Consider the following 56,683-nt stretch of genomic DNA (forward strand, 5'->3'; position numbering starts at 1 on the left):
CCCGCTCGCCGCCGATGCCGAAGCCTATGCCCGCGCCGAGAGCCTCAACACCCAGGAGGGCATCGAGGGCCGGCTCGGCACCGGGCTCGACAATGTCTTCCAGAACGAGCAGCCCAAGGCGGCGCGGCTGGAGACACAAGGAGCCGACAGCCTGCCGATCATCGGCGGCACCTATGGCGGCTCCGGCGGCTCGTTCGATGAGGGGCCCGAGGGCTTCGAAAGCGGGCTGACAAGCGAGCTTTCGCTGCACGAGCATCTCAGCGCCCAGCTCGACCTGGCCTTGACCGCGCCGGCCGAACGCCTGATCGGCCGCCACATCATCGATGGCGTTGATGATGCCGGCTATCTGACCGAGCCGCTTGCCGACATCGCCGAACGCCTCGGCGTCGATCTTGCCAGGGTCGAGCGGGTACTCGCCATCGTCCAGGGCTTCGATCCCAGCGGTGTCGCCGCCCGCGATGTCGGCGAGTGCCTGGCGATCCAGCTGCGTGACCGCGACCGCTACGACCCGGCCATGCAGGCCCTCATCGCCAACCTGCCGCTCCTCGCCAAGCGCGACTTTGCCACCCTGAAGCGCATCTGCGGCGTCGATGACGAGGACATCGCCGACATGGTCGCCGAGATCCGGCGGCTCGACCCCAAGCCTGGGCGCGCCTTCGGCGGCTCGGCGGCGGAGACGGTGGTGCCGGATGTCTTCATCCGTGCTGCGCCGGACGGTTCCTGGCTTGTCGATCTCAACCCAGACACGTTGCCGCGCGTGCTGGTCAACCAGACCTATCATGCCCGCGTCACGAAGGCGGCCCGTAGCGATGTGGACAAGGCCTTCATCGCCGAATGCCTGCAGACGGCGAATTGGCTGACCCGCTCGCTCGAGCAGCGCGCCCGCACCATCCTGAAGGTCGCCAGCGAGATCGTGCGCCAGCAGGATGGCTTCTTCGCCCATGGCGTCGAGCATCTGCGCCCGCTCAACCTCAAGACCGTCGCCGACGCGATCGGCATGCACGAATCGACGGTCTCGCGCGTCACCTCGAACAAGTACCTCGCCTGCCCGCGCGGGGTCTTCGAGATGAAATACTTCTTTTCCGCCGCGATCGCGGCGACCGGTTATGGCGAGGCGCATTCGGCCGAGGCCGTACGGCACCGCATCAAGCAGATGATCGACGAGGAGCCGCCGCGGGACGTGCTTTCAGATGACGCCATCGTCTCCAGGCTGAAGGAGAGCGGCATCGATATCGCTCGCCGTACCGTGGCGAAGTATCGGGAATCGCTGCGCATTCCCTCCTCGATGGAGCGCCGCCGCGAGAAGGCGGCGATGGCGCTGGCCGGACGCTGAGGGGCGAACTCTTCCACGCCCGGCGTGCGGCGCAGCACAAATCGTCTTCTGTTCCATGAGATGCTCGCAGGCTTGCCCTGCCGCCAGAGCAACTGCGCGAGACCGCGCATTGACAACCCCATGAGGCCGTCCTTACCTCCTGAGGATGGTCGGCTACTGACCATGGCGACAAGAAGGGGAAGCACTCCATGAGCTTGCGAATCTCCGGCAAGAATCTCGATGTCGGCGAGGCCCTCCGTGGCCAGGCCGAGGCCAGGGTCGCCGCAGCGTTGGGCAAATACTATGAGGGCGGCTATCAGGGCCACGTCACCGTCGGCAAGGATGGCACCGCCTTCAAGACCGACGGTGTTCTGCATCTGTCTTCCGGCATCACCCTCGAAGCGTCGGCCACTGCGCATGATCCTTATGCCAGCCTCGACAAGATGGCCGAGCGCATCGAGAAGCGGCTGCGCCGCTACAAGCGACGGCTGAAGGATCGCGCCGCTGCCGCCAATGGGCGGGAGGCGGCCGTGGAAATCCCCAGCTATGTGATTGCCGCTCCCGACGAGGATATCGAGGAACACGAGGCCGATTACGCCGGTGAGAACCCGGTGATCGTGGCCGAATCGACCAAGTCCCTGCACCAGATGACGGTAAGCGACGCGGTCGCCGAGCTCGATCTGACCGGCGCGCCTGTGGTTATCTTCCGCCATGCTGGCAATGGCCGCATGAACGTCGTATACCGCCGCCGCGACGGCAATATCGGCTGGATCGATCCGCCGGCTTCTCTTTCTTGAAGTCCCGCCGCTGATGGAATTCGGGTGCCGGCCGGGATGCCGGTGGCGCCCGCGTTCCGGCACGGGACATGCATGGATTGGCCTATGACGCTGACCGATCTTCTTCGGCCCGATGCGGTGATCTCGCCGTTGCGCGCCAACAGCAAGAAGCAGGCCCTGCAGGAGCTGGCGCAGCACGCCGCCCTGCTCACCGGCCTGCCAGAGCGCGAGCTGTTCGAGGCCCTGCTCCAGCGCGAGCGTCTGGGTTCGACCGGCATCGGCGACGGCATCGCGATCCCGCATGGGCGCATGGCCGGCATCGATCGTCTTGTCGGTCTGTTCGCCCGCGCTGAGAAGGCGATCGATTTCGAGGCGCTGGACGGCCAGCCGGTCGACATCATCTTCGTGCTGATCGCGCCGGAAGGGGCGGGGGCCGATCATCTCAAGGCCCTGGCCCGCGTCGCCCGCGTGCTGCGCAACCAGGCGGTGCTGGAGCAGGTGCGCCACGCGCATGACCCGGCCGCCATTTACGCCATCCTTGCGGAGACCGCCGCCAAGGCGGCCTGACGGCAGGCCGCATGAGGCGGCTTCTTCCTTTGAATGATGACAGTCTGGGCTTGGAGGCCTTGCCCCGAGCGGCTATGACGCGGCCGAAGCTGTGAGGCGCCGTGCGCGGCGCCATTGAACCGCCGGAGTGCCGCGATGGCCTACACCCATGTCGATCTCTTCCCCCTCGGCGAGGACAAGACGCCCTATCGCTCGCTCGGCAGCGACGGCGTCACGGTCGAGACGGTCGCTGGCCGCGAGGTCCTGAGCGTCTCGCGCGAGGCGATCAAGCGGCTCTCCGAGCAGGCTTTCATCGACATCAACCACCTGCTGCGCCCGGGCCATCTCGCCCAGCTCGCCAAGATCCTCGACGATCCCGAGGCGACTGGAAACGACCGCTTCGTCGCCTATGACCTGCTCAAGAACGCGGGCATCGCTGCCGGCGGCGTGCTGCCGATGTGCCAGGACACCGGCACCGCAATCATCATGGGCAAGAAGGGCCGCAAGGTCTGGACCGACGGCGACGACGAGGCGGCGCTCGGCGAGGGCGTCTACGACGCCTATCTCAAGCGCAATCTACGCTATTCGCAGGTCGCTCCGCTCTCCATGTTCGAGGAGAAGAACACCGCGACCAACCTGCCGGCGCAGATCGACATTTATGCCGAGGGTGAGGATGCCTACAAATTCCTCTTCGTTGCCAAGGGCGGCGGCTCGGCCAACAAGACCTTCCTCTTCCAGGCGACGCCCTCGCTCCTGACCAGGGACCGGATGATGGCGTTCCTGAAGGAGAAGATCCTGACGCTCGGCACCGCCGCCTGCCCGCCCTATCACCTCGCCATCGTCATCGGCGGCACTTCGGCCGAGCAGAACCTGAAGACGGTCAAGCTGGCCTCGACCAAGTACCTCGACGCTCTGCCGATCAAGGGCTCTCCCTCCGGCCATGCCTTCCGCGACCTTGAGATGGAGGAGGAGGTCCACAAGCTGACGCAGGCGCTCGGCGTCGGCGCCCAGTTCGGCGGCAAGTATTTCTGCCATGACGTGCGCGTCATCCGCCTGCCGCGCCACGGCGCCTCGCTGCCGATCGGGCTCGGCGTCTCCTGCTCGGCCGACCGCCAGGCCAAGGGCAAGATCACCAGGGACGGCATCTTCCTGGAGGCGCTGGAGACCGATCCGTCGAAGTATCTGCCCGAAATCGACGAGGCCAAGCTCGGCGGCGACGTCGTCAAGGTCGATCTCAACCGGCCGATGGCTGAGATTCTCGCCACATTGACGCAATACCCGGTAAAGACCCGGCTCTCGCTGACCGGAACGATCATCGTCGCGCGCGACTCGGCTCATGCCAAGATCCGCGAGCGCCTGGAGAACGGCCAGGGCATGCCGGACTATCTGAAGAACCACCCGGTCTACTATGCCGGCCCGGCCAAGACGCCGGAGGGCTTCGCCTCCGGCTCCTTCGGCCCGACCACGGCCGGCCGGATGGACTCCTTCGTCGACCAGTTCCAGTCCTTCGGCGGCTCGATGGTGATGCTGGCCAAGGGCAACCGCTCGGCCCAGGTCCGCGAGGCCTGCAAGGCCCATGGCGGCTTCTATCTCGGCTCGATCGGCGGGCCGGCGGCGCGGCTCGCCCAGGACTGCATCCGCAAGGTCGAATTGCTCGAATACCCCGAGCTCGGCATGGAGGCGGTCTGGCGCATCGAGGTCGAGGATTTCCCCGCCTTCATCGTCATCGACGACAAGGGCAACGACTTCTTCAAGGAGCTGAACCTCGGATGATCGCCCGCGCTGCCGTCGCCGTCCTGCTGGCCCTGGCTCCCGCTGTCGCATCGGCGCAGCCGCGTCCCGTTCCGGCGACGTGCTCGCGTGACCTGTTCCAGAACGAGGCGGCGATGCGCCAGCGCCAGTACAAGATGCAGCAGGTCGCCACGGCCGACCAGGCGACGCAATGCGCCGCCTGGCGCGACCACGTGACCTTCATGCAGAAGGCGCGTTCGGTCTTCGCGACCTGCCAGACCGGCCGGCAGCGCGAGGAGAACGTCGCGCAGATGGACCAGTCGCTCGCCGACTATCGCGTGCTGCTCGCCAATCGCTGCGGGCGCCGATAGACAGTTCCGGCTCCCCTGACGAAAGGCCTGCGATGACCGACCAGACAGAAAGCCCGCTCGGCATCGCCGTCGTGCCGGTGACGCCGTTCCAGCAGAACTGCTCGATCGTCTGGTGCACACGCACCAAGGAGGCCGCGATCGTCGATCCCGGTGGCGATGTCGAGCGCGTCCGCGGCGCGCTGACGGAGCTCGGCGTCACGCCGGTCGCGATCTGGCTGACCCATGGCCATATCGATCATGCCGGCGGTGCGACCGAGCTCGCCGGCGTCTTGAACCTGCCGATCATCGGCCCGCACGAGGCCGACAAGTTCCTGCTCGACGCCCTGCCGCAGCAGGGGCTGATGTTCGAGATGCGCGGCGTACAGGCGGTGACGCCGACGCGCTGGCTCGCCGAAGGCGACACCGTCTCGATCGGCGATATCGAATTCTCCGTGCTGCATGTGCCGGGACACACGCCCGGCCATGTCACGCTGTTCCAGAAGGATCTGCGCTTCCTGCTCGCCGGCGACACGATCTTCGCAGGCTCGGTCGGCCGTACGGATTTCCCCTATGGCAACCACAAGGACCTGATCGGTGGCATCAAGGGCAAGCTGCTGCCGCTCGGCGACGATGTCCAGTTCCTGCCAGGCCATGGTCAGGCGAGCACGCTCGGCGAGGAGCGCAAGACCAATCCGTTCCTGCAGGGGAATTCGCAGTAGGCCACCGCTGTCATGCTCGCCCTTGTGGCGAGCATCCACGTCTCGAACACTGCGCGCGATCATTGATGCGAAGACGTGGATAGTCGGGACAAGCCCGACCATGATGGGAAAGGTGATGACCCAGAAACGCTAACGGCCATGTCCGGAAGAGCGCGCGTACATCCGGCGTCGCTGGCTTCGGGTTCATGGCCGTCTTCAACGGAACGGAGGGCGGTGGAACGCCCTCGACATTGCCGTGATCCCGATATGGGACTGTGATCCCATCATTGCAAGGGCAGGTCCATGACAGTGGGCCACGCGTTCAGGCGCTTGACCGCGTTGCCGGTTTCGCTGCCCATGCGATAGTCGGGCGATGTGGGATATTCTCTCCGCCTATTGGCCTCATATCCTTGGCTTCGTGTCGCTGGCGCTGACCGTGGTCGCCGCCAGCCATGCCGCGATGACCAAGGACGATGTCCGCGCCGCCATCGGCTGGGTCGGCGTCATCGTGCTCTCGCCGATCATCGGGTCGCTGGTCTATGCGGTCGGCGGCATCAACCGCATCCGCCGCGCCTCGATCGCCTCGCAGCGCCGGCAGACGCTCGCTTATCCACTGGCTCAGACATTCGAAGTCTCCGACGCGGAGGTCGCCGGCGATGTCGGGCGCCGCTTCGCCGCGCTGAAGACGCTCGGCGACAAGGCGACGCGCCGGCATCTCAAGACCGGCAACGCCATCGCGGTGCTCCGGACCGGTGATGAGGCCTATGCCGCGATGATCGCGGCGATTGCGGCGGCCGAGCGCTCGGTCATTCTCGAAACCTACATCTTCGACCGCGATCCGCTCGGCCTGCGCGTCGCCGACGCGCTGATCGCGGCCCATGAGCGCGGCGTCGCGGTGCGTGTGCTGATCGACGCCGTCGGCGCGCGCTATTCGGTGCCGAGCATCGTCGGCTACCTGCAGAAGGGCGGCGTGCCGGTCGACGTCTTCAACGGCAATATCATCATCGGCCTGAGATTGCCCTATGCGAACCTGCGCACGCACCGCAAGCTGCTGATCGCCGATGGGCGGATCGCCTTCGCCGGCGGCATGAACATCCGCCGGGGCTTCACGACCGAGTTTGCCGGCGAGGCGGCTGGGCACGATACGCATTTCCGGATCGAGGGACCGGTCGTCGAGGACCTGTTCGGCGTCGCTGCCGAGGATTGGCGCTTCGCTTCGGGCGAGGAGCTGACTGGCGATACCTGGACGGTCACGCCGGAGGCGGCTCGACAAGGTCCGACGGTGCTGATGCGCGCGGTGGCTTCCGGCCCCGACGCCAGCCTGGAGACCAATCACAAGCTGCTGATCGGGGCGTTCTCGGTGGCGCGCGAGTCGATCCGGATCATGTCGCCCTATTTCCTGCCGGACCGGGAATTGATCAGCGCGCTGGTCACCGCGGCGCGGCGCGGCGTCGCCATCGACATCGTCGTGCCTGACGTCAACAACCTCGTCCTGGTCGATCGCGCCATGCGGGCGCAGTTCGACCAGGTGCTGAAGGATGGTTGCCGGATCTGGCGCGCCACCGGCTCCTTCGACCATTCCAAGCTGCTCGCGATCGACGGCACCTGGGCCTATGTCGGCTCGTCCAACCTCGACGCGCGCTCGCTCAGGCTGAATTTCGAGATCGATCTCGAAGTGCTCGACCAAGGCTTCGCCCGCAGGATCGAACAGCGCATCGATGCCGCGATTTCAGGAGCTCATCCGGTCACGCTAAAGGAACTGCGCGCGCGGCCCTTCCCCTTGCGTCTGCTCGACCGGATGCTCTGGCTCTGCTCGCCCTATTTGTGAGGGCTGGTGTCGCCTTCGTCAGAAAGCGCGTGTCGTCCCGGGCGACCGAAGGGAGACCCGGGACCCATTCCGGAACCTTTCCGATAGAGGTTCAGGCATGGATCCCGGATCTCCGCTTCGCTCCGTCCGGGATGACCCGGATGTTGACGGCGCCAAGCCTCAGGCGTCGAACACGCCCTTCAGGAAGTCCTGCTTGCCGATCTGGAAGCCGTTCTCGCGCAGGATGTCGTAGGCCGTCGTGGCGTGGAAGTAGAAGTTCGGCAGGGCAAAGCGCGTGAGATAGTCGGCGCCCTTCATCGTCACGGTCGCCGAGGGGCCGCGCGGGAAGGTCACATCCTTGTCGAGCCCGGCATCGAGCGCCGCCTTGTCGACCGAGGCGATGAAGTCGAGCGTTTTCGCGATCCGCGCCTTCAGCTCCTCGAAGCTCTTCTCCTCGTCGGGAAAGCGCGGGTTCTCCGCCCCGCTGACCCGCGCCGCGGCGTTCTTGGCGAAATCCGACATGAGCTGGACCTGCCGGGTGAAGGACAGCATGTCCGGGGCGAGCCGGCTCGACAACAGCACCTCCGGCTGGATCTTGCGTTGTGAGGCCTCCGCCGTCGCCTTGTCGAGGATGGCGTCGAGCGCCTTCAGGGTCTGGATGAAACCGGGGAAGACGGCGTCATAGGCGGAAAGCGGCATTGGGGGACCTCACCAACGAAAACGGGCCCGGAGAAGGGCCCGCTGTCATCAGCGATATAGGGCTTCGCCGCCGCTGTCAGCGGCGCACGGCGTCAGTCCTTGGCGCGCTCGACATAGGAGCCGTCGGCGGTCATCACCACGATGCGGGTGCCCGCTCCGATATGCGGCGGCACGGCGGTGCGCACGCCATTGGTCAGGATCGCCGGCTTGTAGGAGGAGGAGGCCGTCTGGCCCTTGGTCACCGGCTCGGTCTCGGCGACCTCGACCGTGACGCGCTGCGGCAGCTCGATCGCCACCGCCCGGTCCTCGAACACCGAGAGCGAGACCTTCATGCCTTCCTGGAGATAGGGAGCCATGTCGCCCACGACATCGCCATCGACCGGGATCTGGTCGTAGGTCTCGGGGTTCATAAAAACGTACTGCTCGCCGTCCTGGTAGAGATAGGTGAAGTCGCGATCCTCGACATAGGCGCGCTCGACCTGCTCGGTCGTCTTGTAGCGCTGGGTCATCTTCACGCCATCGGAGATGCGGCGCATGTCGATCTGCGTCGTCGGCGTACCCTTGCCCGGGAAGAAGCTCTCGGCCGAGATGACCGTGCAGAGATGTCCGTCGAGCTCGAGGACGTTGCCCTTGCGGACGGAGGAGGCGATGACCTTGACCACGTGTGATTTCCTTGGCTGGCGCGGGCTTCATCCGCGCGCTATGCGAAGTCCTGTGCCGCGCCACTACCGCATTCGAGGCGCAAACGGAAGCGCGCAGGCCGGTTTGCGTGGCTTTCGCTATAGAGAGATGTGATGAGCCAGAGCTATCCGCCCTTATGGCGGCCGGACATCCATGCCGACCGGCGCCCCGCGCTGCTGGCGCGCGGGCGGATCAAGGCTGCGCTGCGGCGCTGGTTCGAGGCGCGCGACTTCATCGAGGTCGAGGCCGCGATCCTGCAGCTCTCGCCCGGCAACGAGACGCATCTGCACGGCTTTTCGACCTCGCTGATCGACGATGCCGGCGCCGGCCACCCCTACTACCTGCACACCTCGCCCGAATTCGCCGCCAAGAAGCTGCTGGCGGCCGGCGAGCCCCGCCTCTTCGATTTCGCGCGCGTCTTCCGCAATCGCGAGCGCACGGCGCTGCACCATCCGGAGTTCACCATGCTGGAGTGGTATCGCGCCGGGGAGAATTATGACGCGCTGATGGATGATTGCGCGGCGTTGCTCGCCGAGGCGGCCCGCGCGGCCGGGGCGAGCGTGCTGCGCTGGCGCGGCGCCGAGGTCGACCCGTTCGCGGCGCCGGAGCGGCTGACCGTGCAGGATGCCTTTCGCCGTCATGCCGGCATCGATCTCAAGCGCACGATCGCGGCCGACCTCTATCTCGACCGCCCGGCGCTGGCGGCCGATGCCGCTGAAGCCGGCATCCGGGTTGCCGAGGACGACAACTGGTCCGACATCTTCAGCCGCATCCTCTCCGAGAGGATCGAGCCCGAGCTCGGTCGCGGCCGCGCCACCATCCTGTGCGAATACCCGATCTCGGAAGCGGCGCTGGCCCGGCCGAAGCCCGGCGATCCGCGCGTCGCCGAGCGCTTCGAGCTTTATGCCTGCGGGGTCGAACTTGCCAATGCCTTCGGCGAGCTGACGGACCCGGCCGAGCAGCGCCGGCGCTTCGAGGCTGATATGGACGAGAAGCAGCGCATCTATGGCGAGCGCTATCCGGTCGACGAGGACTTCCTCGCCGCGCTTGCGGTGATGCCGCAGGCGTCGGGCATCGCGCTTGGGTTCGACCGGCTGGTCATGCTCGCCACCGGCGCACGCCGGATCGAGGATGTGCTCTGGACGCCGGTCGCGGAACCGGGCAGGGGAGGGCGATGACGATCCATCAGCCGCCCGGCCAGCCGCTGAAGACGCTCGACGCCCTCGTCGAGCGCGGCCTTGTCGCGCCTGAGCGGCGCGCGGCGCTGGCCGAGGTGGCCAAGCGCTACGCCGTCTCGGTGACGCCGGCGATCGCGGCGCTGATCGATCCGGCCGACGAAGCCGATCCGATCGCCCGCCAGTTCATCCCTGCTTCGGCCGAGCTGACGACCTTACCGGAAGAACGGGCCGACCCGATCGGCGACGAGGCGCATTCGCCGGTCGAGGGCGTGGTCCATCGTTATCCGGACCGGGCCTTGCTCAAGCTGGTCCATGCCTGCCCGGTCTATTGCCGCTTCTGCTTCCGCCGCGAGATGGTCGGCCCGGGCGGCGATGCCTTGACCGGCGACAAGCTCGATGCCGCGCTCGCCTATCTGACCTCCCGTCCGGAGATCTGGGAGGTGATCATGACCGGCGGCGACCCGTTGATCCTCTCCGCCCGCCGCGTGCGCGAGGTGGCCAGGCGTCTTGCCGCGATCCCGCATATCAAGGTGGCGCGCTGGCATACGCGCGTGCCGATGGTCCAGCCCGAGCGCATCACCGAGGATTATGCCCGCGCGCTGCGCATTCCCGGCAAGGCGAGCTACATCGCCGTCCACGCCAACCACCCGCGCGAGTTCACCGCGGACTCGAAGGCAGCGCTGGCGCGCCTCGCCGACGCCGGCCATGTCCTGATCAGCCAGAGCGTGCTGCTCAAGGGCGTCAACGCCGATATCGAGACGCTGTCGGCGCTGATGCGGGCCTTTGTCGAGAACCGGGTGAAGCCGTATTACCTGCACCATCCCGATCTCGCGCCGGGGACCTCGCATTTCCGGCTCTCGCTGGCGGAAGGGCAGGCGCTCGTCAAAAGCCTGCGCGGCAACCTTTCCGGCCTGTGCCAGCCGACCTATATCCTCGACATCCCAGGCGGGGCCGGCAAGATCCCGGTCGGGCCCGCCTTCCTTTCGGGCTGCGAGACGCCCGGCGCGCACGGCTTCGCGGAGGATCGCCATGGCGAGCTCCACGCCTATCCGCCGGTCTGACGCAAGCCCCGCCGCGGCGCTCCGCGAAGGATCGAAGACCATGCTGACCCCCTCCGCGCCCGACAAGCTGCCGCTCGCGATCGTTTCCGACATCGCCTGCCCCTGGTGCTTCATCGGCAAGGCCCGGCTCGAGACCGCGCTCGCCAACCATAATCTGACCGAGCGGGTTGCCATCACCTGGCTGCCCTATGAGCTCAATCCGGAGATGCCGGCCGACGGCATGGACCGCACCGCCTATCTCGACGGCAAGTTCGGCCCCGGCAAGCGCCGCGAGATCGAACTGCGCCTGTCCGAGGCGGCGCTGGAGAGCGGCGTCACCTTCAACTGGGCCAAGGTGACGAAGAGCGTCAACACCCGCATGGCGCATATGCTCGTCGCCGCCGCAGCGACCGTGCAGCGCGGCGGCGAGATGACCGCGGCGCTGTTCAAGGCCTATTGGCAGGATGGGCGCGATATCGGCGACCTCGAGACGCTGGTCGCGATCGCCGGCGAGCAGGGCTTCGACGAGCAGGCGGCGCGCGACGAGCTCGCCAATGACGAATTGCGCGAGACCATTATCGGGCTGGAAGCCCATGCCCAGAAGGTCGGCGTCACCGGCGTGCCCTTCTTCATTGTTGACGGCAAGCTCGCGGTGTCGGGCGCGCAGCCGCCGGAGGTCTGGACGCAGGTGTTTGCGCAGGTGCTGGCGGCGAAGCCTCATGACGAGGATGATTGACGCGTTCCGGAGTGCATCTTTGCTGCCGGGTCGAAAAAAAGATCCGTCTCAAAAATGAGAAATCCTTGCGCTAGCACTCGAATCGTGCCTTTCACCCGGTAACAGGCGGAGGGCAGAGCGATGACGCAGAAGATCAACGATCTCCGGGACCGCATGATCGTCGCGCTCGACGTGCCGACGGTCTGGGACGCCTATCGCATCGTCTCGACGCTCGGCGACGGCGCGAGCTTCTACAAGATCGGCTATCGGCTCGCCTTCGCCGGCGGGCTCGACCTTGCCCGCCAGCTCGTGACCGAAGGCAAGAAGGTCTTCCTCGATCTCAAGCTGCACGACATCGGCAACACGGTGACCGAGGGCGTGGAATCGCTGACCAAGCTCGGCGTCACCTTCCTGACCGTGCACGCCTATCCGCAGACAATGCGCGGCGCGGTCGAGGGCCGCGGCGAGGCGGCGCTGAAGCTGCTCGCCGTCACCGCTTTGACCTCCTATGACGATGGCGACCTCAGGGATGCCGGCTATGGGCTCGCGGTGCGCGATCTCGTGCGCCTGCGCGCCCAGCAGGCCCGCACCGCCGGCGTCGACGGTATCGTCTGCTCCGCCGCCGAGACCGAGATCGTCCGCGACGTCATCGGCCCCGACATGGCGATCGTCACCCCCGGCATCCGGCCGGCCGGCAGCGCCGTCGGCGACCAGAAGCGCACGCTCACCCCGGCCGAGGCGATCCGCGCCGGCGCCGACCACCTCGTTGTCGGGCGTCCCATCATCCGCGCGGCAGACCCGCGTGCAGCGGCGGCTGCGGTCATGGACGAGATCGCCGGCGCCGCATAATCTCCCGCCTCCTTTCCATCGGATACGGATACGGCAATGCCCAAGGGATATGTGATCGGTCGCGCCAAGGTGACCAATGCGACGCAATGGGCGGTCTATGCCGCGAAAGCCTCCGAGGTGATCAAGCAGTATGGCGGCACGCCTCTGGTCCGCGGCGGCCAGATGTCGGTCGGCGAGGGCGAGGGCCGGGCTCGCAACGTCGTCCTGGAATTCCCCGACTACGCGGCAGCCAAGGCCTATCTGTTTTCGGTCGAGTACGCCGAGGCACGCAAGCTGCGCGAGGGCGCCGGCGAGATCGACCTGATCGCGGTCGAGGGGGCGTGACCATGGCGAAAGGCTACTGGATCGCCCGCGTCGACGTGCAGAACGAGTCGGAATACGCCACCTACCGCTCGCTCAACGCCATCGCCTTCGCCAAATACGGCGGCAAGTTCGTCGTCCGCGGCGGCGAGTACAAGCTCGCCCGCGGCGAGGGCCGCAAGCACAACGTCGTCATCGAGTTCAAGGACATCGAAACGGCACGCGCCTGCTACGATTCGCCGGAATACCAGGCGGCGGTGCAGCATCTCGCCAAGGTCGGCCCGGTCGATCTCGTCATCATCGAGGGCTATGAGGGCGCGCAGCCGGGCGATTGAGTCCGGTCCGCGCATTCAAACCCTCTAGTCGTCCCGGGCGACCGGAGGGAGGCCCGGGACCCATTCCGGAGCCTTTCCGATAGAGGTTCCGGAATGGATCCCGGATCGGCGCGGCTTCGCCGCTTGTCCGGGATGACTGCCTTTGTGTTGGTAGGGCGACGTTTCAACTCTCGAACAGCGTCCGGAAGCGGCTCGGCTGCGAGCGCAGATACTGCTTCGGCGCCTTGACGCTGGCGCCGAGATGGGCGGCGGCATGCCAGGGCCAGCGCGGATCGTAGAGGATGCCGCGGGCGAGTGCGACCATGTCGGCATCGCCGCCGGCGACCACCGCCTCGGCATGCTCGTAATCGGTGATCAGGCCGACGGCGATGGTCGGCACGCCCGTCGCCGTCTTCACCGCCCGGGCCAGCGGCACCTGATAGCCCGGCGACAGCGCGATTGTCTGCGCGGCCGAGACGCCGCCGCTGGAGACATGGATGAAGCTGACGCCGCGCGCCTTCAGCGCCTCCGAGAAGGCGACGGTCTGGGCGATGTCCCAGCCGCCCTCGACCCAGTCGGTCCCGGAGACGCGCACGCCGACCGGGATCGCGGCCGGCACCGCCTCGCGCACCGCATCGAAGACCTCGAGCGGAAAACGCATGCGGTTCTCCAGCGAGCCGCCATAGGCATCGTCACGCTGGTTGGCGAGCGGCGACAGAAACTGGTGCAAGAGATAGCCATGGGCGCAATGCAGTTCGATCGCCTGCAGGCCGAGCCGCACGGCCCGGCGCGCCGTCGCGACGAAGGCTTCGCGGATCCGCTTCAGCCCGGCGGCGTCGAGCGGCAGCGGCGGCCGGTCCTTGGCCTGCATCGGCAAGGCCGAGGGTGCGAGCGTCTGCCAGCCGCGATCCTCGAGCGGGCGCTGCCCGCCACCCGTCCAGGGCGAATGGACCGAGGCCTTGCGGCCGGCATGGCCGAGCTGGATGCCGATCGGCATCTCGGAATGGCGCCGGATACCCTCAAGCACGCGCGCCAGCGCCGCCTCGTTCGCATCGCTCCATAGGCCGAGATCGTCCGGGCTGATCCGCCCCTCGGGCTCGACCGCGGTCGCCTCGATGATCAGCAGCCCGGCGCCCGACAGCGAGAGGTTGCCGAGATGGATCAGGTGCCAGTCGGTCGCCGAGCCCTCCTCGGCCGAATACTGGCACATCGGCGCGATCACGATCCGGTTCGACAGGTGCAGGCCGCCGAGGTCGAAGGGCTGGAAGAGCTGGCTTGGCATGGATGTCTCCGGGCTGGCGTTCAGGGCGAGATCAGCCAGATTGCGAGGGGGAAGGTGAGGGCGGCTGCGGCAGTCGAGATCACGATCGCAGCCGCGATCGGGCGGCTGCCGGTGTCGAAGCGTTCGGCAATGACGAAGACATTGGCCGCGATCGGCAGCGCCGCATAGAGCACGCCGGCCTGGACCCAGAACGGGTCGAGCTTCAGGACCAGCGCCAGCACGACCCAGGTCAGCAGAGGGTGCAGGATGAGCTTGCCGGCGACCAGCGGCAGCACGCCGCGCAAGGGCAGCCTGCCCTGCCGGCTCCACTGGAAAGCAGCGATCCCCAGCGCGAAGACGCCGACCGGCGCGGCCGAGGCGCCGAGGAAGAGGAGGAACCGGTCGACCGGCTCAGGCAGCGCGACCCCGCTCAGCGACAGTGCGATCCCGGCCATGATCGAGAGCATGAACGGGTTGACGATCGTACCGCGGACGAGCCTGGCCGCGATCGCAAGTGGCGAGCCCTGGCCGCGTCCGGCCTCGATCAGCCCGATCGAGAGCGGCACGATCAGGGCGGTGTCGCAGATCAGGCCGATCGCGATCGGCGCCGCGGCGCTGTCGCCGAGGAAGGCGAGCATCAGCGGGATGCCGAGGAAGGCGAAATTGCCGCCGACCAGTGCCTGGCCGCGTGACACCGCGTTGGGGAAAGGCAGGCCGAGCAGGCGCCGTTGCAGCAGGATCGCGAGCGCCAGCACCGCGACGCCGATCAGGGCGAGAGCGGCGAAGAAGACCCCGTTCCACAATTCCGCGATCGGCTGGCGCGACATCACCCGCAGGACCATCGCCGGCGTCGCCACCATGAAGGCGAAGGTGTTGAACACCCTGACTGTGTCGGCCGCGAACAGGCTGCGCCAGGCGGTGAAGGCGCCGAGCGCGATCACCGCGAAGAAGGGCGTACTGGTGGCGAGGAATTGCAGCATGAACGGACCGGTTGCCCGCGCGACGGGCTTGTCCAATCGCGCTAGCAGATTTCAGCAAGGCGCGCGGCTGCCGCAGACGCATGGGGCCTGCGCTTGGGCGGCGCTCAATGCCGCTTCGCCTCGGCGGCGGCAGTCTTCGTGCCGCTGCCACGCCGCGCCTTCAGCACCGGCTCGACGACGAAATGCATGCCGACGAGGCAGAGCCCGCCGATGACGAGTCCGAACACCGCGGAGGCGGCCGCCGTGGTCAGCCATTCGAGCGCACCCTTGAGCGCCGGCCAGGAGCCTCCGACCGCGACGGCGACGGCATGGATGGCATGCTCGATCCCGGCGAGCCCATAGCCGGCGAGGCCATGGATGATGATGCCGCCGCCGACCCAGAGCATCGCCGCCGTGCCGACCGCGCTCAGCACCTTGAGGAAGGGCGGCATGCCGGTGACGAGGCCGCGCCCGAGGAGCCGGATCGGGAGGATACTGCTGCGCGCCAGCGCGACGCCGGCATCGTCCGCCTTCACGATCAGGGCGACGACGCCATAGACCAGCACGGTCATGCCGAGGCCGACCACGGCCAGCACCAGCGCCTGCATCCAGAAGGACGAGTCGGTGACCCCGGCGAGCGTGATCGCCATGATCTCGGCCGAGAGGATGAAGTCGGTCTTGATCGCGCCGGCGATCTTCTGGTCTTCGAGCTGCTTTGCGTCGAGGATATCGGTGCCGCCCTCGCCGGCGGCCTCGTCGTGATGCGCGTGCGGTACGACGAGCTCGTAGACCTTCTCGAAGCCTTCGAAACAGAGATAGGCGCCGCCCGCCATCAAGAGCGGCGTTATCGCCCAGGGCGCGACCAGGCTGAGCACCAGCGCCGCCGGCAGCAGGAAGATGAGCTTGTTCTTCAGCGAGCCGAGCGCGATCTTGCCGATGATCGGCAATTCGCGCTCCGCCGCGAAGCCGACCGCGTAGCGCGGGGTCACCGCTGCGTCGTCGATGACGATACCGGCTGCCTTGGCGCCGGCCTTGGTCGCTTGCGCGGCGGCATCGTCGAGCGCGGCCGCGGCGACCTTGGCCAAGGCTGCGACGTCGTCGAGAAGGGCGAAGAGTCCCGAACTCATGGCGGTCTCCAGGCGAGGCCGCGGGCTTGCGGCGCACAGCGGATAGGTGATCCGATTTGCCCCGATATGACAGCAGCGAGCCGCTCGCAGGCAAGCGGAAGCGGATGCGGACTTGACTCCGGCGCGTTTTGGAGTCGCTTTATGACTGGAACAAAAAGTGAACATGTGACCCTATGGCAGACGCCTCCACCCGATCCCTGACAGCCTTACGGCAGAGCCTCGCTCTGGCGGGGCTGGCGCGCGAGCTTTCGCCGGTGGAGCGGGTCGCGTTCGGATCGCCCTCGCTGGATGAGCCGCTGGGGGGAGGGATCGCGCGCGCCGCCTTGCATGAGGTCTACGCCGCGGCCGGGGCCGACCTGCCCGCCGCCACGGGCTTCGCCGCGGCGCTGGCTTTGCGCGCTGCCGGCTCGCGGCCGGTGCTCTGGGTCCGGCAGGATTTCCTCGATGCCGAGGCCGGACAGCTGCATCCGCCGGGCCTGGCCGAGCTCGGGCTCGATCCCGCGCAGATCCTGCTGGTCCGGGTCCGGGATGGCGAGGGCGCGCTGCGGGCCGGCGCGGAAGCGGCACGTTGCGCCGCGCTCGGGGCGACCCTGATCGAGCCCTGGGGCGCGCCGCGCCAGTTCGACCTGACCGCCAGTCGGCGCCTCGCGCTGGCGGCGGAGGCGTCCGGCGTCCTGACCTTGCTGCTGCGGGTGGCGGCAGAGCCGCAGCCCAGCGCCGCCAGCACGCGCTGGCAGGTGCGCCCCTTGCCGTCGCGGGCGCGGGAGGCGGAGGCGCCGGGCGATCCCGCCTTCGGATTGCGGCTGCTGCGCCATCGCGGCGGCCTGGGTGAGCGTGAGTGGCGTGTGGAGTGGAACCGTGACGAGCGATGTTTCCGGGACAGGATCGGGAGCGAGGGAGGCAGCAAGAATGGAGCGGGATATGCAGCGCCGCTATCTCGCCCTCTGGTTTCCCTATCTGGCGAGCGAGCGCCTGCGCCGCCGGGGCTCCGCCGGGCCGGATGAGCGTCCGCTCGTCCTGGTCGAGAAGGATCGCGGTGCGCTGCGTCTCGCCGATTGCGACCAGCGCGCCTTCAAGCTCGGCCTGACCCGCGGCCTGACCCTGGCCGATGCCCGCGCCCGTATCCCCGAGTTGACAGTGGTCGAGGCTGATCCGGCTGCCGACCGGCGCCTGATCGAATGGCTCGCCGCGCTCTGCGATCGCTTCACCCCGCTCGTCGCGCTCGACCCGCCGCATGGGCTCGTGCTCGACATCACCGGCTGCGCCCATCTTTTCGGCGGCGAGGCGGCGCTGCGCCAGCGCGTCGGCCGCAGCATGGATTGGCTCGGTCTCACTGTCTTCGCCAGCATCGCCGGCACGCCGCAGGCGGCCCGCGCCCTCTCCCGCTTCGGTCGCTGCGCCATCTCGCTGCCGGGGGAGGATGAGCAGCGGGCACTGCTGCTGCCGGTCTCGGCATTGGAGGCTTCGTCCGAGACGGTGATCGCCTTGTCGCGTGCCGGGCTGAAGACATTGGGAGATCTCGCCGGCCGCCCCTCGCACACGCTCGCCGCTCGCTTCGGCGAGGCGCTCGTCACGAAGCTGCGTCGCGTTCTCGGCCATGAGGATGCCCGGATCACGCCCCTGCGTCCGCCGCCCGATTGCGTGGTCGAGCGGCATTTCCCCGATCCTTTGCAGGATACCGACGGGCTTGAGGAGATCGTCACCCACCTGCTCGGCGAGGCCAGTCGCCTGCTCGAGGCCCGCGGCGAGGGCGGGCGCGCCTTCGAGGTCAGCTTCTTCCGCAGCGACGGCGCCGTGCGCCGGCTTCAGCTGGAGACCGGCCGGCCCTCGCGCGACGTCGCCGCGATCCTGCGGCTCTATCGCGAGCGTATCGACAGCCTGGCCGATCCGCTCGACCCCGGCTTCGGCTATGACGCGATCAGGCTTTCCGTGCCCGTCTGCGAGCCGCTCGGCACGCCGCAGGCGAGCCTCGACGGGCGCGCCGTCGAGGAGGAGGCGGTCGCCGATCTCGTCGATCGTCTTGTTACTCGCTTCGGCCGCGAGCGCGTCTTGCGCTTCGTCGCGCGGGACAGCCATCAGCCCGAGCAGGAGGCTGCGCTTGTCCCAGCCGCAGCTAAGTCGAACGAGGCGCTGCCTTGGCCCGTTGCCCAGCCAGACGAGCCCCCGGCCCGCCCGCTCCAGCTCTTCGAGCCGCCCCAGCCGGTCGAGACCCTGGCCGAGGTGCCCGATGGCCCGCCTTTGCGTTTCCGCTGGCGGCGCGTGCTGCATGAGATCGCCCGGGCCGAGGGGCCGGAGCGGATCGCGCCGGACTGGTGGCGCGATGGGCCGGGTGAGCACACGCGCGACTATTATCGCGTCGAGGATGCGCAAGGGCGTCGCTTCTGGCTCTACCGCGCCGGCCTCTATGGTCGCGAGACGACCGCGCCGCGCTGGTATCTGCACGGGCTGTTCGCATGACCATCTATGCTGAGCCCGTCGCTGCGACGAACTTCTCCTTCCTGCGCGGCGCCTCGCCCGGGCCGAATCTGGTGATGACCGCGCTCTTGCTCGGACAGGCGGGCCTCGGCATCGCCGACCGCAATACGGTCGCCGGCGTGGTGAGGGCCTGGGCCGCGCTGCGCGACCTGCGCGAGGACGGCGTGCTGGCCCCCGAGAAGATCCGCGAGGGCGGCAGCCCGGGCGAATATATCTGGGTCGAGAACCCGGCCTTCGACGATCTGCCTTTCACCTTGCCGCAGCTACAGGCGATGGCGAAGGCCTTCAAGATCGCCACCGGCAGCCGCCTCGTCTTCGCCGACGGCACGCCGGACATCGTCGTCTATCCCGCCAACCGCGCCGGCTGGGGCAGGCTCTGCCGCCTGCTCACCACAGGCAATCTGCGCGGCGCCAAAGGCGAGTGCATCCTTTCCCTCGACGACCTGCTGCACGATGCCCGCGACCTCCTGCTGATCGTCATGCCGGAGCGCCGGCTGGACGGGCTCGCGGAGGTCCTCGCCCGGCTCGACGCAGCCGCCCCCGGGGCGGTCTGGCTTGCGGCGACCATGGCGCGCCGCGGCGACGACCGCCGCCGCCTCGCCCGTCTCCGCAGCATCGCGGCCCCGACCCGCACCCCGCTGATCGCCACCAATGACGTGCTCTACGACGCTCCCGAGCAGCGCGACCTGCAGGACCTCATGACCTGCATCCGCGAAGGCACGACGATCGACAAGGCCGGCCGCCTGCTCGAGGCCAATGCGGAGCGCCATCTCAAGCCGCCACAGGAGATGGCGAGGCTCTTCAAAGAGGCGCCGGAGGCGATCGAGGAGACGCAGCACCTCTTCGGCCGCATCGACTTCGATCTTGAGGAGCTGAAATACGAGTATCCGGACGAGCCGGTCCCGCCCGGCTGGACGCCGCAGGGTTGGCTGGAGGAACTGGTACGCCGGCGCCTGCCGATGCGCTATCCAGCCGGCATTCCGGAGAAGGTGCAAAGCCAGGTCGATGACGAGCTCGTCCTGATCGGCAAGCTCGACTACGCCCGCTACTTCCTGACCATCCGCCAGATCGTCGAATTCGCCGAAAGCGAAGGCATTCTCTGTCAGGGACGAGGCTCGGCTGCGAATTCCGCAGTCTGCTACGCGCTCGGCATCACCTCCGTTGATCCGAACGAATACCAGTTGCTCTTTGCCCGCTTCATCTCCGAGCAAAGAAGCGAGCCGCCCGATATCGACGTCGATTTCGAACATGAGCGCCGCGAGGAGGTGATCCAGTGGATCTACAAGACCTATGGCCGCGAGCGCGCCGGCATCGCCGCGACGGTGATCCATTATCGGCCCCGCAGCGCCATGCGCGAGGCCGGCAAGGCGCTGGGGCTGACCGAGGACGTCACCGCCCGCCTCGCCTCGACGCAATGGGGCAGCTGGGGCTCCGACATCACCCGCACCCAGATCCGCCAGGCCGGGCTCGACCCCGACAATCCGGTGATCGCGCGGGCGGTGCACTTCGCCGTGCGCCTGCTCGGCTTCCCGCGCCATCTCTCGCAGCATGTCGGCGGCTTCGTGCTGATGCGGGGGCGCCTCGACGAGACCGTGCCGATCGGCAAGGCCGCGATGGCGGACCGCACCTTCATCGAATGGGATCGCGACGACATCGACGCGTTGGGGCTGATGAAGGTCGACGTGCTCGCCTTGGGCATGCTGACCTGCATTCGAAAGGCCTTCGAACTGATCGCGCAGAAGGAGGGTAAAAGCTACGCCTTGGCCGATATCAAGGACGGTGATGAGGCCACATACGACATGCTTTGCGAAGGCAAGTCGCTCGGTGTCTTCCAGGTCGAGAGCCGGGCGCAGATGAACATGCTGCCGCGCCTGAAGCCGCGCGAGCTCTACGATCTCGTCATCCAGGTCGCGATCGTCCGCCCCGGCCCAATCCAGGGCAACATGGTCCATCCTTATTTGAAGCGGCGGGCGGGCATCGAGCAGGTCGACTACCCTTCGCCGGCGCCCCCCCATCATCCGGACGAACTCCGCCAGGTTCTCAAGCGCACCCTCGGCGTGCCGCTCTTTCAGGAGCAGGCGATGCAGCTCGCAATGACGGCGGCGAAGTTCACCGACCCCGAAGCCAACGGCTTGCGCAAGGCGATGGCGACCTTCCGCAATGTCGGCACCATCGGCCATTTTGAGGCGCTGATGGTCGAGCGCATGGTCGCTCGCGGCTATGAGCGCGATTTCGCCCAGCGCTGCTTCGAGCAGATCAAGGGCTTCGGCAGCTACGGCTTCCCCGAGAGCCACGCCGCCTCCTTCGCCAAGCTCGTCTATGTCTCGTCCTGGCTGAAACGCCATCATCCCGCGATCTTTGCCGCGGCGCTGTTGAATTCGCAGCCCATGGGCTTCTACGCCCCGGCGCAGATCGTCCGCGAGGCGCAGGAGAATGGCGGTGTCGAGCCGCGGCCGATCGACGTCAATTCCAGCGCCTGGGACAATCTGCTGGAGCCGGGAGGGCCGGGCTGGAAAAGCCCCTGGGCGCTGCGCCTCGGCCTGCGCCAGCTCGACGGCTTCAGGGAGGAATGGGCGGAGCGTCTCGTCGAAGCCCGGACCGAGCCCTATCGCGATGTCGAGGAACTCGCCCGCCGGGCGCACCTGCCGGCCCGTGCCATGCGCCTGCTCGCCGATGCCGACGCCTTCCGCTCGCTAGGGCTCGACCGGCGCGAGGCGCTCTGGGCGGTGCGCCGCCTGCCGGACGACGAGGCCCTGCCGCTGTTCGAGGCGGCGCAGGCGCGCGAGCTCGGGGCGGAACGCACCATGGCGCTGCCGCTGATGCCGCTCGCCGAGCACGTCGTCGCCGATTACCAGACGGCGCGGCTCTCGCTGAAGGGCCATCCGATGGGTCTGCTGCGCGCCCGCTTCGCCAGCGAGCGCATCGCGAGTTGCGGGCAGATGTCAGCGATGCGCGATGGTGCCTGGGCCAGCGTCGCCGGCGTCGTGCTGGTGCGCCAGCGACCCGGAAAGGGCAATGCCATCTTCATCACGCTGGAGGACGAGACCGGCATCGCCAATGTCGTGCTCTGGGCCCGCGATTTCGAGCGCTTCCGCCGCGAGGTCATGGCGGCGCGGCTGCTCCTGGTCGAGGGTCGGGTGCAGAAGAGCCCGGAGGGCGTGATCCATCTGATGGCCAAGCGCGTCTTCGACCGCTCGGCCGAGCTGCTCGGCCTCTCCGACACCCACCGCGCCGAGATCGTGCTGACCCGCGCCGACGAGTTCAAGCATCCGCAGATCCCGCGGGGGCGCCATCCCCGCAATGTCCGCATCCTGCCGAAATCCCGCGATTTCCATTGAAGGCGCCTGCCCATTCAATCCGGGCACGGACGTGACTAGATTACCGGTTCAGCTTTCAGGACGACCGCAGGCCCAAGGAGACAGCCCATGGACATCATCCGCGCCGGAACCCGGCCATCGGCGAAAGGGTCGGGCGACTGGTTCAGCGGCACCGTCCGCATCGATCCGTTGTTCAATCCGCATGCACCCGAGCGCGTGCAGGGCGCCAGCGTCACCTTCGAGCCCGGCGCGCGCACGGCCTGGCACACCCACCCGCTCGGCCAGACACTGGTCGTCACCGCCGGCTTCGGCCGCGTGCAGCGCTGGGGCGGGCCGGTCGAGGAGATCAGGCCGGGCGACGTCGTCTGGTTCCCGCCGGGCGAGAAGCACTGGCACGGCGCCGGGCCGGAGACGGCGATGACGCATATCGCCGTGCAGGAGGCCAAGGAGGGCAAGGTCGTCGACTGGCTGGAGAAGGTCACCGATGCTGAATATGACGGCCGTGGCCCGGCGGTGATGTGAGGCCGGCAAAGGCCTGCGATATCAAAGGAAAAGGCGGCCCTTAGGCCGCCTTCTTGCCCGCGTCGAACGGGATCTCGATGTCGACGGCCAGCGTCGAGACCTGGGCGCCGCGCTCCATGCGGACGCTGACCTTGTCGCTGTCGAGCTGCACATGCTTGGCGATCACCTGCAGGATCTCGTCGCGCAGCTTGGTCACGAGGTCGGCGCCATCTGCCGAGAGGCGCTCATGGGCCAGCAGGACCTGAAGGCGCTCGCGCGCGGCCGGGGCCGACTGGGTGCGGAAGAAGAGACGACGCAGGTTCATGCCGCTTTCCTTCCGAAGATCTTGCCGAAGAAGCCGCGCTTCTCGCCGGGGATGGTGACGGGGAGGCTCTCGCCCTTGAGCCGGCGCACTGCGTCGAAATAGGCCAGCGCCGGGGCGCTGCGCTCGTCCGCCAGGGTGACGGGCGAGCCGATATTGGAGGCGCGCAGCACGTCCATGCTCTCGGGGATGATGCCGAGCAGCGGGATCGACAGGATCTCGAGGACGTCGTCGACCTTCAGCATGTCGCCGCGCTCGGCCCGGGCGGGGTCGTAGCGGGTGAGCAGCAGGTGCTTCTCCATGCGCTCGCCATTCTCTGCCTTCACCGTCTTCGAATCGAGCAGGCCGATGATCCGGTCGGAATCGCGCACCGAAGAGACTTCCGGATTGGTCACCACGATCGCGATGTCGGCGTGGCGCATGGCGAGGGTGGCACCGCGTTCGATCCCGGCCGGGCTGTCGCAGATCACCCAGTCGAAATGCGTCCTGAGTGCGCCGATGACCTTTTCGACGCCTTCGGTGGTGAGATTGTCCTTGTCGCGCGTCTGCGAGGCCGGCAGCAGATAGAGCGTCTCGACCCGTTTGTCGCGGATCAGCGCCTGCGTCAGCTTGGCTTCGCCCTGGATCACGTTGACGAGGTCGTAGACCACCCGCCGTTCGGCACCCATGATCAGGTCGAGATTGCGCAGGCCGACATCGAAATCGACGACCACGACCTTGTCGCCGTTCTGCGCCAAGGCTGCGCCCAGGGCGGCGGAGGACGTCGTCTTGCCGACGCCGCCCTTGCCCGATGTGACCACGATGACCTTGCCCATTGACCTCTCCTAGTTCCGGTGGACGTGCTGTCGTTTCAGGTCAGTGACCCGGCCGTGAAGGTCTCGCCTTCGAGCCAGAACTGCACGGGCTTGCCGCGCAGAGTGGACTCGAGGTCCTCCGCCGTCTTGTAGAAGCCGTCGATGGCGACCATCTCGGCCTCCAGCTTGCGGCAGAAGATGCGCGCGGCGGCGTTGCCGAGCGTGCCGGCCATCGCCCGGCCGCGCAGCGTGCCGTAGATATGGATCGAGCCGCCGGCGATGACCTCGGCGCCGGAGGCGACCGAGCCGATGATGGTGATGTCGCCCTCGGAGAAGAGTGACTGTCCCGAGCGCACCGGCTGGGTCACGACGAGCGAGGCGGGCGCGCCCGTGGTCGGCAGCGGCGCGGCGGGCATCTCCGCCACGCTCTCGACCGCAGCGGGAGCAGGGGGTTCTTTGACCGGCGCGGCAATAGGCTCCTCGATGTCGCCGGTCGCCTTGCCGCCCGACATGGCCGGCGGCAGGTCGGACCCGAGCATCGAAGGACGCGCGCCCTCGATGCCCATGATCCGCACATTGCGGGTGCCGAGCTTGCCGACGAGGTCGCGCAGCTGGGCACGGTCGATCTCCAGCCCTTCGACGTCCAGCACGACCGGCCGCCGCAGGAAGAAGCCGGCGGAGCGGCCGGCGAGATCGTCGAGCCGCACCAGCCAGTCCTCGAAAGGCAGCTCGGGTGTCAGCGTCAACGCGAGATAGGAGCGCCCCTTGAGGCGGATCGGCCGGGGTTGGGTTAACACGGCGGTCATCTTGGTAAATTTTCGGTTCCCCAGATGTAGGAATCGAATGGTTAACGAGAGGTAAATCCTTGGGGCGCCTTCCTGAGGGACCGTCTCGCTAGATTCTGAGAGAAGCCGAAAAATTCATTTATTATCAATGCATTAACATAGTTGTTGCGCGGGAGCGCGAACCTGTTGGCAGCGGAGCGAGCGTTGTGGGGGCTCGTCCTGCCGCGTGAGCACCGGTGCGGCCCTCCACTGCCTGAAAAGGCCGATGGCTGCTGTGAATGCTGCGTTTTGTCATGTGTCTGCGCATCCGTGACGATGGGTAGCCGGCGAGGCTTGAGCTGACCCGAATCGTGCGACCAGGTCAGCTCAGAGGCTCGGGCGAGCGATCGGTCAGGCGCCGTGCTGTCCGTCACCGAACGGATTGACTCCCCTGAGAGTTCATTTCAAAATCATGCACGATCCAAGATGCAGGATGCAGAATTTTGAACGGCGCACGCAAGATCGAGCGGGTCGTGCTCGGCGACCAGGTCTACGAGGCGATCAAGGAGCGCATCCTCGACCAGGCCTATGCGCCGGGCGAAAAGCTCAATGTCGACGGGCTGGCACGCGAGCTTCAGGTCTCCTCGACACCGATCCGCGAGGCGCTGGCCCGGCTCGTGGCGGAGGGGCTGGTCAAGGCCGAGCCCTTCATCGGCTTTGCCACGGCCCCGCTGCCTGACCGCCGCTATTACGAGGACGTCTACAGCTTCCGCGGCGTGATCGAGCCTTGGGCCGCAGCGCAGGCGGCGCGGAGCAGGCCTGGGCCGGACGTCATCGCGGCGCTGCGCGATGAGGTCGCGGCCATGATGGCGGGCGAGCCGTCGCGCGAATATCGCAGCCATCGCGGCTTCACCGAGGCGGACGACCGCTTCCACCGCATCATCCTGCAGGCCGCCGGCAACCAGGTCGCGCTCAAGAGCTATGACGACCTGCGTTTCCACCTGCACATCTCGCGGCTCTACCTGACCCGCGAGCAGGATGTCGGCCTGACCCATCAGGAACACTTCCGCATCGTCGACGCTCTCGAAGCCGGCGATCCCGATGCGGCAGCGCAGGCCATGCGCCTGCATCTCGAAGGATCCTACGAGCGATTGATCAAATAGCCGCAACGCCCCGAGGCCGAAAACGGCCCGGTTCAACACCAGGGAGGACACGCATGATCCTGAGACGCATCGCCGCCGCGGCCTTGATCGCCGGCAGCTTGATCGCAGGCGCGGCGCAGGCGCAGACCCTGCGCTTCGGCCACGCCAACACCACCGCCGAGATCGCCGGCGAACTCTTCCAGGAGTTCGCCGAGCGGGTGAACAAGGGTACCGGCGGCGCCGTCTCCATCCGGGTCTTCCCGGCCGAACAGCTCGGCAAGGAGGTCGATCTCTTCAAGCAGGTCAAGGAGGGCGCGCTCGACCTGTCCGCGCCGTCGATGGCGGCAGCCTCCTCGCTGGTGCCGGCGCTGGAAATCCCCAGCGGGCCCTTCCTCTGGAAGGACTGGAGCGAGGCCGAAGCGATCATCCGCTCCGACGCCTTCGATCCCGTGTTCGACGAGTTGCGCGACAAGCACAACATCGTGCCGGTGACCCGCATCTGGTACTGGGGCTGGCGCAACATGACGACGCTCGACCGCGCCGTGAAGAAGCCTGAAGACCTGCAAGGGCTGAAGATCCGCGTGCCGGAGAGTCCGGTCTGGGTCGAGATGATCAAGGCCTATGGCGCGGCGCCGACGCCGGTGCCCTTCGGCGAGGTCTACACCGCGCTCCAGCAGAAGACCGTCGACGGCCAGGAGAACCCGATCCCGACGATCTTCTCGCGCAAGTTCTACGAAGTGCAGGGCTATGTCGCGATGACCAAGCACATGCTCCAGAACAACATGATCGTCATCAACAAGGACAGCCTCGCCAAGCTCAAGCCCGAGCATCGCGAGGTGCTGTTCGCGGAGGCCGCCCGCGCCTCGGCGATGAACACCTATCTCCAGCAGAAGCGCGAGGCCTCGATGCTGGAGGACATCCGCAAGTCCGGTCGCTCCAAGATCGTCGAGGATGTCGATCGCGATGCCTTCGCCGCCAAGTCCAAGGTCGTCGCCACCGCGATGGAAGGGCGCTGGGGCAAGGCGCATCTCGACCGCGTGCTCGCGGCGATCGAAACGCAGCGCAAGCGCTAATCCGGCCCGATGACCGGCCTCACTTTGATCCGGCGGCTCGACGACTGGTCGAGCCGCGTCGAGGACGCTGCCCTGGTGGTGCTCCACGCCTCCATCGCGACGCTGGTCTGCGCCGCCGTGGTCTTCCGCTATGTGCTGAGCGATCCGCTGACCTGGTCGGAGGAGCTCATCCTGCTGCTCTTCGCCTGGATGGTCTTCCTTGGCATCGCCAGCGCCTTCCATGCCCGCACGCACATCATCATCGACGTCATCGTGATGTTCGCGCCGCGTTGGCTCGCCCGCGCCTTCGGCCTCCTCGCCTTCCTGGCGACGGCGGCGGTGCTGGGCACGCTGACCTTGTTCTCCTGGCGCTATCTCCAGCGCGAGCTGCCGAATCTGACGCCGATGCTCGGCATCTCGGCCGGCTGGATGATCGCGCCGCTCTTCGTGGGCAGTGCGCTCTCGCTGCTGCATCTCTTGCGCAACCTGCTGGATGAGGGGCCCGCCGGGGCGCTCTGGTCCGACATCACGACGCGCGAGTAGCGGCCATGGTGACCTTGCTCTTGGGCGCCTTCGCGCTGCTCATCGTCGTCGGCACGCCGATCTGGATCGCCATGGCCGGCTCGGCCCTGCTGGTGATCTTCATGGAGGGTATCCCGCTCACGGTCGCCGCGCAGCGCATCGTCGCCGGCGTGCAGTCCTTCCCGCTGCTGGCGATTCCCCTGTTCACACTCGCCGGTTCGCTGATGAACGCATCGGGCATCTCCGAGCGCCTCTTCAGCTTCACCAAGGCGCTGGTCGGCCATATCCGCGGCGGCCCGGCGCATACGCTGGTCGTCGGCGAGGTCTTCCTCTCCGGCATCTCAGGTTCCTCGGTCGCCGATACCGCCGCGGCGGCGCGGGTCTTCGTGCCGCAACTGGAAAAGATGGGCTATCCGCGGGCCTTCGGCGCGGCGCTTTCGGCCGTAGCCGGCACGCTCGGGCCGATCATCCCGCCCTCGATCCTGATGGTGGTCTACGCCTGGCAGGCCAATATCTCGCTGGGCAGCCTGTTCGTCGCCGGCATCATCCCCGGCCTCGTCATGGCCGGCTGCATCATGGCGACCATCGCCATACTGGCCTTGAAGCGCGACTTCCGCGCGGCTGGCGCCTTCTCGCTCGGCAATCTCTGGACGGAGTTCAAATACGCTTCGCTGGCGCTGCTGATGCCGGTGCTGATCATCGTCGGCTTCCGCGCCGGGCTCTTCACCGCGACCGAGATCGCCGGCGTCGCCGCCGCCTATTCGCTGGTCGTCGGCATGCTGGTCTACCGCACGATCAAGCTCGCCGATCTGCCGGCGATCCTGGTCGGCACGGCGCGCGAGACGGCGGTCATCCTCGCCATCGTCGCGGCTGCCTCGCCCTTCAGCTGGATCCTCGCCGTCGACCAGGCGCCCCAGCTCGTCACCGACTTCATGAAGTCGATCTCGACCGACCCGCTGGTTGTGCTGCTGATCCTGAACATCGCCTTGCTGATCGCCGGCATGTTCATGGAGACGATCGCCATCATGATCATCCTGGTGCCGATCCTCTTGCCGCTGCTGACCTCGTTGCAGATCGACCTCGTGCATTTCGGCATCGTGCTCCTGGTCAACCTCGTCATCGGCCAGGTGACGCCGCCGGTCGGGGTGCTCTGCTTCGTCGCCATGGCGATCACGAAAGTCAGGCTAGGGCCGCTCTTCCGCGAGCTCTGGCCCTTCCTGATCGCGCTTGTCGCGGCGCTCGCCATCATCACCTACGTGCCCGCGCTCAGCCTCTGGTTGCCGCGTGTCGCCGGCTTCTAAGGGAATTCCGATGACCAGGATCAGCGAAGTCGAGATCGTCGAGTTCTCGTTCAAGAGCAGGAATCTCGGCCGCTCGGCCGAGAACGCGCGCGCCGTCTACAATATCGGCTACAAGCCTAATTCCGAGCTGGAGCTGACCAAGTTCGCCGTGGTCATCCGCAGCGAGGACGGAGCCGAGGGGCAATATGTCATGCATTGGGGCGGCACCCGCGCCACCATGGCGCAGACGCTCTCGCTGGCGCCCAACATCCTCGGCCGCGATCCCGATCACCGCGAGGAGATCTGGAACGACATGAAGCGGGAGCTGCGCCAGCATGACGGCATGGGCATCGGGCCGATCGACATCGCGCTCTGGGACCTCGCCGGCAAGCGCTTCGGTGCCTCGGTCTCGCAGCTCCTCGGCGGCTTCCGCAGCAAGCTCAAGACCTATGCCTCGACCTATCACGGCGACCGCAATGGTGGGCTCGACAGCAAGGAGGCCTTCGTCGACTTCGCCGAGGCCTGCTACGATCTCGGTTACCGCGCCTTCAAGGTCCATGGCTGGCATGATGGCGATGCGCGCGAGGAGGCCGCCAACGTCCTGCATGTCGCCAAGGCGGTCGGCGACCGCATGACCCTGATGCTCGACCCCGCCAACGAGCTCAGGACCTTCGCCGATGCGCTCTATGTCGGGCGCGCCTGCGACGAGGGCAACTACTTCTGGTACGAGGATCCGATGCGCGATTGCGGCGTCTCGGCCTTCGCTCACAAGAAGCTGCGCGAGATGCTGAAGACGCCGATCCTCCAGACCGAGTATCTGCGCGGCTTCGAGCCCAAGGCCGATTTCCTGATCAATGGCGGCACCGACGCGCTGCGCTCCGATCCGGAATACGATCTTGGCATCACCGGGGCGATGAAGATCGCCCATCTCGCCGAGGCCTTCGGCGTCGATGTCGAGATCCATGCCTGTGGCCCGGCCCACCGCCACTGCATGGCCGCGACCCGCAACACCAATTTCTACGAGCTCGCGCTGGTCGGGCCCGATTGCCCGAACGCGGTGCCGCCGGTCTATGCCTGCGGCTACAGCGACCAGCTTGATGGCGTCGACAAGGATGGCTGCTTCCCGGTCCCGACCGGCCCCGGGCTCGGCGTCACCTATGACTGGGACTATATCCGCACCCATCAAACGGCGCGGGAGGTGTTCAAGCTGTAGACCGCGCATCGGCGCGGTCTTTCGCACAAGGGATTCGATGATATCACTGCAGTGGAGCAGGGCTTCGCGCCCCGCTCGTTCCGCATCCAGCTTCGTCGACCCGCGCCATGAACGTCACCCCCGGACAGGACCATGGCACCATCGTCGCCTCGGGCGAGGCAGCCGGGCCGGTCGTCGTCCTCGCCGAGCCCTTGAGCTTCTGGGGCGGCGTCGATCCCGCCACGGGTACGGTGATCGACGTGCATCATCCCGCCCATGGCGTCTCGCTCGCCGGCGCGGTCGTGTTGATGCCGACCAGTCGGGGCTCCTGTTCGGGCTCCGGCGTGTTGCTGGAGCTGGCGCTCTCCGGCAAGAACCCCGCCGCGCTGATCTTCGCTGGCCCCGAGGACACGCTGACGCTCGGCGCGATCGTCGCCTCCGAGATGTTCGGGCGCCGCATCCCGGTCGCGCGCCTGTCCGCGGAGGCCTTCGCCACCCTTTCCTCCGCGCGGCACGCGACGATCACGCCGGATGGCGTATCGGCCGATGGCGGGCAGGTGCATATCCCTCTTGCCGCGGCGGCGGATGCAGGACTGCGGTTGTCCTCTTCCGATCGCAGCATGCTCGACGGCAAGGTAGGGATCGCTGCCCAGCAGGCCATGCGCATCCTCGTCGCCATGGCGAGCCAGCAAGGAGCGACCGAACTCCTCGATGTGACGCGGGCTCATGTCGATGGCTGCATCTATGCCGGCCCGGCCAATCTGGTCTTCGCCGAGAAGATGGAGGAGCTCGGCGCACGCGTCCGCATCCCGACGACGATGAACGCGATCTCCGTCGACCATGCGAACTGGCGCCGCCAGGGCGTTGCGCCCGAATTCGGCGAACCGGCGGCGCGCCTCGCCGAGATTTATGTCCGCATGGGCTGCCAGGCGAGCTTCACCTGCGCCCCCTATACGCTGCGGGAGCCGCCACGCTTCGGCGAGCCGATCGGCTGGTCGGAATCGAACGCGGTGATCTTTGCCAATTCCGTGCTCGGCGCCCGGACCGCCAAGCATCCGGACTTCCTGGACTTCTGCATCGCCGTAACCGGCCGCGCGCCGCTCGCTGGCGCCTTTCTCGACGAGGGGCGCCGGGCGCGCCGTACCGTCCGGGTCGAGTTGCCGGAGGGGGCGGACAGCGCGGCCTGGCCCTTGATCGGCTACCTTGCCGGCCTGGCTTCGCCTGATCGGATCCCGTTGATCAAGGGCCTGGCGAAGACGCAACCGACGCAGGACGATCTCAAGGCACTCTGCGCCGCCTTCGGCACGACCTCGGCGGCTGCGATGCTCCATATCGAAGGCATCACGCCGGAAGCAAACAGCCTCGGCGGCGTCCCCGAGGACGAAGTCGTCATCACCCGCGAGGACCTCGCCGCGGGCTGGCGCAAGCTGAGCGAGGGGCCGTCCAGCGTCGATCTCGTTGCCATCGGCAGCCCACACGCCTCGCTTGACGAGTGCCGCGAGTTCGCTGCGCGGCTCGACGGCCGTTCCGTCGCGGCGACGCTCTCTGTCATCATCACGGCCGGGCGGGAGGTCGTCGCCGCGGCTGAAGTCGATGGCACACTGGCCAGGCTTGCGCGGAGCGGCGTCGCGATCATCCCCGATCTCTGCTGGTGCTCGATCACCCGCCCGGTCTTCCCGGAGCAGGCGAAGGTGGTCCTGACCAACTCCGGCAAATACGCCCATTACGGGCCGGGGCTCTCCGGCTGCGCCGTCAGGCTGGGCACGCTCGACGACTGCATCGAGGCTGCGCTGACGGGTATCGCTCCCGCGCGACTCCCCGCCTGGCTCTCCTAGCTGCTCCGGCGAACAGGCTTGACGGTGCGGCGCGGCCTTATAGGGTGGCCGCGATCGAGGTTCTCCGGATCGCATCCGGAGCTAAGAGGGAATTCGGTGAGGCGTATTCCGCCAAAGCCGAGGCTGCCCCCGCAACTGTAAGCGGCGAGCTCTCCGTCCATCGTCCACTGGCGCCGACAGCGCTGGGAAGGCCGGGCGGGATCGGCATCGACCCGCGAGCCAGGAGACCTGCCCCGGTCGTCGAAGACGTCTTTCGGACGGGGTGTTCCGGAGCTGTGTGTCGATGGTGGCGCTGCCCTCCATCCATCCACGCCCCTGCGCAGTTCCCCGCCTGCCATCTCGGGGAGCGATGAGACCCATGGTCATGAACACCGTCCGCGCCGTTGCGCAGAGCTTGACGGCTGCGCGCCGACCCTTCTATCAGAAATGCAACATTGTTACATTTGAGGCTTCCGCTGTGCCGGCCATTCGCCATGTCACCCGTTTGCTGCAAGGTGCCGCCGCGGCGCTCCTCGGCACTCTGTTCGCAGGGTCGGCCTTCGCTGCGCCGACGCAATATCCGCTGACCCTCGAGAATTGTCGGGAGAGTGTGACCTTCGCCGCGCCGCCCAAGCGCGTCGTGGCGATCGGCCAGACGCAGACCGAGATCCTCTACGCACTCGGCCTCGGCGACCGCGTCGTCGGCACCGCCGTCTGGTTCTCGCCGGTCGCCAAGCCCTATGAGGCGGTGAATGCCAAGGTGAAGCGCCTCGCCGACAATGATCCCAGCTTCGAGGCGGTGCTGGCCCAGGAGCCCGATCTCGTCACCGCGATGTTCGAATGGCATGTCGGACCCAACGGCATCGTCGGCAAGCGCGCCCAGTTCGCCGGGGTCAAGGTGCCGACTTACGTCTCGCCGGCCGATTGCGTCGGCAAGGACAATTCCGGCGCCGGCGACGGCGTACGCACCCAGATGTTCACGATGGAGCTGGTCTATCGCAACATCCGCGAGTTCGGGCAGATCTTCGATGTCTCCGACCGGGCTGAAGCCCTCGTCGCTGAACTGAAGGCACGCGAGGACAAGGCGGTCGCGGCCGTCGCCAGCCTCAAGGCCAGGGACGTGCCGGTCGTGGTCTGGTTCTCCAGCCGGGACATCAAGGGCGACGGCTTCATGGCCGGCAAGAACGGCGTGCCGGCCTACATCCTATCGAAGCTCGGCGCCCGCAACATCATCGCCACCAATGAGGAGTGGCCGCTGGTCGGCTGGGAGAGCATCGCCGGCGCCAACCCCGCGGTGATCGTCACGGTGAAGATGGATCGCCGCCGCTTCCCGGCCGACGACATCGAGAAGAAGCTCGATTTTCTCAAGACCGATCCGGTCGCCAGCAAGCTCGATGCGGTGAGGAACCAGCGCATCGTGATCCTGGATGTCGGCGCGACCCGGGCCGGGCTCGATACGGTCGACGGCATCGAGGCGCTCGCCAAGGCGATCTCCGGCTTCGGCCTCTCCCCTTGAGCCACGCTGCCCATGGCCCGAACTGGCCCGCGCGGATCGCCATCGCGGTTGCCTCGCTCGCTGCGCTGACTATCTCGGTGGCGCTGGCGGTGACGATCGGCGAAATGCGCATCCCGTTCGACACGGCGCTGCGGGCGCTCGGCAACGGGCTGTTCAGCCTCGACTTTCCCGTCAGCGCGATCCAGCAGGGCGTGATCTTCGACTACCGCCTGAGCCGGGCGCTGATGGCGGGCCTGTGTGGCGGGGCGCTGGCACTCTCCGGCGCGATCCTGCAGGCGCTCCTGCGCAATCCGCTGGCGGAGCCTTACGTGCTCGGCATCTCCGCCGGCGCCTCGACCGGCGCCGTCGCGGTGCTGATCCTCGGCGTCGGCATCGGCGGCACGGCGCTGAGCGTCTCGGCCGGCGCCTTCATCGGCTCCTGCGCTGCACTCACCGTGGTCGCGCTGCTGGCGACAGGGGCGGGCGGGGCGAGCGATCGCGTCATTCTTGCCGGCGTCGCGACCTCGCAGCTCTTCAACGCAGCGACCGCGACGATCGTCACGACCATGGCCAGCGCCGAGCAGGCGCGCGGTGTGATGTTCTGGCTGCTCGGGAATTTCGGCGGCGTGCGCTGGCCTGACCTCTGGATCGCCGCGCCGGTCGCCTTTATCGGCTTCGCCATCTGCATGCTGCACGCCAAGGTGCTCGATGCCTTCGCCTTCGGTGTCGATGCCGCCGCCTCGCTCGGCGTCGCCGTGACGAGGGTGAAGGTCGTGCTCCTCGCCACGACGGCAGTGATGACCGCGGTGATGGTCTCGATCGTCGGCACGGTCGGCTTCGTCGGTTTGATCATTCCTCATGCCGCCCGTTTCCTCGTCGGCTCCGGCCATGCCCGTCTGCTGCCGGCCTGCCTCGTCGTCGGCGCGATCTTCATGATCCTCGCGGACATCCTCTCGCGCGTGCTGATCCCGCAGCAGATCCTGCCGATCGGGGTGGTGACAGCGCTGTTCGGCGCGCCGGTCTTCGCGCTGATCCTCTACCGTGCGAGGCGGCCGGCATGACGCTCGCGACCCGTGAGGCGCGCTGGGGCGCCGCCGGCCGGATGATCGTCGACGGCGTGACGCTGCAGGCGGCGCCCGGCCGCGTGCTCGGGCTGATCGGCCCGAACGGCTCGGGCAAGTCGAGCCTGCTCAGGCTGCTCTGCCGGCTGCGCAATGTCGCGAGCGGCGTCGTCACGCTCGACGAGCGCGATATCGCCGCCGTGCCCCGGCGCGAGCTCGCCCGCCGCCTCGCCTTTGTCGAGCAGCAGGCGACGACCGAGATCCAGCTCTCCGTCTGCGACGTTGTCCGGCTCGGCCGCACGCCGCATCGCGCCGCGCTGGCATCCTGGAACGACGCCGACGAGGCGGCGGTTAACGAGGCGCTGGCGCGGGTCGGGCTGACCGAGCGGCACGACCAGTTCTGGCACACCCTGTCGGGCGGCGAGCGCCAGCGGGTCCATATCGCCCGCGCGCTGGCGCAGGAACCGAGCGAGCTCATCCTCGACGAGCCGACCAACCATCTCGACATCCAGCACCAGCTTTCGATCCTGAGCCTGGTCCGCCGCCTCGGCATCACCTGCATCATGGCGCTGCACGACCTCAACCTCGCGGCGATGTTCTGCGACGAGATCGCATTGCTGCATGAGGGGCGGCTGCAGGCGGCGGGGGCGCCGGACAAGGTTCTGACCGCCGAGGCGATCCAGCGCATCTTCGGCGTCGCCGTTTCGATCCGCGAGGGAGCGTCGGGGCGCCGGCACATCGAATATCTGATCGAACCGGAACGGAGGCAGTCATGAAAGCGGCCGAGGCGCAGGCAGAGGTTTCCGACTACTGGACCCGGCGCGCTCCGGCCTTCGACGGCGTCGCCTCGCATATCGCGCAGGCTGCGCTATGGCGTGACGTGCTCGCGGCCGCCTTCGAAGCGCACGGCGTAAAGGATGTCGTCGATCTCGGCACCGGGACCGGTGCCTGTGCGCTGATCGCCGCATCGCTCGGACACCGCGTGCGGGCCTGCGACGGCTCGGAGGGCATGCTTGCCGTGGCCCGGCAAGCCGCCGCGGCAGCTGGGCTCGACGTCGCTTTCGAACCTGCCCTGATCGAGGAGGCCTCGTTCGAGCCGGGCTCGGCCGACATCGTGACGCTGCGCAATGTGCTCTGGACGCTGCCAGATCCGATGGCGGCCCTGCGCAAGGCTCACCTCCTCCTGCGCCGGGGCGGGGTGGTCTTCGTCTCGGACGGGCTCTGGTCGATCGCGCCGCAATATCGCTCGACCTATCCCGAAACGCTCGCCGCGAGCCTGCCGCGCCATGACGGGCTGACCGAGGATGAAGCGCGCACGATGCTGAGCGAAGCCGGTTTCGGCGCGGCCCGAAGCTGGCAGCATCTGTTCCCGGCCTCGCCCTATCCCGGCGACGTGCCGATGTTCGTGCTGACGGCGAGGAAGGGCTGACGCTCGCCGTCGGCAGCCTTGAGCACCAGGCTATCGTCCGGCCTTGGCGGCCATAGGCATGCGGTCCCGCGCCATCTCCCACCTTCGGCCTACTCGCCTCATCCCGAGTTTTGAATGATTATACATGTAAACTATTGTAATTGCTTGTATTTTTGATCTCGGCTAGGCTGGTCGCGTAGTCGCCGCAGCTTATCGTTCCGAGCCATTTTCATGAACAGCCAGCCACTCTTTTCAGCCCTGACCGGTCCCGGATGCCTCGATCGGGTCCGTAGCCTGCCTCATCCGGCGGCGATGCGACCGGCGAGGACGATGGCCAGCGCGGCGGTCTTCAAGGGCGAGACGGAGATCGGCATCGAGCATCGCGGCGAGCTCTATCGTCTCAGGATCACGCGGCAGGGAAAGCTGATCCTGACCAAATGACGGCTGTCCTCGGGGCACCGCCGCAGATCGCATTGTCGCAGATCACCTGGCCGCCTCGCGCGGCCGCAAAGGCTCGATGAGGCCCTGTCGCGAACGGGCCGGCAACCGCAAGGAATCCAGACCATGACCCATGCCGCTGAAACGGGCGTGCCGGACGGGCGCTTGCCGAAGCGCCAGCGTCACAAGGTGGCTCTGCGCCGCCTCGACGTCCTGCGCGTGGCCGATCTCAGCCCGTCGATGCGCCGGGTGACGCTCGGCGGCCCTGAGCTCGATGGCTTTGTCAGCCTCGGTTTCGACGATCATGTGAAGATGTTCTTCGCAGCGCCCGGCGAAACGCAACCGGTCCTGCCAATCGTCGGTCCGGACGGGCTCGCCTTCCCCGAGAGCGGCCCGCGGCCGCTGGCGCGCGACTTCACGCCGCGGCGCCATGATCCGCAGGCGGGCGAGCTCGATATCGACTTCGCCCTGCTGCATGACGGGCCGGCCAGCAATTGGGCGGTGCAGGTCAAGCCCGGTGATGCCGCCTGGATCGCCGGCCCGCGAGGTTCCTTCGTCGTACCCTTCGATTTCGACTGGCATCTGCTGGTCGCCGACGAGACCGGGCTGCCTGCTCTGGCGCGGCGCCTGGAGGAGCTGCCGCCGGGCAGCCGAGCGCTCGCTTTGGTCGAGGTCGGTGGAGCGGAGGACGAACTGCCCCTGCATCGCTTCGACCGCATCGAGGTGATCTGGGTTCATCGTGCCGCCGGGGCGCAACCGGGTGCGGCGCTGCTCGCTGCCTTGCCAGCCCTGGCTTTCCCCGATGGCGACTACTTCGCCTGGCTCGCCTGTGAATCCAGCGCCGCCAAGCAGTTGCGCAGCGTCCTCGTCGACGAGCGGGGCGCCAATCGCAAATGGGTCCGCGCCCATGGCTACTGGCGCCGTGGCGCCGTCGCCGTCCACGACGATTTCGACGAGTGAGGCGGCCGTCCCGCCATCCATCGACATCTGCCGAAGCCCAGAGGAGACCAGCAATGGCTGCCGACTTCGACCATGTGCTGACGCGCGAGGAGCAGCGGCGGCTCGACGCTGCCTTCCAGACGCTCTCGGGGCGAGCGACGCGAAGCGAGGCTGCAGCACCGGGCCCGACCGAATACGAGGAACATGTCTGGCTGGCGCAGCAGCAGGTGCCCGACGCCGTGCTCAAGCATGTCGTGGCGTGCCGGCTGACTGGCGAGCCCGATCTGGCGCGCCTCGTCGGTGCGATCCGCGATGTCGTGCGCGCCTGGCCTGGCCTGAACGCCCGTTTCCGCTTCGGCGAGGATGGCGAACTGCACAAGCGTTTCGCCGGAGAAGAAGGCCGCACCGTCAGCCTGATCCGGGCCGATACGTTGGAGCAGGCGACCGCAGCGATCCTCGATCGGCAGGCGGCAAGCTGGGACAGCGATCGCCAGCCGCCTTTCGAGGCGCTTGTGATCAGCTGCCCGCAGGAGACCGTTCTTGCGCTGGTCCTGCACCGCGTCCTCGATGCGATGCACCCAGCTGCCGAGCTTCTGCAGGCGCTTGGCAAGGCCTATGCGGGCGAGCCGATCCTGCCCGCCTCCATGATGGCGCGGAACCCCGGCACGCCGCTGTTCGCGGCCGGTGAAGCCTCGTCGATGCTGCCTGGCTGGATGCGCCAGCCCGGGATCGCAGCCTCGGAGATCGTCGATTTCGCTACGATCCGTGTTGCGCGCCCCGAACGGGCTCTGGCCGGCCGATACGGCGCCATGATCGGGCCGGAAGCCCTCAACGGCCTCCCACCGGATGCGTCGGATCAGGCGGTTCTCGCCCATCTCGCCGCGCTCTTCGCCCGCTACCTCTCCGCTCTGTCCGGCAAACGCGAGATCGACCTGATGATCCCGGCCGGGTGGCGCGCGCAGGTCGGCGACCCCCCATCATCCGTCACCGGCGGAGACGCTGTCGTCCTGACGGTGGACGGACAGGCGCCGGCGGAGATCATCGTTCGTGCGATTCAGGACCGGCTCGGCCGGACGGCGAACGCTGCGATGTCGCAGACGCGCCGCACGGCTACTGCCGAGCGGCCGATACTGTTCGTCAGCTGGCTCGGCGATCCCACAGGCTGCCTAGGGATTCCGGGCGTATCGATCGAACGGTTGCCGCTGCCGACTCTGGAGACGCGCCCCGATCTCGCCTTCGCCGTCGGGCGCGGCAGGCTGGGCGGCGTCGCGGTCGAGCTCGTCACGGGGCAGGGGCTGTCGCCGCGGATCGGCCCCGTTCTGCTGGAGCGCTTCCTGGCCTGGCTGACGGAAGGGGAGGCTGCCTTGCCTGGTGTCGCGTCTGCCCCCGTCGAACTGACCGGGGCCGCGTCTCCAGCATCGGCCGCCGAGCCTGCGACCGAAGCAGTGACCGCCCTCATCCTCGCCGAGTTCCGCGCCGCCCTCAACGCGCCGGAACTGGGACCTGACGATGATTTCTTCGACCATGGCGGCCATTCCCTGATCGCGACGCGCATCATCGGCCGCCTGCTCAGCCAGCACGGCATCGAGCTGCACTTCAACGACCTGTTCAGCTATCCGAGTGCCGCCGCACTCGCCAGGAAGGCGCGCCGTACTGGCGAGGCGAGCCTGGAACCGTCGCGAACCGCGCCGATCGATGAGGCGCCGAGCGCGCCGCTCTCGCTGGCGCAGGCCTCGCTGTGGAAGGCCTATGCCGCCTTCGGCTTCAACGAGATCTTCAACCTGCCCTTCGCGCTCGATTTCCTCGATCCGGTCGATGAAGCGCTCTATGAGCGCGCCTTCACCGATGTGCTGGAGCGCCATCCCGGCCTGCGCAGCCTGTTCCGGCAGGAAGGTGAGGACATGGTCCAGCAGGTCGTGCCGACGGCCGAACTGTCGCAGTACAAGTGGTTCTGGACGAGCGCCGAGAGCGCAGGCGTCACTCGCCGCGACGAGGCACTGCACCATTTCGACCTGGCGAAGGAGCTGCCCTTCCGCCTGCGCTTCCTGATCGATCCTGCGACGGGCCGGCAGGTGCTGTCCTTCCTGTTCCATCATGTCGTGCTCGACGAATGGTCGGTCAACCTGATGATGGACGAGATCGCCTATTGCTACCGCGTGCGTGCGGCCGGCGGCATGCCGGTCTGGTCGGACGCGCCGGCGCCCTTCCACGAATTCGCCCGCCTCCAGGCCGCCGCCGGCGTCGACCAGGCGCACCTCGGCTACTGGACCGACATGTTGCGCGGGGCGCCGCAGCCGCAGCCGATCCTCCGGCGTCAGGACCGGGCCGAGCCTGCCTGTGAGGAGGCGTCCGCCGCCGGCGGCTGGGTCGAGTTCAAGCTCGACCGGGAGGCGACGGAGCGGCTCTATGCCCTCGCCAGGCAGAGCAGCGCTTCGCTGTTCAACGTGGTCTATGCCGGCATCGCCGCCTCGCTGCGCCAGCTCGGCTCGCTCCCGGAACTGGTGGTCGGCACCTCGGCCTCGGGCCGTAGCGACGCCGCCTTCTTCGACACGGTCGGCTATTTCACCACCGTCATCGCCCATCGCATCCGCTTCGACGAGGCGATGAGCCTCGGCGGCCTGGTCGGCCAGATCAGGAACCTGGTCAACGAGTCGCTGCCGTGGAGCGAGATTCCGATCGATCTGGTCGAGGAGGCGCTCGGCATGACGCCAGGCCGCGATCATCTGTTCGAGGTCTTCATCCAGATCCACGCCAAGAACAAGCTGAACGGCGAGCTGGCGTTGCCGGACGGGCGCGGCATCGCCTTCCGGCAGGTCGATCCCGAGCGGCACGAGTCCATGCTCGGCCTGCATTTCGAGGTGATGGAGGAAGCCGATCTTTCCGGCGAGCGCTCGATCCGCGTGCTGATGAGCTATCGCTCCGAGCACTACGGGCCGCAGGAGGTCGAGAAGATCAGGGCGACGACCAGCGCTGTCTTAGCGCTGATGGGCCGGGCCGGCGGGGCGCAGGTGACGCTGGCCGAGCTGGGCGCGCATTTGCCGGAGGGGTGAACGTCCGCCAGCGCCGCCATTGTCGTCATGGTCGGGCTTGTCCCGACCATCCACGTCCTCCTTCGCGCAGGGCCGTGTTCAAGACGTGGATGCTCGCCACGAGGGCGAGCATGACGACGTCATCATGGTCACACCAAGCCGAGCGCATCCTTTTGCAGCTCCGCCAGAAGCTCTTCAACCGGACGAGCCAGCGCCTCCGGAGCTAGAGCTCGCGCCAGGAAGGCCGGCAACGCCTCGCCGTGACGCGCGAACGACTCCCTGGCGAACATCGCCGGGTCGGCCGACATCGCGAATGACAGCTCGCTGCCGTCGTCCTCGCCGCGGAAGGTGAGGTCGATGCCTTCGCCCTGCCCGCTGCCCGTGATCTCCCGCGTCACCTTGCAGCCATCGAAGCTCGGGGCGCTGAACGGCAGGACATTGATCAATGGCGAGAAGAAATAGCGGCTGCCCGCGGGCATGCCGTTGTCCATCGCGATCTGCTCGATCCGATAGCGGCCATGACGGCGCTGCATCCTCAGCGTCGCGGCGTTCTCGCGCAGGACGTCTTCGAAGCTGTCCTGTGATCCGAAGGACAGATGGAACGGCAGGATGTTGACGACCATGGCGGGCGTGTGGGCGGCGAGACTGCCCCAGCGGCTCATGAAGGGCAGCCAGAAGGCTAGTACGTCCCGTCCGTCGATCCGCTGTCGCGGGAGGTGGAGCGCAAGATAGAGCCCGGAAAGGAGCACCAACAGGTCGGGCCAGCCGATGCCGGTCTCCTGCGAGATCCGGCGCAAGCCGGCGCTCACATCCGCCGGCAGTACGCCATAGACTTCGTGCGGCGCTTCGCCAGCCTGCTTGTCGCCACGATGCAGGATCGGCAGCGGCGCGTGCGCGGCGAACTCGTCCCGCCAATAGGCGCGGTCGCTCGCATGGCGGCGGCTGGCGCGATAGGCCTCCTCTTCTGCGATGAAGCTGGCGAAGGGGTGGAAGGCCGGGCCGGCGTCACTCCGTGTGAGGCGCTGCGAATAGAGCTGGCCGCAGCGCTGCTCGATCAGCGTGAAGCCATAGCCATCGAGGACGATATGGTGGGCGCGGATGTACCAGAGATAGCGTTGTTTGCCGAGGTGCAGCAGCCAGGTTGCCGCGAGGCCGGCGCCGCGCAGGTCGAGCGGCGCCGCGACGTCCGCCTCCATCCGCGCTCTTGCCTCCTGCAGAGGATCGGCGATGCCCGTCAGATCGATCTGCTGCAGAATGGGCCGCAGTTGCGGATCACAGCTCTGAAGCGGTGCCTCGCGACCCGCCTCGACATGGAAGCGCACGCAGAGCGCGTCAGATTCGGCGATGGTCTGGGTGATGGCCGCGACAAGTGCCTGCCCGTCCGTGACGCCGTCGATGTCGAGGCAATGCGCGACGGTTGCGATCGGCTCGTCAGGGTGGAAGGTGAATTCCTCCCAGAAATCGAGCTGCGGCAGAGTGAGCGGCATCAGAGCGCGGCGCGAATCGGCCTGCGACATGGGAATCTCCTGTTCAGACTAGCATCGGGCCGAAAAGTGGAATCCATTTTTCGGAAGAATCCGATGCGATAACAATGTGATAGATCATCGTGACCGCATCCGCTTGGATGCGCGATGATCTATGCTGGTGGCAGCTCGTTGCCTCACCGCTCCTGGTCGTGGAGCAGCAGCGCGACCAGCCCTGCATTGCGGCAGCGCAGCAGCTGATGCGGCGTCAGATCGGTGCCGAGCTCGTCGCGGATTCGGCTCGCCACGGATTTGAGGTGGGAGGGCCGCAGGCCGAGGCGGATGAAATCGGTGCTGTCGTCGATCTCCGCTGAGGCGGCCTGGCCGAGCACAGCGAGGTAGAGGTCGAGAATCCTGCGGCTGCGCGAGTTGGCTAGTGGTGCAGCCGCCACCGGTTCGCGGCGCTCGGCGGCGGCAGCCAGCAGCTCGCGGGCCTTGCGCCGATCAGGCTTGCCGTTGGCCGAGAGCGGCAGGGCCTCGACTTCGACGAAGCGGGTCGGGACATGCGAATCTGGCAGAACCCGCCGGGCTTGGGCGCGCAAGTCGGTGGGGCTCGGCTTGCCCGCCTGCGCCGGCACGTAGACGACGCCGATCTCGGCCTCGCCGCGCTGCTCGGCGCCGCAATCGACCACCAGCAACTGTCGGATATCGGGATGGGCGCCGAGCTCCGCCTCGATATCGGGCAAGGAGACGCGCACGCCGCGGACCTTGACATAGCCGTCGACCCGGCTGGCGAAGAGGATGTTGCCGTCATGGCGATAGCGGCCGCGATCGCCGGTGCGGAAGGCGCGCACCGGCTTGCCGGCTTCGTCGGCGACAGTGATGAAATCGCTCTGCCCGAGGACACCATCCTGGAGATAACCCAGCGCGACATTGACGCCGGTGGTGTGGATGCGCCCGACGACGCCGGGCGGGCAATGCTCGCCACGCTCGTTCAGGATGAAATAGCGATTGCCCGGCAGTGGCCTGCCATAGGGGACCTGCCCGGTGTCCTCGGGGCCGATCTCGTGCCAGACGCTCCAGATCGTCGTCTCGGTCGGCCCGCCGAGCGAGACCAGCCGCAGCGCCGGATCGAGCTGGCGCAGTTCGGCGATCACGGCCGGCTTGATGTAGTCGCCGCCCTGGGCGATCAGGCGGAGCGAGCGCAACTCGTCGCCGCGCCGGCAGGAGAGCAGCATCTCGAGGATCGCCGGCACCGAGCACCAGAGCGTGACCTTGTGCTCGGCGACGAGCCGGTTCCAGGCGATCGCATCCTTCTCTTCGCCCGGCGCCGGCTGCACCAGGGTCGCGCCCGCCGTCAGGCAGCCGAAAACGTCGAAGACCGACATGTCGTGATGCAGCGGCGTCACCGAAACGAAGACGTCGCTTGCCGTCGCCTGCCAGCTCTCCAGCGTGCGACCGATCACGTTCGAGGTCGCCCGGTTCGAGAGCACGACGCATTTCGGCCGGCCGGTAGTGCCGGAGGTGTAGAGGTAATAGGCGGGGGCGTCGCTGGCCGAGAGCGCGGCGAGCGCCGGCGGCAACGCCAGTGGATCGGCCGGCGCCTTGCCTGCCAGCAGGGCCTCGGGCGTCGCCGCTTCATGCCCGGAAATCGAAGCTGGCGACACAACCAGTGCCGGGCGGCAATCGGCGAGGAGATAGTTCAGCCGTTCCGGGGGCGAGGCCGCATCGATCGGTACCCATATTGCGCCGGAGAGCGCGCAGGCGAGCGTGATCGCGGTGTGCTCGGGCCCGCGCGGCAGGCAGATCGCGACGACATCGCCCTTGCCGACGCCGCGCTGCGGCAGCGCTGCCAGCACTTTGCCGACATCAGCGCCGAGCTCGCGATAGGAGATCCGGCGGGCGCCGGAGATCAGGGCGATCTTGTCCTTCTCTCCGGCGAAGAGATTGTCGGCGATGCGTTGCAGGAAGCGGCTGCAGGCGAACTCGTCCTCCGAGCCGTTGAGTCGGTAATGGCCGAGGTCGAGCATCTCGCCCCGAACGATCTCAAAGGCGCCCCGTTCGCAGATCGTGGCGACTTGCCGGTCGAGCGCGGCGAGGATGTCGCGCACGCTCCGCGCGTCGATCGCCTCGCGGGCGTAGTCGATCTCGACGACGAGATTGCCCTCCTCGTCGTCCCGGAAGCGCATATCGACTGCGACCTGCGGCGTCTGGGTCAGGCCGTCATGGCGGCGGATGCCAGCCTCCGTCGCCAGCTTCGGCCAGCCGAGGCCATTGGTGACGACGACAGGCAGGGCCGGCCGGCCCGGATGGGCATTCATCAGGAGCCGGCTGATCTGGACGCCGGATTGCGAGAGGTGCTCCAGCCCCTCCAAGACATCGCCCTGCAAGGATTGCGCGCGCTCGTGGAAGCTGCCCTGCCGCGCATCCCAGTTGACGGCGATGAAGCTCGACCGGTTTGCGAGCTCCGCCGAGGCGGCGGGGGCGACGGGAATCCCGACGCAGAGCGCGCCGTCGTTCAGCCAATGCGACAGGGTCTCGAGGATGACCGCCGTCACCGCCGTGTTCTTGAACAGCCGCTCCCTGGCGGCGAGACGGCAGAGCGTGGTGAAACGCTCGCGGGGAATCGCCAGGCTCGCGCGCTCGTAGCGCGAGGCGGGAAGCGCCTCCAGCGGCTTCGTCCAGGGCAGTTGCGGCGGGCCTTCCACCGGCTGGAGCTTCCGGGCCCAGTAGGCGGCATCCTCGCGCCGCTTCGCCTCGTCGGCCGGCGGCGGCAGGGCCGCAGCCTCGAGGCTCGGTGCCTCGCCGCCCAGCAGTTCGACCAGCAGCGAGGCGATGGCGCGTCCGTCGAGGATGAGCGCATCGAAGCGGGCGAACAGCACGCAGGTTGTCTGATCGGAATCATCCGCTTCCGGTTCCGGCAAGCGGAACGCCGTCACATTCCAGGGCGAGCGCGCGAGATCGAACAGGCGATGGGCATAGTCCTCACGCTGCCCGTCGATCCAGGCCAGCGCCTCTGCCTGCGGCAGGCCGCGCAGGTCGATCTCGTCATAGTTGACGGCCGGATCGGGCGAGACCCATGAAACCCGGCGCTGCGCGTCGATATGCGTGCGCAGGGCAGGGTGCCGCGCGACCATGGCAAGGAGGCGTCGTGGCAGCGCCTCGATGTCGATCGCGCCGCGATACTCGCGGAATTCCTGCATGGCGATGCCGCCCAAGGGCAGATGCCGCTCGCGGCCGAGCAGATAGGCCTGCTGCAGGTCGGTCAGCTTTGTCTCATCCCGGCCGAAGGCTCCGCCCTGCGCGGCATCGGAAAAATCATCCCGCATCGATCGTCTCCAGGAAGATGCGCGCGATCTCGTCGGAGGCGCCGCCGGAGCGGGCGCGGACGAGGCGGGCGAGGCTGCGAGGCGTCACCACCTCGTCGAAATCCGAACGCGATGGCGCGCCGATGGAGCAATAGCGGACGAGGAAGCGGGTGATTTCGGTCTGGGCGGCCGCGTTGATTACGCTGCCCTCATGCACGACTTGACCCGGTGACAGGCGCCCGAGCAGGCGGACCAGCATGTCTTCGGTCGGGTCGGCGAGCTGGCGGCGTGGCCGTGCGTTCGGCGCGGCGTCGAGCGCTTCCGGCCGCGCCGCGACCTCGCGCAGCAGTGCGACATAGGCTTCGAAGGTCTCGCGCACCCAGGCCTCCGGCAGAGCGTCGAGACGGATGTCACAGTTGATCAGGATGCCCCCGTCGCAGGCAGCGACCTGGGCATCGACAGCCACTTGCGGCCCCTGCGAGATCACCCAGTTCATCGGGCCGAAGACGCGCCTGACGGCTTCGCTGAAGAGCTCGCCGCCGGAGAGCCCGAGGCCGGCTGTAAAGACGACCGGCGCGGTCTGCACCGAGCCGGATAGTCGCGACAGGTCGCGCATCACGCTGACGCCCGGATAGGCGTCATGCGCAATGAGTTCGATCATCTGGCGGCCAATGGCGCGGCACAGCTCGGCCAATGTCGCTGCGGCCGCGAGATCGACGCCGAGGATCAGCACGTTCGAGAATTCGCCGACGATTCGCTCGACTTCGGAAACGAGCGGCGCGCGCCAGAAGCTCGGCACATTCAGGCGGAAGTGGGCCTGCCCCGTCGCCCGGCCCAGCGCAGCTGCGAAGAGACCGAGCACCAGCACGGACGGCGTCACCCGCAGATCACGAGCACGTCTTTCCAGCGCGTGGCGCTCGTCGGGCGAAAGCCGGGCAGCCAGGCGCTCGCTGGCCGGTTCTGCCGAAGCATGAGCGGCTGCGGGCAGATCGGGTGCCGGGGGAAAGTCAGCGAGACGGGCGCGCCACCAGACCCGGTCGCGCTCGCGCCGTTTCGCGCCTTCTGATCCGGCACCTGCCTGGTCCAGCCAGTCGAAGAAGCCGTGAGAGGCGGGGGCTTGCGGCCAGCCGGGATGCTCGTAGAGCCGGGCGAGGTCCTCGATGACGATGCGAAAGCTGTTCGGATCGACCGCGATCATGTCGGTGTCGACATGCAGCCGGCAGGCGCCGTCAGGCAGCAGGCTGAGGCCGAACGCCGCCGCCTCGCCACGGCCGAGATCGAGCCGGCGATGGCTCCAGCTCCGGCGCTTGGCGAGCAGGCGCGCTTCCACCGCCTCCGCCGGAAGCTGCCGCATGTCCTCGATATCGAGCGGGAGTGGACCGGCTGTCGGATCGAGATGCTGGCAGCCTTCAGCATCGACTCGCAACCGCAGCATCGGATGCAGCCGGCATAGCCCGCTGACGGCATCGCGAAGCCGCTCGGGTTCGAGGTCAGCACCGTCGAACTCGCCATAAAGATGTGCCGCCACCCCGCCGAGAGCGTCGGAAGACTGGCGGCCAACCCAATAGGCCGCCTGCATGGGCGTCAATTGTCTTGTGTTCATAGCATTTGTTTTGAAGTTCTATAATCGATTACGAGAAATCTTTTTCGGTTGACATTGCTTCTTACGAAAGCAAGAAGCTGTCAATGCTTGTAATCAGCATCACGAATGAAGTCTCTTTAGAAGTAGAGTAACTTCAATGCTGGAAAGTTTAGCCTTGAAACAAAATCTTAATTTCGAATTTGGTGCTTTATTCGCATCAAATGGCCGAGAGTTGTTGTCATCGGGAATCCATGAATGGATCTCCGTGCCGGCCCGCGGTGGGCAGGATCGCGGACAGGGTCTGCACGCGGCAGTTGAAGCTGCTTTCGAGCGGGCGAGGCGGGCCGGGCAGGCCAATCCGATCCTCGTCGGCGCCATCCCCTTCGATGTGCGCGAGCCTTCCTGCCTCTATGTCCCGGCGGCCTATGAATGGCGCGAACAGGCGGCCGTGGCGGAAGTTGTGGGCGAGCCTTCTGGCGTTCCCGACCTGCTCGACCAACGCAGCCTTCCGGACGAGGACGGTTTCAAGAAGGCGGTCGAGCACGCCATCGTCAATTTCCGTCATAGCGATGTCCGCAAGGCGGTGCTGTCGGTGATCCGCGAACTGCGCTTCGCCGAAAGCATGGATGTCGGCCGGCTGCTCGCCGGCCTGCGCGCGCAGAACAGCCAGGGTTATCTGTTCAGGATCCCCCTGCCCGACGAGGGTGAGCTGGTCGGGGTCAGCCCCGAGCTGCTGATCCGCAAGGAGGGCGGCCGGATCGTCTCGAACCCGCTGGCGGGCTCGGCCAAGCGGCAGCCCGATCCGCGGGCCGACCGCGCCGCGGCGGAGCAATTGGAGCGCTCGCAGAAGGACCAGTACGAGCACCGGCTGGTGATCGAGAACATCCGCTCGATCCTGGCGCCGCTCTGCGCCAGGCTCGATGTTCCTGCCGCCCCCTCGCTGATGAGCACGGCCGCGATGTGGCATCTCTCGACGCGGATCGAGGGCGCGCTGCAGGACCCGGCGATGACCGCGCTCCAGCTCGCCTGCATCATCCATCCGACGCCGGCGGTCTGCGGCTTCCCGACCGAGAGCGCCCATAAGCTGATCCGCTATGTCGAGCCGTTCGAGCGCGGGCTGTTCACCGGCCTGGTCGGCTGGTGCGATGCGCAGGGCAACGGCGAATGGGCGATCACCATCCGCTGCGGCATCGCCCGGCACGATACGCTGCGGCTCTTCGCCGGCGCGGGCATCGTCGAGGCCTCCAATCCCGCCTCCGAATGGGAGGAGGTGCAGGCCAAGCTCGGCACCATGCTCAGCGCCTGCGGCCTCGCCGCCTGACATCGAAGGATCATGGCATGACCATCGACTTCCAGCGCTGGCCGGCAGCGTTCGCCGCGCGCTATCGCGCACGAGGCTACTGGCTCGACCAGCCCCTGACGCGCATCCTCGACACCCAGCGGCAGGAGCGCCCCGACGCGATCGCGATCATCTGCGGCGACAGGCAGATCAGCTATGCCGAGCTCGACCGGAAAGCCTCGAACCTGGCCTTCCGATTGAGCGAAGCCGGGCTCGGGCAAGGCGATACGGCGCTTGTGCAGCTGCCGAACTGTGCCGAGTTCTATATCGTCTTCTTCGCGCTGCTGAAGATCGGTGTCGCGCCGGTCAATGCGCTCTTTAGCCATCGCAAGCTGGAGATGAGCTCCTATGCCCAGCAGATCGAGCCGCGGCTGGTGATTGGAGCACGGTCGCATGAGCTCTTCGCCGATGACGACTTCACGACCGAGCTGAGGACGCTCTCGCCGCGTCTGTCGCTGGTGCTGCTGCTCGGCGGCAACCGCGCCTACAACGATCTCGAGCGCTGGCTGGCGTCCGAGACCAGCGCCGCCCCGGCAGGCTCGCCATCGCCCGCCGACGAGGTTGCGTTCTTCCAGCTCTCGGGCGGCAGCACCGGCACGCCGAAGCTGATCTCGCGCACCCATAACGACTATGACTACAGCGTCCGGGCGAGCGCCGAGATCTGCGGGCTGTCGCCGCAGACGCGGTTCCTCTGTGCGCTGCCGGCCGGGCACAATTTCCTGCTCTCGTCCCCAGGCGCGCTCGGCGTCTTCCATGCTGGCGGCTGCGTCGTGCTGGCGGCGAGCCCCGAGCCGCTCATCTGCTTTGCTTTGATCGAGCAGCACCAGATCGACATGGTCGCGCTGGTGCCGACGGCGGTGGCGCTCTGGCTGGAGGCGGCGGGGAGAGAGAAGCCCAGGCTCGACTCGCTCAGGCTGATGCAGGTGGGCGGCGCCAGCTTCGCCGAGGCGCTGGCGCGGCAGGTGCCCGGGGTGTTCGGCTGCGCGCTGCAGCAGGTCTTCGGCATGGCCGAGGGGCTGGTGAACTACACCCGCTTCGGCGATGACGACGAGATCGTCTTCACCACCCAGGGGCGGCCGATCAGCCCGGATGACGAGGTCAAGATCGTCGACGAGGATGGCGACCCCGTTCCGGAGGGAGAGAGCGGCGAGCTGGCGACGCGCGGTCCCTACACCTTCCGCGGCTATTACCGCGCGCCCGAGCACAGCGCCAAGGTCTTCGACGCCGACGGGTTCTACCACTCCGGCGACGTCGTCCAGCGTGTCCGCGGCGGTAATCTGCGCGTGGTCGGCCGGGTCAAGGACCAGATCAACCGCGGCGGCGAGAAGGTCGCGGCCGAGGAGATAGAGAATCTACTGCTGCGCCATCCGGAGGTGACGCATGCCGCGCTGGTCGCCATGCAGGACGCGCTGCTCGGCGAGAAGAGCTGCGCCTTCATCGTCGCCCGCGACGCGGCCCTGCGCGGGCCGGTTCTGAGGCGCCACCTGCTGGAGCTCGGCGTCGCCGAATACAAGCTGCCGGACCGCGTCCGCTTCATCGAGACGATGCCGCTCACCCCGGTCGGCAAGATCGACAAGAAGCGCCTGCGCGCCGAGCTCGCCTGACCCTCCTCATCAGTTCACGAGAGGTTCCATGACCATTCCGCAGATTACCGACTATTCGATGCCGGCGGCGAGCGCCTTTCCGGCCAACCGCACGCAATGGCGGCCCGATCCCAAGCGCGCCGTGCTGCTGATCCACGACATGCAGCGCTATTTCCTGCGCTTCTACGATGGGAAGGGCGTGCTGCTGCCGCAGCTGATCGGCAATCTCGTGCGCCTGCGCGACTGGGCGCGGGCCAATGGCGTGCCGGTCGTCTACACCGCCCAGCCGCATGAGCAGCCGCATGGCGATCGTGCTCTGCTCAATGACATGTGGGGGCCGGGTCTTACCGTCGCCGCGCCCGATCTGCAGGAGGTCGTCGCCGAGTTGACGCCAGGCCCGGACGATATCGTCCTCACCAAATGGCGCTACAGCGCCTTCAAGCGCTCCGACCTGCTGGAGCGGATGCGCGCGCTTGGCCGCGATCAGCTCGTGATCGGCGGCGTCTACGCCCATATCGGCTGCATGGTGACGGCCGTCGACGCGTTCATGAGCGACATCCAGCCCTTCCTGGTCGGCGACGCCGTCGCCGATTTCTCCGAGGCCGAGCATCTGATGGCGCTGCGCTATGTCGCGACGCGCTGCGGCGCACTGGTTTCGACCGACAGTCTTGCGGGCGTGGCGGAGCGTCCGCAGGCGACGCGCGAATGGCTGCAGGCGCGCGTGCTCGAACTGGTCGAGGACGAGACCGAGCTCGACCCCGACGAGAACCTGATCTTCTACGGGCTCGATTCGGTGCAGGTCATGGTGCTCGCCAGCGAGCTGAAGGAGCGCGGCGTCATCGTCGGCTTCGACGATCTCGCCCGCGTGCCGACGCTGAACGGCTGGTGGTCGCTGATCGAGCAGCGCCGCCTGGCGGCCTGAGCCGGGTGCTGTTGGAGAGCGGGCCAAAGCTGCTCCATCCCTGGCAGGACGAGCCCATCGACTATCGCTGCGCCGCGATGCGGTTCTCGCGCGAGCCCGGTCAGGCAGCCCCCGGCATCGTCCTGCCGGACCGCATCGCGCGCGCCGCGCCCCGGCGTCGAGCCGAATGGCTGGCGGGCCGGCGCTGCGCCAGCGAGGCCCTGCGGTTGCTGACCGGGCAGGGCGCCTGTCCCGGCATGGCGTCCGATCGCTCGCCGCTCTGGCCTGTCGGTATCGTTGGCTCGATCTCGCATAGCGGCGATGTCGCGATCGCCATCGCCGCGCGCGCCGGCGCCTGCCGCGGCATCGGCGTCGACATCGAGCGGCTCATGGACGGGCAGGGGGCGAGCGAGGTCGCATCCGAGGCACTGACGCCCCGGGAACGCCGTCGTCTCGGGAATGACCCCTTCTCGGTGACGCTCGCCTTCTCGGCCAAGGAGAGCCTGTTCAAGGCGCTGCATCCACTGCTGCGCCGCCCGATATCTTTCCAGCTCTCCGAACTGGTGGCTTGGAACGGGCAGGGCACGGCGCGCCTGCGCCTCGTCGAGGGGTTGTCGTCGGAGTTTCCGGCCGGTCGCGAGATCGAAGCCCGCTTCGCGCGCTTCGGCGACCTGCTGCTGACGCGCGTGCTGATCCCGGCTTGACGGAGTCGGCGTGCCACCTGCCTCAGCGTGGGTGGCGGAATTCCAGGATATGGAATGGTGAGGCGGTCGGCGTGACCGAGGCGGTCTTGAAGCCGCTTGCGGCCAGCAACTGCGAGAACTCGCCGGCGCTGCGCTCCTGCCCGCCCATCAGCACCATCATCAGCAGGTCCTGCGAGGTCTCGTTCGGCCTGCCGCGGGCGGGATCGACCATGATGTCGACCACGATGAAGCGCTCCGGCCCCTGGGTCGCGGCTTTCGCGTTGGCGAGGATGCGGCCGGCGGCCTTGTCGTCGAAGTCGTGCAGGATCCGGCTGAAGACATAGGCGTCGCCGCCGGACGGGATCTCGTCGAAGAACGAGCCGTGCTGCACCCGGGCGCGCCCCGCCTGCACCAGCTCGGCGAAGTGCGGATTGAGCGCCTCGGTCGCCCGCGGCAGCTCATAGAGCACGCCGCTGGTGCCAGGGTTGCGGCGGAGCAATTCGGCCAGCAGCGAGCCGTCGCCGCCGCCGACATCGACGATCGTCTCGCCGGCCGAGAACTGGATGTGGCGCACCGCGACGCCGATCAGCGCCGTCGCGATCGCGCGCATCTGGATGTCGAAGCGCGCCTGCGCCGCCTCGTCCTGCCCGAGCCAGCTGAAGAACGGGCTGCCATGGGCGAGCTCGAACGCAGGCGTGCCGCTTTTGATCTGCTCGCCGAGCCGCTCCCAGGCGCGTCCATGCAGCGGATCGAGCTCGAAGCGGACCCAGGGCACCAGCGAATGGGGATGGCCGGGAACGAGGGCGCGCGTCGTCGGCACGGCGAGGTAGCGGCCTGCATCGTCGCGACCGATGATCTCTTCGTTGACGAGATGGCCGAGCAGCCTTGCCAGCAACTCGGCCTTGCCGCCGATGCGTTCGGCGAGCTCGCCGGCGGTCCGAGGCCCCTCCTGCAGCGCAGCGGGGATGCCGAGCTCGACCGCGGTGCGGATGCAATAGGTGGTGCGATAGGCGGCGATCTGCTGGAGCAGGCGCAAAGGCGGGCCGGGCGGTGGCGCGGCCGGGCGCGACAGGTCGTTCATGCGAACCTCTTTGCGGGACGGTGGGTGCGGGCACGGGGGCGGCGGGCGCAATCGCTCACCGCCGCGCCGTCTTGTCAGGCGCGCCAAGAGCGCTCGTTCAGAACGTGCCCTTGATGCCGGCGCCGAACATGCGCGGCTCGGTCATGCTCGCCTCGGTGCCGCCGATGCCGCGATTCTGCTGCATATAGGTCGGCTTGCGCTCGTCGAAGATGTTCTTGACGTAGCCATAGACCTGCAGATTGTCCGTGATCTGATAGCTCGCGCGCATGTCGGCGATCGTATAGGGCTTGATCAGATAGAGGCGCGTATTGGCGACGTCGGAATAATAGCCGTCTGTGTGGCGGAGCTGGGCGGTGAGGTTGAGCTTGCTGGTGACGTCCCAGCTCACGCCGAAGCTCAGCATGTAGCCCGGGGATTTCGCGAATTCGTTGCCCTTATAGCCGGCATTGGCGGTGATCTTGTCGATCTCCGTGCGCAGCAGGCCGGCACCGGCCTTCAGCGTCAGGTTGTCGAGCAGGCGGTAATCGGCGTTGACCTCGAGCCCGTAGGCATGGGCCTTCTCGGCATTGATCGCATAGGACTGCACCACGCCCGTCGTGAGCACGACCGGGATGAAGTACTGGGCGTTCTGGAAGTCGGTGTAGAACAGGTTGCCGCTGACGTTCAGCCGGTTGTTCAGCAGGCTGGCGCGGGTGAACAGCTCATAGTTCCACGACGTCTCTTCCTGGAACGGCTGCCACCGGCCGGCGGTGAGGTTGAGCGAGACGCCGCCGGGATTATAGCCGCGATTGACCAGCGCACCGATGGTCCAGTCCGGCGTCACCGCATAGGCGATCGAGGCCTTGGGCAGCACGGCCTGGAAGGTCTTGTCGAAATTGACGCCTTGCGCAGCAAAGACCGTGCGGCCGACGCGCTCGATCTGGTCCTGCTGGAAGCGCAGCGAGCCGGTGAAGGTCCAGCGATCGGTCAGGCGATAGCTGGCCTCGCCGAAGATGCCGAGATTGCGCTTGGTGTCGTCGAAGGTCGACCGGCCGGTGAGATAGAGCAGCTCGTCCGTCTTGGTGTGGGCATAGTAGACCCCGGCGACGCCACTGATGACATCGCTCTGCTCGCCATAGTTCAGCCGGAGCTCGTTCGAGATGTTCCGCTGGGTGATATAGGCGTCGCCATTGCCGAGCAGGCCGGTCTTGCGGCTCACCGAGAGGTCGGTGAACTGCGTCTGGTTGGACAGCTTGAGGCGGTTGCCGAAATCATAGCTGAGGTCGAGGACGCCGGTGTTGCTGTTCTGCTTGAAGCTCGGCATCGTCGTGGTGACGTGCTTCAGCCGGTCGAACGGAGCCGACGCCGCCTCCTGGCTCGGCCGGTTGCTCTCGTTGCGCGAATAGGTGAGCTTCGCCTCGAAGCCGGGCAACTCGCTCGGGCGCCAGAGCAGCTTGGCCCGCAGGTTCAGGTTCCGGAAATCCTGGTCGGCATAGCGCGTCTGGAAGTTCGGACTGATATAGTCGATGAAGGTGTCGCGGCCGGAATAGTCGAGCGTGATGCGCCCGGCGAGCTGGTCCTTGATGATCGGTCCCGACAGCATCAGCGCGGCGCGCCGCGTCGCATAGCTCCCGAACTCGGTCAGGAAGGCTGCTTCGCGGGTGAAGGTCGGGTCCTTGGTGTTGACGATGATCGCGCCGGCGATCGCATTGGCGCCCTGCGAGGTCGTCTGCGGCCCGCGGAAGACCTCGATGCTCTTGACGTCCCAGGGCGAGACCGCGCCGAAATAGAACTCGTTGTAGCTGAGATAGTGGCCGTCGACATTGATGGTCGCGCGCGGCACCGTGCCGCCCCAGAACGAGTTCTGGCCGGTGAGCGGGCCTTGCGTGTCCAGGCCGCGGATGATCGGAGCGCTGACCGTATCGCTATAGGTCACGTTCGGCGTGCCGACGAGGATCTCGGACACGGTGGCGTTGCCGGTGTTCGCCCGGGCGATGTCCTTATCGGTAATGACCGAAACCGACGATGCCGTGTTCTTCAGATCGCGCTCGACCTTCTCGCCGGTGACCGTGATCGCATCGAGCTCGATCGTTCCGGCTGCCGGGGCCGGATTGCTCTGCGCGAAGGCTGGCGTCGCGGCAGCGACGGCGATGAGCGATGCGAAGCTCACGCTGCGCATCAGGACAAGCTTGGACGACATGAGGTTCCCCACCACCCGATCAAATCTCGCTGGCTGGGGACGAGGCCGTGGCTCGCGAGGTCACACTGAACGATCCTACAGTGTGGGATGCATTCCGCATGTCAACATGAAGCGAGCACAGGATCGCCGTATTGCCGTACCGCTGTGCTTTTCCGGTCGCAGTTCTCGGGCTGCGCAGCGCAGTGTTTGGAAGCGCTCGAATGAGGCGGTGCTTGTCGCCGGCAGGCTCCCGGTGTCACAAAGCGCGGGCCGGCATCTGCCGCGCTTTCCCGCCGCGATTCGCATGACCACCTTCAGCACCAAACGCTCGCCGACGATCCAGTCGGTCTCGATCGCCGCCCGCTTCCTCGACATCCTGGCCAAGGCGGACGGGCCCTTGGTGCTGGGCGAGATCGCCCGGCGGGCGCGCACCGGTTCGTCCACCGCCCATCGCTACATGCAGAGCCTGGTGCGGGAGGGGCTGGCGGCGCAGGACGACGTCACAGGCCATTACGATCTCGGCCCGGTCGCCCTCAGCATCGGGGTGCGCGCACTTCGGCGCATCGATGCGGTCGAGGTCGCGGCCCGGGCGATGAAGAGGCTGGCGTCCGCTATCGCCGCCAGCTGCGGCGTGGCGATCTGGACCGAGCGGGGGCCGACCATCGTGCGCTGGTACCGCAACACCGATTTCGCGCTCAGCACGGTGACGCTGGGCGACGTCCTGCCTGTCGACAACACCGCCTGCGGCTTCGTCTTCCAGGCGCATCTGCCGAAGGAGGCGATCGCCGCCGCGCGCAAGCTGCAGCCGGCCTCCTTCCGCGGCAGCCGCCCGCCAGCCGAGATGCTCGACGCCGTCCGGCGCGACGGGGGCGCGGAACTGAACGAACACCTGTTTTCGCTGCTGACCGGCAAGGCCGCACCGGTCTTCAACGCGCTCGGCGAGATCGCCTGCGTCGTCACCACCGTCTCCTTCGTCAAGACCGCCGAGGCCGAGGGCCATCGCGCCGCCTTGTTTGCCGCGGCGCAGGCGGCGACGCGGGACGCGGGTGGCACCTGAGCTGCATCACTGCTCTTCGTCGATCCCCAGGTGTTGGCGCAGCGTCGTGCCTTCATAGTCGCTGCGGAACAGGCCCCGCCGCGCCAGAGCCGGAACCAGCTCCTCCAGGAACAGGCGCAGCGATTCCATGGAGCCGCCGGGGATCGCGATGACGCCGTCGATCGCCCCGGCCTCGAACCAGGCGGTGATCTCGGCGAGGCCGTCGTCGACGGTTCCGACGCAGACCCAATGGGCCGAGCCGACAACCTCCGGCCGCGCCAGCACTTCAGCTACAGTAGGCTCGTTCGCCGCGATGAAGCGCCGCAGCAGCTCGGCATGGGTGCGGCTGCGCACCGGCGTATCGAGTGGCGGCAGCATCGGCGCCGTCACGCGCGCTTCGGGCGCAAGGTCGCCGAGATCGAGCCCGAGGACGGACTTCACCATCTTGCGGCGCTGTTCGGCGGTGAGGTGAGCGTGCGCCCGCGCATGTAGTGCCCAGGCCTCTTCACGCGTCTCGGCGAGGAAGAAATGCAGGCCCGGCAGCACGCGTACCGAATCCGGGCTGCGGCCATGCCCCTGCGCGCGCCGGCGCAGGTCGCCGCGCAGTTCGATGCCGGCCTCGCGGTCGGGCATGGCGGCGAAGGTCGCATCGGCGATGGAGGAAGCGAAATCGCGCCCGATATCGGAGGCGCCGGCCTGGAACAGCGGCGGCGGGCCCGCCGGATGGCCGGGCACGTTGAGCGGTCCCCTCACGCTGAAGAATTCGCCGCGATGCTCGATCGCGGCGCTCGGCGTCGTGCCCGTCAGCGCCTCATGCGGATAGCTCCGCCACAGCTTGCACATGACGTCAGTGAACTCGGCCGCCTTGCGATAGCGGACCTCCGGCGGCGGCATCGGCGCATCGCCGAAATTCTCCGCGCCCTCGATCGAGGTGACGATGTTGAGGCCGACGCGCCCCCGGCTGATCCAGTGCAGCGACTGGATCTGGCGCGCCACTACGAAAGGCGGGTTGAAGCTGGTCGAGACGGTGGTGACGAGCCCGATCCTATCGGTTTGGCAGGCGAGTGCGGTCAGCAGCAGCGTCGGGTCGAGGCCGACGAAGCCGCTGCCGGCAGCAGCCGGATGCAGCAGGAGATAGTCGGGCTTGAAGACGAAATCGAGCTTGGCCTGCTCGGCCATCCGGGTCAGCGCGAGGTTGAACGCGACGGGATCGCGGGCTGGCAGAGGGTCCGGATCATCCGCTGCTCTGCTCTTCAGCCAGGTCGGCGTCAGGCTCAAACCGATGTGGAGCTGTCTGGTCATGGTCAGTTGGACCGGTCGCTGGAACGCGCTGCCCGCTTTTGTCCCCTGGGTACGACGAGCGGGGTTTTCGCGATCGGGTCGGGGATGACGATGCAGGGCAGGCCGAAGACCTCTTCGATCAGCGCGGCCGTGACGATGCCCGCCGGAGGGCCCTCGGCGACGATCGCGCCGTCCTTCATCGCGACGAGATGCGAGGCGTAGCGGCAGGCCTGGTTGAGATCGTGCAGCACCGCGACGACCGTACGCCCCTGCGCATTGAGCTCGGCCAGCAGGTCGAGCAGCTCGATCTGGTGGGCGATGTCGAGGAAGGTCGTCGGCTCGTCGAGCAGCAGGATCGGCGTTTCCTGCGCGAGCACCAG

50 protein-coding genes and 1 riboswitch (2 of these 51 running past the window's edge) are annotated in these 56,683 nt (G+C 67.5%); of the genes, 35 read left to right on the forward strand and 15 right to left on the reverse strand.

The features are described 5' to 3' along the window. From rpoN to BMZ21_RS11530, 7 genes are all read left to right on the forward strand, one after another. A protein-coding gene (gene rpoN, locus BMZ21_RS11500; protein ID WP_091833621.1) for an RNA polymerase factor sigma-54 crosses the window boundary here: on the forward strand, positions 1 to 1,333 show its 3' portion. The gene continues 200 nt to the left of window position 1, outside the view; only the last 1,333 of its 1,533 coding nucleotides appear in the window; its start codon lies off the left edge, out of view; its stop codon occupies positions 1,331 to 1,333. A gap of 188 nt (positions 1,334 to 1,521) precedes the next feature. Then, on the forward strand, positions 1,522 to 2,109 hold the full coding sequence (gene hpf, locus BMZ21_RS11505; RefSeq protein ID WP_091833624.1) for a ribosome hibernation-promoting factor, HPF/YfiA family: 588 nt from the start codon (positions 1,522 to 1,524) through the stop codon (positions 2,107 to 2,109). Positions 2,110 to 2,193: 84 nt separating this feature from the next. Continuing rightward, a complete protein-coding gene (gene ptsN, locus BMZ21_RS11510) occupies positions 2,194 to 2,655 on the forward strand; it encodes a PTS IIA-like nitrogen regulatory protein PtsN (protein ID WP_091833628.1) in 462 nt (153 codons plus the stop codon). A gap of 135 nt (positions 2,656 to 2,790) precedes the next feature. Then, on the forward strand, positions 2,791 to 4,407 hold the full coding sequence (locus BMZ21_RS11515; protein ID WP_091833631.1) for a fumarate hydratase: 1,617 nt from the start codon (positions 2,791 to 2,793) through the stop codon (positions 4,405 to 4,407). Next, complete coding sequence (locus BMZ21_RS11520; protein ID WP_091833633.1) at positions 4,404 to 4,736, forward strand: hypothetical protein; 333 nt, start codon at positions 4,404 to 4,406, stop codon at positions 4,734 to 4,736. The genes BMZ21_RS11515 and BMZ21_RS11520 overlap by 4 nt, the downstream gene beginning before the upstream one ends. 32 nt (positions 4,737 to 4,768) lie before the next feature. After that, the gene (locus BMZ21_RS11525) at positions 4,769 to 5,434 is read left to right on the forward strand and encodes an MBL fold metallo-hydrolase (protein ID WP_091833636.1); all 666 of its coding nucleotides are present in this window, start codon (positions 4,769 to 4,771) and stop codon (positions 5,432 to 5,434) included. Positions 5,435 to 5,786: 352 nt separating this feature from the next. Continuing rightward, a complete protein-coding gene (locus BMZ21_RS11530) occupies positions 5,787 to 7,241 on the forward strand; it encodes a phospholipase D-like domain-containing protein (RefSeq protein WP_091833639.1) in 1,455 nt (484 codons plus the stop codon). 159 nt (positions 7,242 to 7,400) lie between these two features. On the opposite strand, the gene BMZ21_RS11535 is transcribed toward BMZ21_RS11530, so the two are convergent. Next, on the reverse strand, positions 7,401 to 7,919 hold the full coding sequence (locus BMZ21_RS11535) for a DUF1993 domain-containing protein (protein WP_091833642.1): 519 nt from the start codon (positions 7,917 to 7,919) through the stop codon (positions 7,401 to 7,403). 92 nt (positions 7,920 to 8,011) lie between these two features. Beyond that, a complete protein-coding gene (gene efp / locus BMZ21_RS11540; RefSeq protein WP_091833646.1) occupies positions 8,012 to 8,581 on the reverse strand; it encodes an elongation factor P in 570 nt (189 codons plus the stop codon). 132 nt (positions 8,582 to 8,713) lie between these two features. Between efp and epmA the strand changes: the two genes are divergently transcribed. From epmA to BMZ21_RS11570, 6 genes are all read left to right on the forward strand, one after another. After that, complete coding sequence (gene epmA, locus BMZ21_RS11545; protein WP_091833649.1) at positions 8,714 to 9,778, forward strand: EF-P lysine aminoacylase EpmA; 1,065 nt, start codon at positions 8,714 to 8,716, stop codon at positions 9,776 to 9,778. Beyond that, positions 9,775 to 10,839: a lysine-2,3-aminomutase-like protein gene (locus tag BMZ21_RS11550; RefSeq protein WP_091833652.1), complete on the forward strand. Its 1,065-nt coding sequence runs from the start codon at positions 9,775 to 9,777 to the stop codon at positions 10,837 to 10,839. Before epmA ends, BMZ21_RS11550 begins: the two co-directional genes overlap by 4 nt. A gap of 40 nt (positions 10,840 to 10,879) precedes the next feature. Beyond that, complete coding sequence (locus tag BMZ21_RS11555) at positions 10,880 to 11,554, forward strand: DsbA family oxidoreductase (protein ID WP_167561609.1); 675 nt, start codon at positions 10,880 to 10,882, stop codon at positions 11,552 to 11,554. Between the two features lie 120 nt (positions 11,555 to 11,674). Next, a complete protein-coding gene (gene pyrF / locus BMZ21_RS11560; RefSeq protein ID WP_091833658.1) occupies positions 11,675 to 12,382 on the forward strand; it encodes an orotidine-5'-phosphate decarboxylase in 708 nt (235 codons plus the stop codon). Between the two features lie 36 nt (positions 12,383 to 12,418). Beyond that, the gene (locus tag BMZ21_RS11565) at positions 12,419 to 12,706 is read left to right on the forward strand and encodes a DUF1330 domain-containing protein (RefSeq protein WP_091833661.1); all 288 of its coding nucleotides are present in this window, start codon (positions 12,419 to 12,421) and stop codon (positions 12,704 to 12,706) included. Between the two features lie 2 nt (positions 12,707 to 12,708). Further along, positions 12,709 to 13,017 (forward strand): DUF1330 domain-containing protein, encoded by a 309-nt coding sequence (locus tag BMZ21_RS11570; protein WP_091833665.1) that lies wholly within the window; start codon positions 12,709 to 12,711, stop codon positions 13,015 to 13,017. Positions 13,018 to 13,180: 163 nt separating this feature from the next. Here the strand turns inward: BMZ21_RS11570 and BMZ21_RS11575 are convergent, their stop codons facing one another. From BMZ21_RS11575 to BMZ21_RS11585, 3 genes are all read right to left on the reverse strand, one after another. Then, positions 13,181 to 14,278: an NADH:flavin oxidoreductase/NADH oxidase gene (locus BMZ21_RS11575; RefSeq protein ID WP_091833668.1), complete on the reverse strand. Its 1,098-nt coding sequence runs from the start codon at positions 14,276 to 14,278 to the stop codon at positions 13,181 to 13,183. Between the two features lie 20 nt (positions 14,279 to 14,298). After that, positions 14,299 to 15,237 (reverse strand): AEC family transporter, encoded by a 939-nt coding sequence (locus tag BMZ21_RS11580; protein ID WP_143079692.1) that lies wholly within the window; start codon positions 15,235 to 15,237, stop codon positions 14,299 to 14,301. 104 nt (positions 15,238 to 15,341) lie between these two features. Beyond that, positions 15,342 to 16,343, reverse strand: coding sequence for a DUF808 domain-containing protein (locus tag BMZ21_RS11585; protein WP_091833674.1), 1,002 nt, complete (start codon positions 16,341 to 16,343; stop codon positions 15,342 to 15,344). Positions 16,344 to 16,516: 173 nt separating this feature from the next. On the opposite strand from BMZ21_RS11585, the gene BMZ21_RS11590 reads away from it, so the two are divergent. The 4 genes from BMZ21_RS11590 to BMZ21_RS11605 all read left to right on the forward strand — a co-directional run bounded on the left by BMZ21_RS11590 (position 16,517) and on the right by BMZ21_RS11605 (position 22,657). Further along, positions 16,517 to 17,347, forward strand: a complete 831-nt coding sequence (locus tag BMZ21_RS11590) for an ImuA family protein (protein ID WP_091833677.1) — start codon at positions 16,517 to 16,519, stop codon at positions 17,345 to 17,347. Continuing rightward, entirely contained in the window at positions 17,265 to 18,800 is a 1,536-nt protein-coding gene (locus BMZ21_RS11595) for a Y-family DNA polymerase (protein ID WP_091833680.1), read from the forward strand. Before BMZ21_RS11590 ends, BMZ21_RS11595 begins: the two co-directional genes overlap by 83 nt. Beyond that, entirely contained in the window at positions 18,797 to 22,156 is a 3,360-nt protein-coding gene (locus tag BMZ21_RS11600; RefSeq protein WP_091833683.1) for an error-prone DNA polymerase, read from the forward strand. The genes BMZ21_RS11595 and BMZ21_RS11600 overlap by 4 nt, the downstream gene beginning before the upstream one ends. Before the next feature lie 87 nt (positions 22,157 to 22,243). Next, a complete protein-coding gene (locus tag BMZ21_RS11605; protein ID WP_091833686.1) occupies positions 22,244 to 22,657 on the forward strand; it encodes a (R)-mandelonitrile lyase in 414 nt (137 codons plus the stop codon). Between the two features lie 40 nt (positions 22,658 to 22,697). On the opposite strand, the gene minE is transcribed toward BMZ21_RS11605, so the two are convergent. From minE to minC, 3 genes are read right to left on the reverse strand one after another with little or no spacing between them, the layout of a single operon-like run. After that, positions 22,698 to 22,961, reverse strand: coding sequence for a cell division topological specificity factor MinE (gene minE, locus BMZ21_RS11610; RefSeq protein ID WP_091833689.1), 264 nt, complete (start codon positions 22,959 to 22,961; stop codon positions 22,698 to 22,700). Beyond that, positions 22,958 to 23,773 (reverse strand): septum site-determining protein MinD, encoded by an 816-nt coding sequence (minD, locus tag BMZ21_RS11615; protein ID WP_091833692.1) that lies wholly within the window; start codon positions 23,771 to 23,773, stop codon positions 22,958 to 22,960. The genes minE and minD overlap by 4 nt, the downstream gene beginning before the upstream one ends. A 35-nt stretch (positions 23,774 to 23,808) precedes the next feature. Next, entirely contained in the window at positions 23,809 to 24,558 is a 750-nt protein-coding gene (gene minC / locus BMZ21_RS11620; protein ID WP_091833695.1) for a septum site-determining protein MinC, read from the reverse strand. Between the two features lie 461 nt (positions 24,559 to 25,019). Between minC and BMZ21_RS11625 the strand changes: the two genes are divergently transcribed. From BMZ21_RS11625 to BMZ21_RS11685, 13 genes are all read left to right on the forward strand, one after another. Then, positions 25,020 to 25,679: a GntR family transcriptional regulator gene (locus BMZ21_RS11625; protein ID WP_091833698.1), complete on the forward strand. Its 660-nt coding sequence runs from the start codon at positions 25,020 to 25,022 to the stop codon at positions 25,677 to 25,679. A 53-nt stretch (positions 25,680 to 25,732) separates the two neighbouring features. Then, positions 25,733 to 26,731 carry a TRAP transporter substrate-binding protein gene (locus BMZ21_RS11630; protein WP_167561610.1) on the forward strand — a complete coding sequence of 333 codons (999 nt, stop codon included), beginning with the start codon at positions 25,733 to 25,735 and terminating at the stop codon, positions 26,729 to 26,731. A 9-nt stretch (positions 26,732 to 26,740) separates the two neighbouring features. Next, positions 26,741 to 27,253 carry a TRAP transporter small permease gene (locus tag BMZ21_RS11635; protein WP_091833701.1) on the forward strand — a complete coding sequence of 171 codons (513 nt, stop codon included), beginning with the start codon at positions 26,741 to 26,743 and terminating at the stop codon, positions 27,251 to 27,253. A gap of 5 nt (positions 27,254 to 27,258) precedes the next feature. Then, positions 27,259 to 28,533 carry a TRAP transporter large permease gene (locus BMZ21_RS11640; protein WP_244543806.1) on the forward strand — a complete coding sequence of 425 codons (1,275 nt, stop codon included), beginning with the start codon at positions 27,259 to 27,261 and terminating at the stop codon, positions 28,531 to 28,533. A 10-nt stretch (positions 28,534 to 28,543) separates the two neighbouring features. After that, positions 28,544 to 29,725, forward strand: coding sequence for an enolase C-terminal domain-like protein (locus tag BMZ21_RS11645; RefSeq protein WP_091833704.1), 1,182 nt, complete (start codon positions 28,544 to 28,546; stop codon positions 29,723 to 29,725). 107 nt (positions 29,726 to 29,832) lie between these two features. Then, positions 29,833 to 31,539 (forward strand): cis-3-hydroxy-L-proline dehydratase, encoded by a 1,707-nt coding sequence (gene lhpI / locus BMZ21_RS11650; RefSeq protein ID WP_091833707.1) that lies wholly within the window; start codon positions 29,833 to 29,835, stop codon positions 31,537 to 31,539. A 40-nt stretch (positions 31,540 to 31,579) separates the two neighbouring features. Beyond that, positions 31,580 to 31,789, forward strand: a riboswitch (cobalamin riboswitch). Between the two features lie 216 nt (positions 31,790 to 32,005). Then, positions 32,006 to 33,034, forward strand: a complete 1,029-nt coding sequence (locus BMZ21_RS11655) for an ABC transporter substrate-binding protein (RefSeq protein ID WP_244543827.1) — start codon at positions 32,006 to 32,008, stop codon at positions 33,032 to 33,034. Then, positions 33,031 to 34,074: a FecCD family ABC transporter permease gene (locus tag BMZ21_RS11660; protein WP_091833710.1), complete on the forward strand. Its 1,044-nt coding sequence runs from the start codon at positions 33,031 to 33,033 to the stop codon at positions 34,072 to 34,074. The genes BMZ21_RS11655 and BMZ21_RS11660 overlap by 4 nt, the downstream gene beginning before the upstream one ends. Beyond that, the gene (locus BMZ21_RS11665) at positions 34,071 to 34,850 is read left to right on the forward strand and encodes an ABC transporter ATP-binding protein (protein ID WP_091833713.1); all 780 of its coding nucleotides are present in this window, start codon (positions 34,071 to 34,073) and stop codon (positions 34,848 to 34,850) included. Before BMZ21_RS11660 ends, BMZ21_RS11665 begins: the two co-directional genes overlap by 4 nt. Continuing rightward, complete coding sequence (locus BMZ21_RS11670; protein ID WP_091833716.1) at positions 34,847 to 35,503, forward strand: class I SAM-dependent methyltransferase; 657 nt, start codon at positions 34,847 to 34,849, stop codon at positions 35,501 to 35,503. The genes BMZ21_RS11665 and BMZ21_RS11670 overlap by 4 nt, the downstream gene beginning before the upstream one ends. 291 nt (positions 35,504 to 35,794) lie before the next feature. Beyond that, the gene (hemP, locus tag BMZ21_RS30815) at positions 35,795 to 35,923 is read left to right on the forward strand and encodes a hemin uptake protein HemP (RefSeq protein WP_336531802.1); all 129 of its coding nucleotides are present in this window, start codon (positions 35,795 to 35,797) and stop codon (positions 35,921 to 35,923) included. Between the two features lie 123 nt (positions 35,924 to 36,046). Further along, positions 36,047 to 36,880: a siderophore-interacting protein gene (locus tag BMZ21_RS11680; protein WP_091833721.1), complete on the forward strand. Its 834-nt coding sequence runs from the start codon at positions 36,047 to 36,049 to the stop codon at positions 36,878 to 36,880. A 53-nt stretch (positions 36,881 to 36,933) separates the two neighbouring features. After that, the gene (locus BMZ21_RS11685) at positions 36,934 to 39,909 is read left to right on the forward strand and encodes a condensation domain-containing protein (RefSeq protein WP_091833724.1); all 2,976 of its coding nucleotides are present in this window, start codon (positions 36,934 to 36,936) and stop codon (positions 39,907 to 39,909) included. 128 nt (positions 39,910 to 40,037) lie between these two features. On the opposite strand, the gene BMZ21_RS11690 is transcribed toward BMZ21_RS11685, so the two are convergent. From BMZ21_RS11690 to BMZ21_RS11700, 3 genes are all read right to left on the reverse strand, one after another. Next, positions 40,038 to 41,405, reverse strand: coding sequence for a condensation domain-containing protein (locus BMZ21_RS11690; RefSeq protein ID WP_244543808.1), 1,368 nt, complete (start codon positions 41,403 to 41,405; stop codon positions 40,038 to 40,040). A gap of 143 nt (positions 41,406 to 41,548) precedes the next feature. Continuing rightward, positions 41,549 to 44,680, reverse strand: coding sequence for an amino acid adenylation domain-containing protein (locus tag BMZ21_RS11695; protein ID WP_091833727.1), 3,132 nt, complete (start codon positions 44,678 to 44,680; stop codon positions 41,549 to 41,551). Next, on the reverse strand, positions 44,670 to 46,238 hold the full coding sequence (locus BMZ21_RS11700; protein ID WP_091833730.1) for a condensation domain-containing protein: 1,569 nt from the start codon (positions 46,236 to 46,238) through the stop codon (positions 44,670 to 44,672). Before BMZ21_RS11700 ends, BMZ21_RS11695 begins: the two co-directional genes overlap by 11 nt. A 160-nt stretch (positions 46,239 to 46,398) precedes the next feature. Here BMZ21_RS11700 and BMZ21_RS11705 point away from each other — a divergent pair, with 160 nt between their 5' ends. Genes BMZ21_RS11705 through BMZ21_RS11720 form a run of 4 tightly spaced genes read left to right on the forward strand, consistent with a single transcriptional unit; the run spans position 46,399 to position 50,768 of the window. Continuing rightward, on the forward strand, positions 46,399 to 47,562 hold the full coding sequence (locus BMZ21_RS11705) for an isochorismate synthase (protein ID WP_091833733.1): 1,164 nt from the start codon (positions 46,399 to 46,401) through the stop codon (positions 47,560 to 47,562). A gap of 17 nt (positions 47,563 to 47,579) precedes the next feature. Beyond that, the gene (locus BMZ21_RS11710) at positions 47,580 to 49,184 is read left to right on the forward strand and encodes a (2,3-dihydroxybenzoyl)adenylate synthase (protein ID WP_091833735.1); all 1,605 of its coding nucleotides are present in this window, start codon (positions 47,580 to 47,582) and stop codon (positions 49,182 to 49,184) included. Between the two features lie 28 nt (positions 49,185 to 49,212). Continuing rightward, positions 49,213 to 50,085 (forward strand): isochorismatase, encoded by an 873-nt coding sequence (locus BMZ21_RS11715; RefSeq protein ID WP_091833739.1) that lies wholly within the window; start codon positions 49,213 to 49,215, stop codon positions 50,083 to 50,085. Then, the gene (locus BMZ21_RS11720; protein ID WP_091833742.1) at positions 50,049 to 50,768 is read left to right on the forward strand and encodes a 4'-phosphopantetheinyl transferase family protein; all 720 of its coding nucleotides are present in this window, start codon (positions 50,049 to 50,051) and stop codon (positions 50,766 to 50,768) included. Before BMZ21_RS11715 ends, BMZ21_RS11720 begins: the two co-directional genes overlap by 37 nt. 22 nt (positions 50,769 to 50,790) lie before the next feature. On the opposite strand, the gene BMZ21_RS11725 is transcribed toward BMZ21_RS11720, so the two are convergent. Next, the gene (locus BMZ21_RS11725; RefSeq protein ID WP_091833745.1) at positions 50,791 to 51,828 is read right to left on the reverse strand and encodes a methyltransferase; all 1,038 of its coding nucleotides are present in this window, start codon (positions 51,826 to 51,828) and stop codon (positions 50,791 to 50,793) included. Positions 51,829 to 51,925: 97 nt separating this feature from the next. Further along, complete coding sequence (locus BMZ21_RS11730) at positions 51,926 to 54,007, reverse strand: TonB-dependent receptor (protein ID WP_091833748.1); 2,082 nt, start codon at positions 54,005 to 54,007, stop codon at positions 51,926 to 51,928. A 283-nt stretch (positions 54,008 to 54,290) separates the two neighbouring features. Between BMZ21_RS11730 and BMZ21_RS11735 the strand changes: the two genes are divergently transcribed. Then, positions 54,291 to 55,043, forward strand: coding sequence for an IclR family transcriptional regulator (locus BMZ21_RS11735; RefSeq protein ID WP_091834372.1), 753 nt, complete (start codon positions 54,291 to 54,293; stop codon positions 55,041 to 55,043). 6 nt (positions 55,044 to 55,049) lie between these two features. Here BMZ21_RS11735 and BMZ21_RS11740 read toward each other — a convergent pair whose 3' ends face one another. Beyond that, a complete protein-coding gene (locus BMZ21_RS11740; RefSeq protein ID WP_091833751.1) occupies positions 55,050 to 56,330 on the reverse strand; it encodes an NtaA/DmoA family FMN-dependent monooxygenase in 1,281 nt (426 codons plus the stop codon). After that, on the reverse strand, positions 56,327 to 56,683 hold the 3' portion of the coding sequence (locus BMZ21_RS11745; protein ID WP_425285430.1) for an ABC transporter ATP-binding protein. 483 nt of this gene lie beyond the right edge of the window; only the last 357 of its 840 coding nucleotides appear in the window; the start codon falls outside the window, past its right edge; the stop codon is at positions 56,327 to 56,329. The genes BMZ21_RS11740 and BMZ21_RS11745 overlap by 4 nt, the downstream gene beginning before the upstream one ends.

Origin of the sequence: Allobosea lupini (genome assembly GCF_900109525.1) — a bacterium.
Lineage (GTDB): Bacteria > Pseudomonadota > Alphaproteobacteria > Rhizobiales > Beijerinckiaceae > Allobosea > Allobosea lupini.

Excerpts from the sequence above, each read along its gene's own strand:
- BMZ21_RS11590 (WP_091833677.1), top strand. The coding sequence starts at position 16,517 with ATGGCAGACGCCTCCACCCGATCCCTGACAGCCTTACGGCAGAGCCTC.
- BMZ21_RS11570 (WP_091833665.1), top strand. The coding sequence starts at position 12,709 with ATGGCGAAAGGCTACTGGATCGCCCGCGTCGACGTGCAGAACGAGTCG.
- BMZ21_RS11700 (WP_091833730.1), bottom strand. The coding sequence starts at position 46,238 with ATGCAGGCGGCCTATTGGGTTGGCCGCCAGTCTTCCGACGCTCTCGGC.
- BMZ21_RS11670 (WP_091833716.1), top strand. The coding sequence starts at position 34,847 with ATGAAAGCGGCCGAGGCGCAGGCAGAGGTTTCCGACTACTGGACCCGG.
- ptsN (WP_091833628.1), top strand. The coding sequence starts at position 2,194 with ATGACGCTGACCGATCTTCTTCGGCCCGATGCGGTGATCTCGCCGTTG.
- BMZ21_RS11665 (WP_091833713.1), top strand. The coding sequence starts at position 34,071 with ATGACGCTCGCGACCCGTGAGGCGCGCTGGGGCGCCGCCGGCCGGATG.
- BMZ21_RS11680 (WP_091833721.1), top strand. The coding sequence starts at position 36,047 with ATGACCCATGCCGCTGAAACGGGCGTGCCGGACGGGCGCTTGCCGAAG.
- hemP (WP_336531802.1), top strand. The coding sequence starts at position 35,795 with ATGCGACCGGCGAGGACGATGGCCAGCGCGGCGGTCTTCAAGGGCGAG.
- BMZ21_RS11695 (WP_091833727.1), bottom strand. The coding sequence starts at position 44,680 with ATGCGGGATGATTTTTCCGATGCCGCGCAGGGCGGAGCCTTCGGCCGG.
- pyrF (WP_091833658.1), top strand. The coding sequence starts at position 11,675 with ATGACGCAGAAGATCAACGATCTCCGGGACCGCATGATCGTCGCGCTC.
- BMZ21_RS11645 (WP_091833704.1), top strand. The coding sequence starts at position 28,544 with ATGACCAGGATCAGCGAAGTCGAGATCGTCGAGTTCTCGTTCAAGAGC.
- hpf (WP_091833624.1), top strand. The coding sequence starts at position 1,522 with ATGAGCTTGCGAATCTCCGGCAAGAATCTCGATGTCGGCGAGGCCCTC.
- minC (WP_091833695.1), bottom strand. The coding sequence starts at position 24,558 with ATGACCGCCGTGTTAACCCAACCCCGGCCGATCCGCCTCAAGGGGCGC.
- BMZ21_RS11715 (WP_091833739.1), top strand. The coding sequence starts at position 49,213 with ATGACCATTCCGCAGATTACCGACTATTCGATGCCGGCGGCGAGCGCC.
- BMZ21_RS11520 (WP_091833633.1), top strand. The coding sequence starts at position 4,404 with ATGATCGCCCGCGCTGCCGTCGCCGTCCTGCTGGCCCTGGCTCCCGCT.
- lhpI (WP_091833707.1), top strand. The coding sequence starts at position 29,833 with ATGAACGTCACCCCCGGACAGGACCATGGCACCATCGTCGCCTCGGGC.
- BMZ21_RS11635 (WP_091833701.1), top strand. The coding sequence starts at position 26,741 with ATGACCGGCCTCACTTTGATCCGGCGGCTCGACGACTGGTCGAGCCGC.
- BMZ21_RS11735 (WP_091834372.1), top strand. The coding sequence starts at position 54,291 with ATGACCACCTTCAGCACCAAACGCTCGCCGACGATCCAGTCGGTCTCG.
- BMZ21_RS11705 (WP_091833733.1), top strand. The coding sequence starts at position 46,399 with ATGCTGGAAAGTTTAGCCTTGAAACAAAATCTTAATTTCGAATTTGGT.
- BMZ21_RS11640 (WP_244543806.1), top strand. The coding sequence starts at position 27,259 with ATGGTGACCTTGCTCTTGGGCGCCTTCGCGCTGCTCATCGTCGTCGGC.
- BMZ21_RS11530 (WP_091833639.1), top strand. The coding sequence starts at position 5,787 with ATGTGGGATATTCTCTCCGCCTATTGGCCTCATATCCTTGGCTTCGTG.
- minD (WP_091833692.1), bottom strand. The coding sequence starts at position 23,773 with ATGGGCAAGGTCATCGTGGTCACATCGGGCAAGGGCGGCGTCGGCAAG.
- BMZ21_RS11525 (WP_091833636.1), top strand. The coding sequence starts at position 4,769 with ATGACCGACCAGACAGAAAGCCCGCTCGGCATCGCCGTCGTGCCGGTG.
- BMZ21_RS11550 (WP_091833652.1), top strand. The coding sequence starts at position 9,775 with ATGACGATCCATCAGCCGCCCGGCCAGCCGCTGAAGACGCTCGACGCC.
- BMZ21_RS11600 (WP_091833683.1), top strand. The coding sequence starts at position 18,797 with ATGACCATCTATGCTGAGCCCGTCGCTGCGACGAACTTCTCCTTCCTG.
- BMZ21_RS11605 (WP_091833686.1), top strand. The coding sequence starts at position 22,244 with ATGGACATCATCCGCGCCGGAACCCGGCCATCGGCGAAAGGGTCGGGC.
- BMZ21_RS11725 (WP_091833745.1), bottom strand. The coding sequence starts at position 51,828 with ATGAACGACCTGTCGCGCCCGGCCGCGCCACCGCCCGGCCCGCCTTTG.
- BMZ21_RS11565 (WP_091833661.1), top strand. The coding sequence starts at position 12,419 with ATGCCCAAGGGATATGTGATCGGTCGCGCCAAGGTGACCAATGCGACG.
- BMZ21_RS11630 (WP_167561610.1), top strand. The coding sequence starts at position 25,733 with ATGATCCTGAGACGCATCGCCGCCGCGGCCTTGATCGCCGGCAGCTTG.
- BMZ21_RS11515 (WP_091833631.1), top strand. The coding sequence starts at position 2,791 with ATGGCCTACACCCATGTCGATCTCTTCCCCCTCGGCGAGGACAAGACG.
- BMZ21_RS11535 (WP_091833642.1), bottom strand. The coding sequence starts at position 7,919 with ATGCCGCTTTCCGCCTATGACGCCGTCTTCCCCGGTTTCATCCAGACC.
- BMZ21_RS11555 (WP_167561609.1), top strand. The coding sequence starts at position 10,880 with ATGCTGACCCCCTCCGCGCCCGACAAGCTGCCGCTCGCGATCGTTTCC.
- BMZ21_RS11580 (WP_143079692.1), bottom strand. The coding sequence starts at position 15,237 with ATGCTGCAATTCCTCGCCACCAGTACGCCCTTCTTCGCGGTGATCGCG.
- minE (WP_091833689.1), bottom strand. The coding sequence starts at position 22,961 with ATGAACCTGCGTCGTCTCTTCTTCCGCACCCAGTCGGCCCCGGCCGCG.
- BMZ21_RS11585 (WP_091833674.1), bottom strand. The coding sequence starts at position 16,343 with ATGAGTTCGGGACTCTTCGCCCTTCTCGACGACGTCGCAGCCTTGGCC.
- BMZ21_RS11710 (WP_091833735.1), top strand. The coding sequence starts at position 47,580 with ATGACCATCGACTTCCAGCGCTGGCCGGCAGCGTTCGCCGCGCGCTAT.
- BMZ21_RS11595 (WP_091833680.1), top strand. The coding sequence starts at position 17,265 with ATGCAGCGCCGCTATCTCGCCCTCTGGTTTCCCTATCTGGCGAGCGAG.
- epmA (WP_091833649.1), top strand. The coding sequence starts at position 8,714 with ATGAGCCAGAGCTATCCGCCCTTATGGCGGCCGGACATCCATGCCGAC.
- BMZ21_RS11690 (WP_244543808.1), bottom strand. The coding sequence starts at position 41,405 with ATGTCGCAGGCCGATTCGCGCCGCGCTCTGATGCCGCTCACTCTGCCG.
- BMZ21_RS11685 (WP_091833724.1), top strand. The coding sequence starts at position 36,934 with ATGGCTGCCGACTTCGACCATGTGCTGACGCGCGAGGAGCAGCGGCGG.
- BMZ21_RS11730 (WP_091833748.1), bottom strand. The coding sequence starts at position 54,007 with ATGTCGTCCAAGCTTGTCCTGATGCGCAGCGTGAGCTTCGCATCGCTC.
- BMZ21_RS11575 (WP_091833668.1), bottom strand. The coding sequence starts at position 14,278 with ATGCCAAGCCAGCTCTTCCAGCCCTTCGACCTCGGCGGCCTGCACCTG.